We start from the raw sequence: 57671 nt of genomic DNA, 5'->3' as shown, positions 1-57671 counted from the left end.
AGTGCTACAAGAAGTGTTAAAGCCTATATACCTTCAAAAAGAAGTGGAACGAGAATTATTTTTACAAACATTAGAGAAAAAGAGTCAAGTAGGATAGAACACGCATCGTACTTTACAAACAGGATCATATGATTTATAATCACAAGTATCTTTAAAATATGAAATCGATGAGCAAGAAGAGTATGTATATTTGAGGCGTTCAGAGAGCTGGGGATAAGGTGTGAGCCCAGTGCGATAAAATATACAGAATGGGCTTGCGAGAGGTATGCTGAACAATTGAGTAGGCAGCCCGGGTTCCGCCGTTAAAAGGATAGGGTATCGGATATTTCCTGTACCTGAAAGAAGTGGGGTTTTTTTTAATCCAATTGAGGTGGTACCACGGTATTCTATTACATATATCGTCCTCTACATGCATAACAGCGTGTAGGGGACTTTTTTATTTTAAAAAGGAGGTGCGCGAGTATGAAATGAAAGGGTATAATTTACAGAAGTAAGAAAATTCAGAAAAGGGGAATATATGATGAAAGACAAACAACAATGGACGTCGAAAATTGGTTTTGTACTCGCAGCTGCTGGGGCCGCAGTAGGACTTGGAGCAATCTGGAAGTTTCCATATGTGGCAGGTAATGGAGGAGGCGGAGCGTTTTTCTTAGTCTTTTTGCTTTTAACAGTATTTATTGGTATGCCTCTTTTATTAGCGGAATTTGTCATTGGGCGTAGTACACAAAAAGAAGCTGTTACAGCTTATAAAGTATTAGTACCAAATAGTAAGTTATATCCATGGATCGGTCGTATGGGAGTTGTCACTTGTTTTAGTGTTCTATCTTTTTATAGTGTTGTAGGCGGTTGGATTTTACTATATTTATATTTTAGTGTGACGGGTGCTTTTTGGGGAGAAGGAGTAAACTATGGCGAAGTGTTTGGAGCAACCATTTCGAATCCTATAAGTGCAGTTGGAGCGCAACTTCTCTTTATGCTTTGCACTATTTTCGTTGTGAGTAAAGGTGTGGAGAAAGGGATCGAAAAGGCAAGTAAATATATGATGCCGCTTTTATTTATTTTATTTATTACGATTATTATTCGTGCGCTTACGCTGGATGGTGCTTTTGCTGGGGTCGAGTTTTTCTTAAAACCAGATTTTTCAAAGCTAACGGCAGATACGATTCTATATGCAATGGGACAATCTTTCTTTTCGCTAACAGTGGGCGCATCTGTCATGGTTACGTATAGTTCGTATTTAAAGAAAGAAGAACATTTGGCGAAATCAGCAACATCGATTGTAAGTTTAACGGTATTTATTACAGTGCTTGCCGGTTTAGCTATTTTTCCAGCTATCTTTGCATTAGGGGTTAAACCGACAGAAGGACCAGGATTATTATTTATTATCCTTCCAGCTGTATTTGCCAAAATACCATTCGGACAATTTTTCTTTATTATGTTTTTGATCTTATTTTTCTTTGCAACATTAACTTCAGCTATTTCAATGCTTGAGATCGTTGTTGCTTCTGCAGCGAAAGATAATGTGAAAAAACGTCCTTCTGCATCTTTCATCATTGGTTTACTTATTTTTGTTGTTGGAATTCCATCTGCATTATCATTTGGGATTATGAGTGACGTTAAGATATTTGGAAAGACATTTTTTGATTTAGTTGACTTTGTAGTTAGCAATATTTTGCTTCCGTTAGGTGTATTAGCTATTTCGCTATTTGTGCCAAATAAAATGCGTAAAGATTTACTGATGAAGGAATTGGAAGTTACGGAAACAAGAGGGAAAACATTATTTCACATTTGGTTTTTCTTACTTCGTTATATGATCCCAGTAACAGTTATCATTGTATTTTTAAATGCAATTGGTATATTTAAAATGTTATAAAATAAAGTAAAACTTTAAACAGTAGGGGCTTCTTCATTCCCTACTGTTTATGCCCCCTCACCAAGCGGGCTATTACTGTCCTAAAATAGCGGGATAAACGAAATCATCCATGAAGGTTTTCTTCATGGATGATTTCGTTTTATGAATCAATTTCTTCTTATGAGTTCGCTGCTTGTTTATCTAATAAGCGGTTATAGGCTTTGTAAGCAACGGCAGCGGCTATAAATGATCCGATTAAAAAAAGTATCGAACCTCCGAGAGTGAAGAGACGTCCTATATAAGTTTCTTGTGCTTCTTGTAGCTCGTTTTGTAATTTTTCTTTATTCATAATCAAATCCTCCCAGATGAATGGGACTATTATTTTAGTCTATGTAAAAAGCCTACAAAATGTTAAAGAAATGAAAAAACTCGGTATGTACCGAGTTTTTTCATAGTCCGATATAAGGAGAAGGGTCTACTGCGTTTGTTTTTCCTACATTCCATTCGCCGATATGAAGTTCGAAATGCAAATGTTGTCCAAAAGATTGTCCTGTATTTCCCATAAATCCTAATTGTTGCCCTTGTTTAACAGTTTGTCCGTTTGAGACAGAACGGCTGCTCATATGCGCATATACAGTTGTATATGTTTTCCCATTTAGTCGATGAGATAAGTATACAACATTTCCGTAACTAGAAGACATCTCAGAGCGAATCACAACACCATCGGCAGCGGCAATAATCGGAACTGTACCAGAGGCTGCAATGTCGATACCGAAGTGATTCCCTAAAGAACGAGAACCAAATCCAGAAGTTTTTGAGCCAGCAGCTGGTTTAATAAATCCACCTACATTTGTATCATGTGGTACTGAAGTAGCTTGAGTTGAAGCTGCTGCTTGTTTTTTTGCTTCTTCTGCCTTACGCGCTTCTTCTGCACGTTTCTCTTCTTCCATTACTTTTTGAACAGCTTGACGCTGATTTTCTAAAATATTTTTCGATTCTTCTAAACTCTCAATCTCTGAATCTACTTGTGATACTTTTATATGTAAATCATTAATGAGATTTTGTTGTTGTTGCTGGTTTGCTTGTAATTCTTGTTGTTTTTGCTGTAATTTTTGTTCAGCTTCTTTCAGTTGTTGTTCTTTTTTTTCAACAGTTTCTTTTTCTGTTTTTACAGTTTCCTGATCTTGCGTTTGTTTTTTTACGATATCAGTATCGTTATTTAAAATTAAACTAACGGAATACATATTATCAACGAGATCTGCGAGGTTATTTGAACTTGTTAAAACTTCAGTTATGATATTTGTTCGCGGTTTTTCTTGCATAGATTGTAAACGTTGTTTAATCACTTCTTGACGTGTATCAATATTTTTTTGTAGTTGCTCAATATGTTTCTTTTTCTCATTAATAAGTTGCTGTGTTTTAGTAATTTCTTTTTTTGTATCATTTAAATCAGCTTCATTTTTATTAATGGAAGTTGTTAATTCATCAATCTTCTTCTGTAATTCTTGTATTTCTTTCTCCATTTGTTCTTTTTCAGCTGATTTATTTTGGAGTTCTTGTTGTTTACCTTCTAATTCTGATTGAATATTGGACAATTTATCTTGACTTGTTTCTGCGTGTACTGGTGAAAGTAACGGAGAAACAAAAAGAGTCCCTGCTGCTAAAACGCTAAAAGCTGCAAATTTCTTATTCATGAGTTGTCTAGCTCCTTTCCCACCTATGATTGTATATAAGAAGAAGAATGCTGTCTATTGTTGTAATCATAATGTAAAGAAAATTTTATAAAATTGCTGAATATTGTCGAATTTGGTTATTTGTATGTATTGTAATCCCTTTCTTGCCTATTTCAATAAGGATGAAAAAAATGGTGAAAATTCATTTTTATGTTATATGCATAAAAAGAAGGTACAACAGAAAAACGTTAATAAATCAAAGAAGGAATCATTCTCATGTTAGGTTTTCTTACATGAGTTTTGTTTTTGTCAAGAAAAATATTTGTATTCAGAAAAACTTATTTTGTTGTCAGATTTCATTTTATGATTTATCATTTTAAAGGGAGACAAATGTAGTGAATTGTCGAATTATATGTAATACTCTTAATTTCTTCACTTCATAGAAAAATAGAGTTATAGCATCTAAGAAGGGGGTTAGCAGCAAGTATGAAGAGAATTGGACTTGCGTGGCAAATATTAATAGGGCTTGCACTTGGTATTGCAGTTGGAGCGATTTTTTATGGCAATCCAGAGGTAGCAAAGTTTTTACAACCAATTGGTGATATTTTTATTCGATTAATTAAAATGATTGTTGTACCAATCGTTGTAGCGAGCATCGTTGTTGGGGTTGCAGGTGTTGGAGATGTGAAAAAGCTAGGTCGATTAGGCGGAAAAACAATTATTTATTTTGAGATTATTACAACAATTGCGATTGTTGTCGGCTTATTGGTAGCGAATATTTTCCAACCAGGAAAAGGCATTAATATGAATGAATTAACAAAAACAGATATTTCAAAATATACAGCTACAACTGAGCAAGTACAGAGTCATTCATTTGCGGATACATTTGTAAACATTGTTCCGACAAATATTATGGAATCACTGGCAAAAGGTGATATGCTTGCTATTATTTTCTTCTCTGTATTATTTGGTTTAGGTGTTGCAGCGATTGGTGAAAGAGGAAAACCGGTTCTGCAATTTTTCCAAGGGGTAGCAGATGCGATGTTTTATGTTACAAACCAAGTGATGAAGTTTGCGCCATTTGGGGTATTTGCTTTAATTGGGGTAACCGTTTCTAAATTTGGGCTAGCATCATTAATCCCGCTAGGGAAGTTAGTAATTGTTGTGTATGGATCGATGATTTTCTTTGTTGTTGTTGTATTAGGACTTACAGCGAAAATCTTCGGAATTAACATATTCCAGTTCTTTAAAATTTTAAAAGATGAGCTTATTTTAGCGTACTCTACAGCGAGCTCAGAAACAGTTTTACCAAAAATTATGGAGAAGATGGAGAAATTTGGTTGTCCAAAGGCGATTTCATCTTTCGTTATTCCAACTGGTTATTCATTTAACCTAGATGGATCAACGTTATACCAAGCGATTGCTGCAATTTTCTTAGCGCAAATGTATGGTATTGATTTATCGATTACACAGCAAATTACATTGTTACTTGTATTAATGTTAACATCAAAAGGGATTGCAGGGGTACCAGGAGTATCATTCGTTGTATTATTAGCAACGTTAGGTACAGTTGGAATTCCGGCAGAAGGTTTAGCGTTTATCGCAGGTATTGACCGTATTTTAGATATGGCACGTACAGCAGTTAACGTTGTTGGAAACTCTTTAGCAGCTGTTGTTATGTCTAAATGGGAAGGACAATATGATGATATAAAAGGACAAGCTTATTTGAAAGAGATATCTCGAAAACAAGTAGCGTAATAACGATTGAAAAAGCTCTCGCATAAATATGTGGGAGCTTTTCTACATTGGGAAGGAGAGAGGTATAATGAAGCGAAAATATGGAAATGGTGCCTCGTGGAAAAGATTGTTAGAGAAAACGTATGAAGTGCGGGCATGTGAGCAAGGTATGTTAGGTATTTTGCGCGTAATAAAAGTAAAGGAACCTAGTTATAAGCAGTATGATTATAGTGAAGTTTGTATTGTAAATGATGGCTATACATGGGTGCAGTATTTTATAAAGGGTAAAAAATTTGTTATTACAGCTATGTTAGATGAACAAAAAAATATAGTGCAGTATTATATTGATATTGCTAAAGAGTTTGAAGTAGATGAGAATGGCTTGCCATATTTTGATGATTTATATTTGGATGTCGTGTTATTTCCTGATGGGAAAATATATTTATTAGATGAAGATGAGTTGGAAGAGGCTTATGCGGAAGGAGATATTTCCAGAGAAGAATATAATGAAGCATGGGATATGGCAAGGTGGGTGATTGAAAGAATCGAAAAAGAAGAATTTCCGTGGCTTGCTATTTTAAAATATGAAATGGAAACATTGAAATGATTATTTTTTATATATAGTGATTGGTATATTCGTCGTATTGTGTTAATAGGAAGAAAATACCGATTATTTCTATAAAAATAATAATTGACTTTTGATTTATAAGCGAGTAAAGTTAGGAAAGATATTATTACAAATAAAAATATGAAACCTTCTTATAAAGAGAGGCGGAGGGACTGGCCCTATGATGCCTCGGCAGCGGACTCGATTTTGGAGTGCTGTGCCAAATCCAGCAAGCATGTGCTTGAAAGATGAGAAGAGTGTTTCTTATAGATGTATAAGACCTCTTCTTCTCGGAAGAGGTCTTTTGTTATTCAGTAGAAAAGGTTTAAAACTAGGGAGAGATGATATGGTGAAGGAAACGAGAGGAAATATTTTTGCTTTATTGCCACTTGGAATATTTTTAGTACTATTTATTGGTTCTGGAATCATTACAGGTGATTTTTATAAATTGCCGATCTTAGTAGCGATACTAATTGCGGTAGGAGTTGCTTTAGCGATGAATCGGAAAGAGAGTTTTACAACGAAAGTAGAACGCTTCGCTAAAGGAGCTGGGAATCCAGACATTATGATTATGGTATTAATATTTGTACTTGCTGGTGCTTTTTCAGAAACAGCAAAGGGAATGGGTGGAGTGAACTCTACAGTTAATTTAGCTTTAGCTGTTTTGCCACAAGGATTTATTATAGCTGGCATTTTTGTGATTGGTGCATTTATTTCATTAGCAATGGGGACTTCAATGGGAACAATTGCAGCATTAGCGCCGATTGCTGTAGGAATCAGTCAACAAACAGATATTTCAATTGCGTTAGCGATGGCAACAGTTGTAGGTGGGGCCATGTTTGGAGACAATTTATCATTTATTTCTGATACAACAATCGCAGCTGTTCGTTCACAAGGGACAGAAATGAAAGATAAGTTTAAAACAAACTTTTTAATTGTTTTACCCGCTGCTATGATTACCATTGTATTATTAGTTGTTCTTACTTTAGGAAATCATACAGAAATAAAGACACATGCATTTGATTGGGTGAAAATATTGCCGTATGCAGGGGTGCTTATTACAGCGCTACTTGGATGGAATGTACTCGTTGTATTAACAGGTGGAACCATTTTATCTGGTATCATTGGTTTTTTAGATGGTAGTTATACGTTAGCTAGCTTCTTTAAAAGTGTTGCAACAGGGGTAAGTGGAATGATGGAACTCGTTCTACTGGCAATTTTAATTGGTGGAATGGTTGAAATCATTCAATATAATGGTGGTATTCAATATTTAATGAATACATTAACACGTAATATCCGTTCGAAAAAAGGTGCGGAATTTGGAATTGCTGGATTAGTAAGCATGACGAATATATGCACAGCGAATAACACAATTTCGATTATATTCACTGGCCCTCTTGCAAAAAATATTGCAGATCAGTATAAAATTGATCCACGAAAATCGGCGAGTGTACTAGATGTGTTCTCGTGTTGTGTTCAAGGGCTCGTTCCATACGGAGCGCAGATGTTAACAGCAGCAGGATTTGCAGCTTTATCACCAGTTGAACTATTGCCGTATGCATTTTATCCGATTTTAGTTGGAATATGTGGTGTAGTTTCAATTTTAATTGGTTTTCCGAGATTTTCAAAAGTAGAAGAAAAAGGACAATTCCATAAAACAGCTTAATTTTTTATTAGAATAAGGCAAAAAAGACGCTCATAAAAGTTATTTTGAGCGTCTTTTTATCGTTTATAAGTCTTTTTTTAGTAGTAGTGCTAATCATGCTTTCTGACGTTATCGAGAGTACTGAGTATTTGATAGCCGTATTTTTGATAAAAATCTAATGCTTGGAAGCTGAATATATCAACCTTTATGAAATTGCATTTTTTTAAGCTTCTAATAGTAACTTAGAGACCTATTCTAGTTTGTGAATCTGAAAGTATGAATCGCTAACCAGTTCCAGCAAATTTCACCTAACAATCCTCCGAGAATTCGACCTGTATCATCTTTAAGAAATTATTGAATTCCTGAGTATGTACTATGTAAGTTCAGGTGGAAAATGTTTTAAATTGTATTGATAATTTGATTGTTTATATCCTTTTTATCGGTTGTATTTCTCTCTTTTATGATCTGTAAAATCATCCTTTATTATTCCCTCTCCCTCTTTTATCCTGCATGAACGGGCAGTAAGGCTCCTGTTTCAAAACTTAGTGAAAGCAAGGAAGTTAGGTGGAAATATGCTCATGAAAACTCGATACGTGAAGGGTAAGTTGGCAAAAGACCGATTGTGTCTCAGTCTTAAGTCTGAGATGAAAACGGTTCTTAAGCTCGTTATGAAAAATCAAAAAAATAGTTAAGATAAGAGTATCAAATCGAAGGGAGGCGAGCACAAGATGAAACAATTTCTAGCGTTTATCGCAGCCGGTATTTTGGCTTTAATTGCTCTTGGTAGCCTTGGTGGTATGATAGGATTTGCCATTGGAGCGGGAATTGTGTACTGGAGCTATAAATCATTTGTGCGAGCACAATCATTTTTTGGAAAGTTAGCTTGGGGGATTGTTGGTTTAATCGGTCTATCAATCGCTCTTTCACATTCTCCTGCATTGATTGGTATCGTAGCCTTGGTCGTTTTATATTACGGATACCATGAATGGAAAAAGGAAAAAGATGTAGGAATGGATTCTACTTCAGGAAGCTCTACAAAATATAGCAACTTTGAAGATGAGTGGAATAAGTTAATGAAAAACTAGTATAAACGAATCTAATTGATAAAATAGAAGAGAGGAAGATTAGAATGAAACAATCTTTATTTGGCCGTGTACGCGATGCGATTTTAGCAGATCTTCATAATGTATTAGATGAAAAAGAAAGAAAAAACCCAATTGCTATGTTAAACCAATATTTACGTGATAGTGAACGTGAAATAACGAAAATTGAAAAGTTAATTGAGCGTCATAAAACGTTAAAAACGAACTTTGCTCGTGAGCTTGAAGAGGCGCGTTATTTCGTAAATAAGAGATCAAAGCAAGCCATTGTTGCACAAGAAGCAGGAGAACTGCAACTACATGAGCGTGCTTTAGAAGAAGTCGCATATTATGAAGGGCAAGTGGCTCGTTTAGAAGAAATGTATGCAGGTGTGATCGAACAGATTGATGAATTAGAACGCCGCCTTTCTGAAATGAAAAATAAATTAAAAGAAATGAATGCAAAGCGTATGCAACTGATGGCGCGTGAAAATATGGCGCATGCGAATCGTCGCATGAATACAGCGCTTCATAAAATGGATGAAAACAATCCGTTTTTACGATTTGAAGAAATAGAAGATCATATTCGTGATTTAGAACTTCGCATAAATGAAGGGTATGAACGTGATACTTTTGATATGAAAATTGCTAAACTAGAGCGCGAAATGAAAGAGAAAAATGAAGTATCTTTAAACAAAGAAGGAATAAAATAATTGTAGTATATTATAAAACGAGCATATGATATAGTGATAGGGAAAAGGTGTTGGTAAGCAATACCTTTTTCTTCTATTTATCTCGCAGTAACGGGTAGCCTGATTGGTGAGGGCTCTAATCAGTGAGGGATGAAGAAAACGCCCAACGTTTCAAATTTTACTTTATATGTAATGAGAAGGGGGGAGCTGAAATGAAGCAACAATTTTCAAAAACACAATTTGTGGGGATGCTCCTCATTATATTTGGATTTGGTCTTTTTATCGATATGATTTCTGGACGCTTTGAACCAGGAGGTCTTATTTTTGCCTTTATTATGATTATGTTTGGAAGACATTATCGAAAGAAGAATCGTTATGTGAGAGGCAACGTGTTTTTGTTTATTGGGGGACTTGTATTTTTATTCTTTCTATTTTCATCAGCGGCCTTCGTACTTGTTGTATTCGCTTGTCTAGCATTTATCGGTTATCGACTGATTCAAGGGCAGCAGAAACAGCAAGCAGTTCAAGTTCAGATTAAGGAGAAAGGATATATTGATGAGGATAAACCAATCTATCGTTCTGAACCATATTTAAAAAACATGATGGTAGGAAACGTACGAATGATGGATCATATTTATGAACTGGAAGATATTAATGTTCAATATGGAGTCTGTGATGTTGAAATGGACTTAACAACGGCGATGATTCCAGAAGGAGAAACCGTCATTGTTATTCGTGGGGTAATCGGAAATATTAGATTGTACGTTCCATATGACATTGAATTATCTTTAAATCATTCTGTTATTGTTGGGAGAGTATTACTGCCAGGGCATGAAGAAACAGGTTTGAACCGAAATGTTACATTTAAAACAGAGCAGTATAGAGAAGCTCCTCGTCGTATTAAAATTATTTCTTCGCTTGTCGTAGGAGATACGGAAGTGAGGAAAGTATGATGAAAAAACAAGGAAATATTTCATGGATGTACATTCGTTATTCCATGCTATCTTCTATTAGTATTGCACTCATTTGTACAATTATCTATTTGTGGAAAAGTAAGCGAGATGTATATGATTTCTTATGGAAAGAATCCATTGCTTCTGTTCCTGTTGGCTTGTTAATAATGAGTACAAGTCTTCTTATTGGAGGCATTGTAGGATATGCGATTGGCTATTATGTAAAGCAGCGTATTCAAGGCTTGAATACTTTCTTATTTGAAGTAGAGCGCGGGAACTTTCCAAAAGATGTTTCGTTTACAGCAGAAGACGAATTTCATGAAATAGAGCGAAAAGTTATGACGCTTACTCGAAGATTAGAAGAACAAGCTGGATTATTTCAAAAGGTAACAAATGAACGAGCTCATTGGAATGAAGAAATGAAGCAAGAAGCTATTTCTCAAGAAAGACATCGCTTGGCAAGGGAACTGCATGATTCTGTAAGTCAGCAGCTTTTTGCGATGTCTATGATGATGTCAGCAATTAATGAGCAAGTAGATCAATTTCCAGAAACAACAAAAAAACAATTGAAGCTTGTAGAGAACATGGTCGTGAATGCGCAATCCGAAATGAGAGCGTTGCTTCTTCATTTACGTCCTGTACAATTAGAAGGAAAAAAACTAACAGAAGGTATAGAGGAACTATTAACAGAGCTTTCTAGAAAACAACATATGAAAATCGAATGGTTCGTTGAATCTATTCAATTAAAAAAAGGTGTCGAAGATCATCTATTTCGTATTTTACAAGAAGCATTATCTAATACATTGCGACATGCAAAGGCAAAGAAAATAGAAGTACGCCTTCGTCAAATTGATCAATATGCCATTTTGAAAATAATTGATGATGGTGTTGGATTTGAAGTGGGGGTAAATAAAGCAGGATCATATGGATTACAATCTATGCAGGAACGCGTTCATGAAATTGGAGGGACGTTAAAAGTACTTAGTTTCCCAAATAAAGGAACACAAATTGAAGTGAAAGTGCCAATTATGATAGAGAGAGGGGGAGAATCATGATTAAAGTGTTACTAGTTGATGATCATGAAATGGTTCGCATGGGGGTATCTGCTTACTTATCAACACAGCCAGATATTGAAGTAGTTGGAGAGGCGGAAAATGGCAGAAAAGGTTCAGAGCTAGCACTACAATTAAAACCAGATATCATCTTAATGGATCTTGTTATGGATGAAATGGATGGAGTGGAGGCAACGCGTGCGATTATTAAGGAATGGCCTGAAGCAAAAATTGTGGTCGTAACGAGCTTTTTAGATGATGAAAAGTTATATCCTGTTATCGAGGCGGGAGCAACGAGTTATTTATTAAAAACGTCAAGAGCAAGTGATATCGCAGATGCGGTGCGAGCAACTTATGATGGGGAAACGGTGTTGGAACCAAAAGTGACCGGTAAAATGATGTCTCGGATGCGCCAAAAGAAGGAACAACCATTACATGACGATTTAACAGAAAGAGAGTTTGAAATTTTATTATTAATTGCAGAAGGGAAAAGTAATCAAGAAATTGCAGATGAGCTGTTTATAGCGCTGAAAACTGTGAAAACACATGTAAGTAACATTTTAAATAAATTGAATGTCAGCGATCGAACACAAGCAGTTATTTACGCATTTAGACATCAACTTATAAAATAGAAAGGAGCTTCAACGAAGTATGTGTGTATTTTGTTGAAGCTCCTTTTTTAAACATGATCATCTAAAGTAACAAATTCTTAAATCCCCTATAGAAAAGTATTTTAGTTATACTTTCAAAATACAAATGTACAAAGAAAAGGTACCCCTGCTGCAAGGTACCTTTTCCAAGGGGCATAACTCATTATCTTACCAATCGATGGTCATAGAAATAGTGAAGCCTTACCAATGAGTTATATTATAGATTGATTCCACCCAAATTATTATGATTGGATTTATTTTTGTTTGAAAGGATATATCCCCTTACCTTGATGGTTTAGGATACTTTCGATCCAGAAGTATTTTCTACCGATGGAACTGGTTTTTCGTTTTTTTGTTTTGCAACAATAAGACCAATCATTGCCCCTAAACATGATGGTAACAGCCAACCGATGCCTTCTGTATATAATGGAATCCATTCAAAGTAAGAAGTAATAAATGAAACAGAAACATTTCCTTGTTTTAAACCATCAAACACACTCATTACTCCTGCGCCGACTAAAGCGCCAACATAAACTGAGCGATAACCGCCAAAAAATTTATGAAGTAGTGAAAGGAGTACAAGGACAATTGCGATTGGATATACAACAAGTAAAATTGGTATAGAGATTGCGATAATTTTTGTTAATCCTAAGTTAGCTACGAGAAGTCCAACTACACAAATGATTCTAGCGAAATTTGTGTATGAAAATTTTGTCAATAATGTTGAGAAATATTGGCTACATGCTGAGACGAGTCCTACGCATGTTGTCAAACAAGCAAGTGTTACAATGATAGCTAATAAAGAAAGACCATATGGACCGAATAGTTGTTGAACAATCACTGTAAGTAATTGACCACCATTTTTCGCATATCCAAGTGAAACGCTCGTTACACCTAACCAACCGAGTGCAACGTATACAAGGATGAGTCCGATAGCGGCAATAAGGCCTGCTTTTGTTGTTGCGATTGCAACCGTTTTTCGATCTTCTACACCTTTTGAGCGAATGGCGTTTACAACAATAATTCCAAATGCAAGTGCAGAAATCGTATCCATTGTTAAATATCCTTCCATAAATCCTTTAAAAATAGGGGAAGTTACATAGTCTTGCATAGCTGGCCCTGATTGGCCAAGTGGCGTAAACACACTTTTTACAAATAATAAGAAAATAGAAAATAATAAAATAGGTGTTAATATATTTCCAATACGATCTACTAGCTTAGAAGGATTTAAGCTTAGCCAATAGACAAGAGAAAAGAAAACGACTGTGTACACAAATAGTGTAAGTGAACTAGTACGGACGTCTTCGGGTAAAAATGAACTAATTCCCATTTCATAAGCAACATTTGCAACACGTGGAATTCCCATAGATGGACCAATTGAAATATAAACGATAACTGCAAAGAAAATTCCGAATATTGGGTGAACGTGACTTGCAAGTTGCTGCATTCCACTTCCAGAAAGAGAGATTGCAATAACGGTTAATAAAGGTAAGCCAACACCTGTTAATAAGAACCCAACCATAGCTGGCCAGAAATGATCACCTGCATTTTGTCCAAGCATTGGAGGGAAAATTAAATTACCTGCTCCAAAAAATAAAGAGAATAGCATAAGTCCTGTGAAAAACACATGCTTTTTTGATACAGTGTTCATTGTTTTTTCCTCCTTTTATAAAAGTTCATTCGTAAGAACATAAAAAACTCGCCCCTTCATAAAGGGACGAGTTAGATTACCCGCGATACCACCCTAATTTATACATGTAGAAAAATATCTATCTGTATACGGCTTTGCAACGTACAACATGATACGTGTTCCTTGTAACGGAGGACAGCCGGTGAGAACTTACTATTTCTTTCAGTTCTACTTCTCGGAGATGATTTTCGGTTATGCACTGAACATTGGCTTGCAGCAAAATGCCAACTCTCTGGGGAACAGCTCTATAACGTACTCGTTCTCGTCAATGAATTTTCTTTAAGTATTTTGACAGTATTTTTGCATGTTTTTTCAAAAAAGTCAATAGTTTTTTTGTATGAAACTTTGTGGAAGCGTATTGATATAGGAAATGGAGCGTATGTAATTTGCCAGAGCTTCTTGATCTGTTGGGCCTTCGATTTGATTTCGCCCTGCTTTAAACACACTGAATTTATCTCCGCCATTTGCTAAAAATGAATTGATTACAACTGAATATACTTCATTATCTCGCAAGGGTATTCCATTTTCTAGTGAAATATTTTGTAAAGTATAATCCTTCAAACTGTAATGGAGTCCTGAAACTTGTAAAATACGAGTTTCATCTTTCCATTGTTCTTGCAAGGCTCTTCTAATTTCTTTTCCGGATAGCTCCATTTTAATAAGTTTGTTTCCAAATGGCTGTATGAGAAAAGTATCTTCCCATGTAATGCTTCCTTTCTGTAAGTCGTATCGAATGCTTCCAGGATTTACAAAGGCAATATCAGCATTCATCGTTTGGCGTTGTGCTGTAGCAATCAGTATTCCTAAATCGGATTCTCCATGTTTATTCTGGTTTCGAGTGAGCTTGTAATTCGTTACGCCTAATGGCTCTTCTACCTTAGAACGAATTTTTGAAGAATAAGTCTGTAACCATGATGTGATGTGTGGATTCGGTAGAAGTTTCTCTTGATAAACAGGGATAATCTCGGCCTGTTTTTTCATAATGTCTTTCGTTGTTCGATTTAAGGTAAGAGTAACGTTTGAAAAAGCTTTTCCATAAGAATAAGCTTGAACAAGTAATTTTTCGTTCACATTTCCGTTTATATAAGAATGAGTGTGTCCCCCAAAGATAATATCAACATCAGCGTCTACTTTATTTGCTAGATGAGCTAGTTCTCCATTTGTAATACCTTCTTTTGTGCGACCACCAAGGTGTGCAAGAATGATAAATGCATGAATGCCTTGTTGTTGTAGGTGACGCACATAATCATTAACTGTAGAGGCTTCATCTAAAAAGCGAACAGAGGGCATATCGCTATACATTGTGACAAAAGGAGTATCTTTTGTGGTGATCCCAATAAATGCAATGGGAATTCCTTCAATCCATTTAATCGTATAAGGTGGAAAGAGGGGTTGATTGCTACGATTATCTACTGCATTTGCACATAAGTAAGGAAATGCACTACCAGAAAAAGTAGTTTTTTTATAAAAAAGTTCACCATTAATGAGTTGGTGTAGCGTAATAGGACCTTTATCAAACTCATGATTTCCAACTGTACCTACATCAAATTGTAGTTTGTTGAGAAATTCCATAGTTGGTTCGTCATGAAATAATGCTGAAATAGGAGGGCTCCCACCGATCATATCCCCAGTATGTACAAGCAAAGTATTCGGATTTTTCATGCGATACATTTGAATATAGCTAGCGAGGTAATCTGCACGTCCGACAGCTTTTCCATGTAGCATAGATGTTGTATTTAATTGTCCATGAAAATCGTTGAGACTCATAATCTGCATGGATATGTTCGGGGAAGGAATGAAAATAGAGATAACCAATTTCATCAAGAAAGTAAACAATAAGAAGGGATACATGATGATACTCCTCTCTGCAACACATTTTTTTGAAACGGTCTCTTCTAAAAGTCTGGGGGATCGTAAGACTATCACCTCAAAAAATGCAGATTCGTAAAACGTTAGTTATGAAGAATACAAGTATAGATGGAGAGACTTCTCTGTTTGAAGGTTCACTTTAGTGTATGAGAGCGAAAAAATATTTTTTGTAAAATTTGTGTAAAACAATATAAAGGATTGTTAAATTTACAGACAAATAAGATAATTATGGGGATAGAGCAGGAATTTTGAAATTTTATAGAGAATAATACAACAATCCACTTGCTGGAAAGAACAAACCTAAAAAGAGGTGACGGAAATGCTTGCAATGGGAGCTTTATTGGGGATTCTTGCTATTTGTAGTTTTATATGGTTATATTATTCACGTTCGTTTAAACAAGCAGAAGTGTTACTCTTTCCAAAAGGTAGTTTGTTGACAAACCAGTCTAGATATTTAGTATGTCCAAAGTGTGGAAGTGCACAGGCTAGAAGTGGAGGCTATCAAGAGTGTTGCAAAATGAGATTATGAAATGAGGAAGCCTCACAGATAGATGTGAGGCTTCCTTACGCTTTTATCGCGCTCCAAATCGTCCAACAATCACGTTCAATAATGGGTGAAATAGGATTGAGCTCAGTATGAATATGTTGTAGAAGGTGAGAGAGTTCGGCGTCTGTTCATTCATATAAGTGAGTACAAATGATAATTATTTCTTATATTAGCAAGATAGAGGGGATCGAGTGAAGAGAAAATATGTATTATGTCTATGCATAGTCTTACTTGTATCATGTAGCAAAATAGGACAGCCGAAAGAGCGAGAACGAAACGAAGAGATGGTGAGTATTGTGCAAGAAAACATAGAAGTTACCATTTTACAAAAAGGAAAGATAGAAAAGGTTTTGAAAGAGGAAGAGGCAAAAAGGGTAGTAGATATTATTCATAAAGCTAAAAAACAAGAGATAATAATAGGAAGCTTCGGAGAACCTGAGTATGAAATACAAATTGAGAAGGAAGGGAAAAAGGAAATATATCGTGCATGGCTCAGAGGAGAATCTCGCGAAGGGTGGCTTCAAAATGAGAAAGGGATATATAAGATTCCTAAAAAGGAGACAGAGCAGCTTCTAGCTCTCCTTCCAATGATTCATCATAATCATACAGAGGGGGTAAGCTTAGCAGAAGTAACAAAAAATGATATGCAAATTACAGCTTTTCATATTAAAGTAGATAATAACAATGTACATTATACTATATTTTATACAATCTCAAATTCTTTATATAAAGCGTTGGAAACCGAAAAGGAATATTATTTTCAAATTGTGTTTCCAGAAAAGATTCAACAAATAATTGGCCGGAAAACGAGTGAAATGATTGTAGGCGAGCAAGTAAGAGAAGGATATAAACAATATGAAGCTCATTTTATCGTACCACTTAACAATGTATCAGTTTCACAGCAAAAGGCAATAGAATTATATTATGATTATTATGATTTATACATGTTAAATCATAGTAAAGAAAGAATGGGTACATTTCGAAATATTATTCAAATTGTAAAAGATTATGGTGAAAACATGAATTTTCAAAGATGAATGTAATCTTTCCTAGGAAATGATAATGGAGCTAGCCAAGAGGTTCGCTCCATTACTTTGTTTTTGCAGAAGGCTCATTCATTGATTTTCTTGTAATAAGATAAGAGATCATAAGAGCAGAAAGAATAATTAGAGAAATAACGAAATGATTCGGTAACAGATCTAATAAGACGTAGCTAACTGTATAGAAAATGAGTGTAGAAGCTAAAAAAGAAAGAGTCCCTATTATGAAAACTTGTAATGTCATGTTATAACCTCCTTTCATTTATATTTTTGGCTAAAATTAGATGTTATAAACATATTTTTCAATAAAAGAGAAAATTATGGCATAATAGAAAGAAAAAAGGAGAAAGTGATGCAAAAGAAAAATACAAAGGGATTATGGGGAGTTTTGGCTGCAGTTGGAATCTTTTTATTTTCTAAACTGAAATGGGTATTAGCAATTTTTAAATTTGCTAAATTTTCAACAGTATTTAGTATGTTACTATCACTTGGAGCATATGCAGCTATATATGGTTGGAAATTTGGAGTCGCGCTCATTTATTTACTTTTCGTACATGAAATGGGGCATTTATGGGCGGCGAAGCGAAAAGGTATACCTACGTCACCGGCAATTTTCATTCCATTTATGGGTGCTTTAATTGGAATGAAGGAGATGCCGAAAAATGCAAAGGATGAGGCATATCTTGCTTATATGGGACCTTTGTTTGGGTTGCTATCATTTTTACCAGCTATTCCGCTCTACATGCTAACGAATGAGCCATTTTGGGCGCTCGTGATTTTACTAGGAAGCATGTTGAATTTTTTTAATTTAATTCCGGTGTCGCCTTTAGATGGTGGAAGAATTATTTCGGTTGTTAGCACAAAAATTTGGATTGGCGGTCTTGTTCTATTGCTTGGATATTCCATTTTCTTTACAAGTATTATTGGATTTTTCATTTTTATCATAGGGTGCATGGAACTGTATCGAGTAATGAAGCGTGATAAGCCGATTAAAGAATTAGGTTACAAAGTAGAGATATTAAAAACATATCTTTCTAAGTTTCAGGAAGAGTTTTTGGAAACAGGAGTGGTGCATCGCGCGCTTTATGTAGCTCACCATGAAATGGGACAATTAAGACAAAAGGCGAAAGAAAAGAAGCTTGAAACAGGAGAAAGCCAAAAAATTGAAGTATTAGAGTATATCTTGCCTAAATTTGAATCGCTTGATTATGTGCCATATGAAGAGGAAAAAGAAGAACATACCAATCGTATGAAAGAAGCAATCGCGTTATTAGAAAGAAAAGGGGAGCAATGGGAAAAGGAAAAGCAACAACAAGAGGAGTATTATAACGTCGATGCGAAAACAAGATGGATCGTATTTGGTTGTTACATTGGTCTACTTGTAACATTAGGCTATGCTGCTTACGAAGGGCATGTTATTTTACAGCAATATTTACCAGAGCGAAATGTGTAGAAAAACAGTGTCGAAATGATAAGAAGTATTTATACAGGAATTCTTTTTCAATTAGAGAATGTTACAAATATAATAATTTATAGAAATAAATGTAATATTCATAGTGGAAAAGGAGTCGGAATATGAAGAGGATATTGGGTATACTGGGAATGATTATAGTAATGGGGCTTGCAAGCTATGGATGTATGAAAGTATTGTTACATTATGCAAGTAAACCTGCTAGTGTATCGACAATACCTAAAGTAGATGATGTGAAGGAAAAAAAGCATGTATTACAATTTATCCGTACAACCCATGAAGACTATAATGATTTTTTAAATTATGGTAAAGCGGATCAATATACAGAGGGAGATTGGAATCATCTTGTGAAATGGTTTCAAGAACAAGAGCAGTCTTTAAAAGATATACATAAACAAGTGAAAAATGAGAAGATAAAGCGCGATGTAAGACGGAGTTATGACGTTATGAAAATGGGTATAGAAGCACGGAATATTGAATATGTTGTGTATGCGCATCGGATTTATCATGATTTAGATATCATTGTAAATAAATATACGGGTGAGACAAATATATGGGGATATACGGAATTTGGAGACGGAAAAGAGGTACAAGTGATTGAACAAGTTCTTCAAAATAAACATAGCTAACCGAATGTCGGTTAGCTATGTTTATTTTGGAGAATATATAATGATGTATGGTATAGAACTCGTCTTGTGATCAATCGCCTTCACGAATCGATAAATCTACTTTCGCCTCATTTCTATCATATGAGAACTTTATTGCGGGATAGATTGAAATTGTTCATATATTTTTCACAAAAACACCATGTTTATAGTGATTAAAATCACAACGTTCTATCAAAAATTCTTTTACACTAACAGTAGTCAAGGAAACAGAGGAGTGAGATACAATGTTAAGTCAAAAAACAATTGAAATTGTAAAATCAACAGTACCATTATTACAAGAAAAAGGTGTTGACATCACGACACGCTTTTATCAAATTATGTTTGCGGAACATCCGGAGTTATTAAATATTTTTAATCATACAAACCAGAAAATAGGAAGACAACAACAAGCGCTAGCGAGTGCAGTGTATGCGGCAGCGATGTATATTGATAACTTGGAAGCAATTATTCCTGTTGTCAAACAGATTGGTCATAAACATAGAAGCTTAGGAATTAAAGCTGAACATTATCCGATTGTAGGAAAATGTTTATTACAAGCAATTAAAGAGGTAGCAGACGCGCCGCAAGAAGTGCTAGATGCTTGGGGCGAAGCGTATGGTGTAATTGCTGATGCATTTATTAGTATCGAGGCGGAAATGTATGAGGAAGCAGCAAAAAAAGAAGGCGGTTGGAAAGAGTTCCGTAACTTTATTGTTGTGAAAAAAGAGAAAGAGAGCGACGTCATTACATCGTTTTACTTAAAACCAGAAGATGGTGGCGAATTATCAACGTTTTTACCTGGTCAGTATGTAACGGTTCAAATTCGTATAGAAGGTGAAACGTATATACATAATCGCCAGTATAGTTTATCAGAGGCTCCTGGAAAAGAGTATTATCGCATTAGTGTAAAACGTGAAACAAGTGCAGAAGCACCGGATGGGAAAGTTTCTAATTACTTACACGACCATGTTCAAGAAGGAGATATTTTACCACTAAGTGCACCAGCTGGAGATTTTGTATTAAATATAGATTCAAACTTACCAGTTGTATTAATAAGCGGTGGTGTAGGAATTACACCTATGATGAGTATGTTTAATACGTTAACTGAGAAAGAAATGGACCGCGATGTATACTTCATTCATGCAGCGTTAAATAGTAAAGTCCATGCAATGAAAGAGCATGTCCAAAAGGTAGTAGAAAGTAAGGAAAGAGTGAAAGCATATACTTGTTATTCAGCACCAACAAAGCAAGATGTACAAGCAAAAAACTTTGAGAAAGAAGGATTTATTGATTTAGCTTGGTTACAATCTATTATTCCTTCAAATGAAGCGGAATTTTATTTCTGTGGTCCAGTACCATTTATGAAACATATCAATGCAGCGTTACTAGAGTGGGGCGTTCCAGCTGAACGCATTCACTATGAGTTCTTTGGACCAGCAGCTAGCTTACAATAAAGAGAATGTACCAAATAAAAAACGAGGTTATTTTACCTCGTTTTTTATTTGGTCTCGTAATAAACGATTAACAGTTTCGCGTCTTACACCAATGAGTTGACCAATTTCAGTTTGCGTTAATATTTCATAAATCGGAATTCCATCTAAATATAATGAAAACCATTGTTGTAAACGGTGGAGACGCTCCCTTGGCGAGACCGTTGTTAATTGATCAATGCGCTGTTGCATCATTCGTAATTTCGTTTGTAACTGCAACGCAACGTCAGCATATAATTCTGGATTTTTTTGCAGTTTATCATACCATTCTTGACTCATAATAGGTTCAATTTCAGTTTTCATTAAAGCGATGGCTGTTCCGTGGTATTCTTTAGGTGAAATTAAAGAATGGTGAGGAATGGTCTCACCTGGAACAATAATATTAAATAAAAATGGTGTTCCATCTTCTTGTAATCGAACCACTTTTAATAGTCCTGTTTTCACAAAGTATAAGGGTCCTTCTTCACCTTGGCGGAATAATAGCTCTCCTTTATGTAAAATCAATGTTAGCACCTCATTTAAATATTCCTATGTATTTTATTTTAATTGATATATTTTAATTTGTATTCATCATATGCATTTATATGTTGATTCATTTTTCAATACTTATTTGTTTTTTGCGGCATGGAGCGAAAACAGAATACATGATTGACTGTGCGTTTTCTATTTTGTATCCATGTTGTAATTGTATTGACGAAATGTATGCTATTACAGTAGTATACTATTTAGTGTGTAATAGTACGAACCATGAATATGCTGTAGGGGGTTTAGTATATTGTTAGATCCGAAAATGACTGATATGAAAATACCAGCTAATGCGATCATACATGTGGAAGAGATGACAGGCGGAGTCGTTCTATCCGTTTTAATAGATGGTCAAATCATTTATACAATGGCTTATGATGAGGAAACAGATAGTTATGCCGAACTATATGATCGAAATGACAAACGCGCGTGTCAAGTACATGAAGATTTTATGGGATGGTCACTCCTTCATTAAAAAGATGTCGATATGACATCTTTTTTATATAATAGGTAGATTATACAAAGGAATGCAATAAAGAGATTAAATCTGTAATAATTGATTTTGCATTGTTAGTGCTTTGTAACAGTAAGATAGCTGTTTTTTCGCTATGATAGGGGAGGAAGCAGTTATAAGGAGTGGTTAACTTGAGAAAAATGCATATATCAAATTTCATGCTGTTATGTATGTGCATTGTCCTATGTATTGTGTTAGGGGCCTTTTTGTATTCGTGTGTATAAAAAAACGCATTCTAAGGAGAACGCGTTATAGGAATGAAGTAATAATCAACCTCGTCCCAAGAATAATTAATGTAATGCGCAATAAGTTAATGATTGCATTTCCACTTAACTTTGTATTAATATAAGCTCCGATTTTCCCTCCAATCCAAGCACCTGGAATTAGAAGCAGCGCATAAATCCAACTCACATTACCAAGAGAGATATGAGTGAAAGAACTTACAATTGCTGATAATAAAACGATAAACATGGAAGTTGCAACAGCAATTTGAGCTGGAAAAGCAAACAGCAGCATCATAGCAGGAACGAGTAAAGCTCCTCCGCCAATACCGAATAGTCCAGATATGAAACCGACTATAAATGCGATAAGAATAGAAAGAAAGGGCGGGAACTGATAATAAACAGTATTTCCCTCAGTATCAGTGAAAGAACGCTTAATAACCGTTGCATTTGATAAGGAAAGAGGTTTCAGTTTATCGCGTAACATAAGAAGAATCGATACGAAAATAAGAAAGATTCCAAAGTATAAAGAGAAAGTATCTTGATTTAAAAATTTGTTTGCCCACGACCCAATGATGCCACCAGGACCACTACCAATAAATAAAATAAGTCCACTTTTGTAATCCACTCGTTTATGCTTCACATAAGCAAGAGTAGAAGAAAGACCTGTGAAAACAACAGTTACAATGGAAGTCCCTACTGCGATTTGTGGCGATAAGCTATGCAGTCCAATCAGTAAAGGAACAATGATAATTCCTCCCCCTAGCCCTACAAGACTTCCAATTGTCCCTGCAATTAATCCAATAAAAAGTAACATGATATACTCCAAAATTGCCAACTCCTCTACATAACAAATCCAACATTCATTATACACACTTTTTGAAAAGAAATAAGACTGTTCACAAAAAAGTCGCCTTCCTGGAAAAATAAGAAAGGCGACTTTTGATTAAAAAATGAAATGTAATACGTAATAGAATAAAGCTGCTAAAGAAGCAGAAATTGGGAGTGTAATAACCCAAGTAATTAACATTCGTTGGGCAGTTCCCCATTTTACACCTTTTACACGATGTGATGCTCCTACTCCTAAAATAGAGGAAGAGATGACATGTGTTGTACTAACTGGCAAGTGAATAAATGTTGCACCGAAAATAACAAGAGATGATGATAAATCGGCAGCTACCCCATTTACAGGGCGGATTTTCATAATTTGTCCACCGACAGTTTTGATGATTTTCCACCCGCCAATAGAAGTACCAAGTCCCATTGCGAGAGCACATGAGAATTGAACCCAGAGTGGAATATCTCCAGAACTATGGAGGTTATTTGTCATCAGTGCCATTGTAATAATACCCATTGCTTTTTGTGCATCATTTGTACCATGTGTATAAGCTTGTAAAGCTGCGGTTCCAACTTGGAATAAACGGAAATTTTGGTTTGTTTTCGTTAAGTTGAAATTTTTAAAAGCGACTTTAAAAATACTGTATACGATAAATCCAATTACAAATGCAACAATTGGTGAAATAATTAATGATTCGATGATTTTAATAAATCCTTTAAAGTTAATGGATGCTACACCAGCAGCAGCAATTGCAGCACCTGCGATTGCACCAATAATTGCATGCGAAGAACTACTTGGGATTCCATAGTACCAAGTAATTAAGTTCCACGCGATCGCAGCAAGTAAAGCGGCTAAAATAACTTCTGAACCGTTTTCTAATGCAAACGGATCAACGATATCTTTTGTAATTGTTTTTGCTACACCAGTAAATGTCATTGCACCTAAAAAATTCATAATAGCTGCCATAATAATTGCTTGTCGTGGCTTCAAAGCTTTTGTAGAAACAGCTGTTGCAATGGCGTTCGCTGTATCATGGAATCCGTTAATAAAGTCGAAAGCTAAAGCACAAATGACTATTAAAACAGTTAAAATCAAGACTGTATCCATGATCAAACTCCTTATGCGTTCTTCATAATAATTGTTTCTAACACGTTTGCTACGCTTTGGCAGCTATCAGCTACTTCTTCTAATTCTTCATAAATTTCTTTGTACTGAATGATCTTGATCGGATCTTTTTCACGAGAGAATAGATGCTTAATAGCATGACGACGAATATCATCACATTGTGATTCGTAATCTTTGATCTTAATTGCGTTTGTGCGAATGTCAAGCAGTTTCTTATTAGACATTAATTCTACAGAAGCAGCAATCTCAATTGCACATTGATTAATTGCTTCAACGAATTTAATCATGTATTCATCAGCTTCTGTGATAGAGTACATTTCGAATAAACCAGCACTGTGATCTAATCCGTCTAATACATCGTCCATGCTCATTGCCAGTTGCAAAATGTCTTCACGTTCAATTGGAGTAATAAACGCTTTGTTTAGCTCCATAATGATTTCGTGAATAAATGAGTCACCCTTTGACTCATATTCTTTCATGCGCATAGAAAATTCCTTGAGATCACTAGCGTTCTTAATTTTATATTCCACAAAGAACTTAGCGCCTTCTTTTAAATTTTCAGAAACATTCATTAACATTTCAGAAAATTTATCTTTTTTAGATTTAAAAACCATTATTGTTACCCCCACCGAAAAGTAATATATGTAAAATATATTGGCTAGTCAATTCTAACAAAAAACTGTCGTTTTTTAAAACATTTTATCGAAAAGTTTACAAAAACTTAACATAAGTTATATTGATGCATTAATAATATTAATAATCAGCTGTGAATATCTTACTTGTAGAATGTCCTTTTCTTGTAAAAAGTATGAATGTAAAAGAAATACTTTACACCTAAGAATGAATTACGATATTATAATAAATTTAAAAGGAGGGAGTTTCTTCCTTTTAACAAAAGAGTGTAAAGAAATGAAGGAAGTGGATAAATGAAATTGGACAACACTCATTTTAAGAACACGCTTGAGTGGTTCAACAAGAGAAAGAAACTGCGCAATACATTATTGATTTTAGGTGGTTTATTCATGACTCTCTTTGTTGCAATGAACATAATGATATCCATTCAAGACATATCAGCATTAAAACAAGCTGTTCCGCAACCAACACTCATTTATGATGCAAACAATGAAGTGGCAGCTAAGTTATCGTCTTCTAAAACAGAAGGAATTAAAAGAAAAGACATACCTGATATTATGGTTCAAGCTATAATATCAGTGGAAGACAAAGGTTTTTATAACCATCATGGAATTTATTATAGTGGAATTTTGAATGCTATATTAAAGAATGTTACTGCGGGTGAAGTCGTTGCAGGGGGGAGTACCATTACGCAACAGCTTGCGAAAAATGTATTTTTAACACAAGAACGAACATTTTCAAGGAAATTTAAAGAATATTTTTTAACGAAAAAAATAGAGCGCACATATACGAAAGATGAAATTATTGAGATGTATATGAATCAAATTTATTTTGGCGAAGGTGCTTGGGGTATAAGGAAAGCTGCTAAATCGTATTTTGATAAAGAAGTAAAAGACTTAACGATAGCAGAGGCTGCTACAATAGCTGGTCTTATTAAGGCTCCGTCTACTTACTCACCCTATAAAAATTTCAATAAATCCATTGAAAGACGGAATGTTGTGTTAGCTTTAATGAAGGAGCAAGGGTATATTTCGGAGGAACAATATAGCAAAGAAAAAGAAAAAGGTCTTGTACTACGCCGAGGTGTAGATGATAAATATAAAGGAAAATACTCGCAATATGTGGATTATATTGTAAGAGAAGCGATGGAGAAATATGATTTAACCCAAAATGAAATTTTAGCTGGTGGTTATCGTATTTATACCGAACTTGATCCTAAAAAACAGCAAGCAGTAGAAGATGTTGTGAATAATAATCGTTATTTTAAAGGTAGTAGCTCAGATCAATCACTTCAAACGGGCATTGTACTGATGAACCCGAAAACTGGTGGTGTTCCGGCACTAGTTGGTAGCAGGGGGCCATATCAATTTTTACAATTTAATCATGCGACGCAATTAAAGCGTCAACCAGGATCAACGTTAAAGCCGTTTGCAGTGTACGTACCTGCTTTAGAAGAAGGGTATGAAGTATATGATATATTGAAAGATGAACCACTGCATATAAAAGAATATGCACCTCAAAACAGCGATCATATTTTTCATGGGGATGTGACGATGTACGAAGCGATAGCAAAGTCTTATAATGTATCAGCTGTTTGGTTATTGGAACAAATCGGTTTAGAAAAAGGGCTGAAAGCATTAGAGCGTTTTGGTATTCCGTTGCAAGAAGAAGATCGTACGTATCCGATTGCACTCGGTGGAATGCATACAGGGACTTCCCCATTTGTCATGGCTCAAGCGTATGCGACATTTGCTAATAATGGTGTGCAGGTAGAGGGACATGCAATTAGAGAAATAAAAAATACTGAAGGCGAAACAGTAGGAAAATGGTATAAAAAAGAAACACGTATAACAACTGAAAAAGTTGCCCAAAAGATGACATATTTATTAAAGGGTGTTGTTGAAAAAGGAACAGGTGAAAAAGCAAAGCTGAAAAATATTGATACAGCAGGAAAAACAGGAACAACTCAAATTGTAGGCGGTCCAAGCAGTGGGGCAAAAGATTCATGGTTTGTAGGATATACCCCAGATTTAGTAGGAGCGATTTGGGTTGGATATGATAAGACGGACCATGAGCATTATGTACCAAGTGGCAGTCACATTACAACAACGATGTTTCGGGATATTATGAACAAAGCAGGAGAAAAACCATCTCAAAAAGCATTCCAGTTATCCTTAATACCGGAGGCTGAATATACAAAACAGTTACAAACAATTGAAGAAGAAAAAAGAAGGAAAGAAGAGGAGAAAAGAAGAAAAGAGGAAGAACAGCAAAGAAAGGAACAACAGAAAGAATGGATTGACAAGGTAAAAGAGTGGATTCCATTTTTTTAAAAAGAGGCGATGAAAAGATTCGCCTCTTTTTTTATGGTATGTGGATGTTTATATTTGCTGCAGTTGGTGATGTATACATAATTGAAATGGTTCCTTTACGAATCGGTTCGTAAGGTAGGTCTTCTTCATATTGTCCGTTGTTTTTATTGTGGATGGATAGAGTAATTTCATTTAGTCCTTGATTTTGATAGCGCTGTTGGAGTTCACTTGCAATTTGAGCGAAGTCTCGATAAGTGGAAGCCTCTGTAATGAGCATTCCCTTTATCACTCTTTTTTCTTTATGAGGGGAAGACGAAAGAGGTATCGTAGTTTGTTTTGCATATACGAGCTCATATGGAGCGGTAGCGCGGTTTTCAGCTGCGTTTGATGTTATGGTATAGATCAAAGTAAAAAAGAGTCCTGAACATAAAAAAATACAAAATATAAGGACGATCCCAAAGCGTTTTGACAATAAAACTTTCATTTTCATCCCTCTTTCATGTCATTTGTCTTCATTACTTATCATACAAAATTAGCATTAAGATAGCGTAAATTTGAAGTAAAGAAACGTAAAAGAGGGATGCATAAAAGAAAGAACCGTGTTATCACGAAGGAAAGAACATCTTGTGACAACATGGTTCTTATCATTTTTTATATTTCGTGTTTTTTTGGGGATAACGGAATAGAAATAAAAAAGGTTGTACCATTGGAATCACTAGAAACCTTTAAGGTACCAGCATGATTTTGAATAATTTTTTTCGTAACAGATAATCCAAGACCAGTCCCATCATCTTTCGTAGAAAAGAATGGATCGAATATATAGTCTTGAATTGCTGGAGGAATACCAATTCCATTGTCTTGAAATGTAATGCGTACAAAATTTTCTAGACGATGACTTGTAATTTGAATAGATAGAGGCTTATTGCTCTTTGCATCAACAGCATTTTGAAATAAGTTTAGAAAAACTTGAACAAGTTCATGTCGATCAATAGGAACAAGTACATCTTCCAATTCAGAAGATAGATTATATTCGATAGAGATATTATGTAAAAATGCTTCGCTAGCAAGCAATTGCTGAATATATTCACGTAAAAAATTGTTGATAGGAAATGGTTCCCGTTTAAATTCGTGAGCTTTTGAAATCGATAAAAATTTTGTGATAATACTATTTGCACGATCTAATTCAGGAATTAGTAAATTTTTAAAAAGTTCTTTATGAGCAGGTGAAACATTTGCTTGTAAAAATTGTAAGTATCCTCGTACTGTTGTAAGTGGATTGCGAACTTCATGTGCAATTCCAGCAGCGATTCGCCCAGATAAGGCAAGTTTTTCTGCATCACGTTCTGTATTCAAATAATGAAAAACACTAATCACGCGGAAAATTTCACCATTGTGATCACGAATAATACGATTGTTACAAATACCATAATTTTTATCTAATACTTCTTCATTATAGCTCTCTTTTCCCGTTTTTAATGTTTCTAGTGCTTTTATTTGTTCCGTTGGCAATTGTAATAAGTCTTGAATGGGCTTTCCAATTATAGCGCTTCTTACTACACCGAAATCATCAGCAGCTGCTTGATTACATAGTGTAATGATTCCGTTTCTATCAACAAAAGTCACATGATGAGAAAAGGCGTCGAAAATATGAATGAAGTGCTTTTCTAGTTGTTCAAATAGAAATAAAGAATCACAAGTAAGTTCAAAAATTGGTTCTTTGTCTTCTTTTGGAATATGCTCGATAGAATGCGCATTCCCTTTTTTCTGCATCTGGAAGCCAAGCTGAGAATTTTTATATGCAAAATGATGTGGTAAGTGATTCAATAGTTGCTCATAAAAATGAACTTTATTTTCTAACTCTTTTATTTGATTTTCCTGAGATAAAATAGTATCCTCTTGAAGCATAAGTAAATAACCCCTCAATTTAAAAATTCTTCCATATAGTATATCATATTTTTACAGAGAAACTAGTTTCATTTGATGAAAGACAAGGAAAGGAGGAGCATAAATGATTTCTATTGGATTAACAGGGTGGGGAGATCATGACTCTTTATATACAGATTCCTACGAAAATAGAAATAAATTACGAACATATAGTGAGTATTTTCCAATTGTGGAAGTCGATAGTTCATTTTATGCGATGCAACCCGCTCGTAATTATACAAAATGGGCAGGAGAAACGCCAAAAGATTTTTCATTTGTTGTCAAAGCATATCAAGGAATGACTGGGCATATGCAGGGAGAAATCCCATTTGCAACGATTGAAGAGATGTTTGAAGTGTTTAAGCAATCTATTCTACCTCTTCAAGAGGTAAATAAATTACAGGCGATATTATTCCAATATCCACCATGGTTCGATTGTCAGAAGAAAAATGTAGAATTACTGCGTTATACAAAGGAGAAAATGGAAGGGTTTCCATGTGCTATAGAGTTTAGAAATCAAACGTGGTTTCGTCCTCATATGCATGATAAAACATTACAATTTCTAGAACAAGAGAATTGGATTCATACAATTTGTGATGAACCACAAGCGGGTATTGGTTCCGTTCCACTTGTATTAGAAGCAACTCATTCTGACATGGCATTGATCCGTTTTCATGGACGAAATGTTCATGGTTGGCTTGATAAGAGCGAAAATTGGAGGGCAGTTCGCTGCTTATATCGCTATAATAGGCAAGAGTTGGCGGAATGGGTAGACCGATTAAAACAGTTGCAGAAGAAAACAAAAAATATATATGTACTATTTAATAATAATTCAGGTGGGGATGCAGCTGATAATGCAAAACAATTGATGGAAATGATGAATATTACATACGGGGAGCCAAAGCCAGAGCAGCTGAATTTATTTGAATAAGTAGAAGCTGATTGCTCGTGATGAGAAGATAGAAGATGTAGAAAAGAAAAGCACTGTACAAACAGGGGGAATGTACAGTGCTTTTCTATATGAAAAAGAGGGGTAACAATGTTACTGAGCGTTTGGTTGATTCATCAATTGTTGGCTTCTTAATAAATGATAATGGTTATCATTATCATTGTCAATGGTTTTTCAAAAATAAAATAAAAAAAATTTATATATATTTGAGATGAAACGACCTCCATCTACTTTTACATTTGTTCAGTAAAAAGAGGAGCTATAAAATTTTCGTAATACCCTTAGGAAGATGACTTCGCTTCAGTTTTTTTGGAAGAAAAGAATGCTCTTACATAAAATAATAAAAGAACAGCATTAACGCTGTTCTTTTTCTACAATATATTGTTGTAAATCAAAAGGAGTTATTTTTTGAACAAACTCCTTGGCGATAAGTGTTTGGACAAGTGTACTGTCTGAAATAGTAGCACCTGTTTTCTTTTGATACGCTTGTTTTAATAAATCAAGTTTTTCTACAATATCTTTTGGCAATTCAATTGTTAATGTGTCCATAATTTTTCCCCCTTATTGTTAGAGTACCACTATCATACTAGGAGAAACAAGAAAAGAGACTGTGAAACATAAAAAAGGTTACCAACAATTAATTTGGTAACCTTTTTTATGTATAAGAACAATATCTGTTTTATGCGATGCCGATATATTTTAAAGTTTTTGATGGGGTACTATGATCAAAGAAGTGTTGTAGAAATGCGATATCAACACCAGATTTATATGCACAATATCCCCAAGTTTTTCGAAGTGTATGTGAGCTAATCCCTTCTAAACCAACTTCTTTTGCTGCTTTATTTAAAATATACCATGCATGCTGTCTTGTAATAGATTTTGTTCCTTTTTGAGACTTTAATAATGGTTCATTTCGTTTCCACGATTTACGTTCTTTCATATACTCTTCAATTGCCTGCTGTAAGTCTTCATTTACAGCGAACCATTTATGTTTTTTCACTTTTTCATTGTAAAATAAAATGGAATGACGAACAGTGTCATTTTCATCGATGACATCTCCAACTTTTAATTGTAAGATTTCACTTACTTTTAGGCCAGAGTTAACTGCTAATACGAATAATAGGCCATCGCGTTTTGAAGATTGTAAAAGTATATTTTTGATTTTTTCTAATTGTTTCTCGTTTTGAATAGGTTGTCCTGCTTGTTTCATTTTATGCACTCTCCTCTTTTATATGTGTAAAGGAAAGGATTAACTTGGTTACTACTATAAAGGGAGAGTGTGAATTCCATGTGAACTCCTCGTGAAATTAAGGCAAATTATTTGACTTCTTTTACTTTTTGTAAATCAAAATAAAAAACAACACCATTGTCGATATTATATACACCGTAATTAGCGTGGTGCAGTTCTAAAATATTTTTGACAATGGATAGACCAAGTCCAGTTCCACCAGTATGACGGCTTCGTGAAGCATCTAAACGATAGAAGCGATCCCATATTTTTTGTAAGCTTTCATCTGGAATTGGGTTACCGTTATTTTCAATTTCAACTTTTACTTTCTCTTCTCCATCTATCACACGAATACAAATACGCTTTGTATCAGGTGTATAACGGATGGCATTACTTAGCAAATTCACAACAACTTGTTCCATACGATTTCGATTTGCCTTGACGTATATAGAACAATCTATATCCATTTCTACCTGTAAATGTTTTTCTTCCATACTAAATAATAACTTTGTATATACTTGCTGAATAAGATCACCAATTGAAAAAGTTGACATTTCTAATTTATAGGTACCAGATTCTAGTTTGGCTAGTTCTAACATTTCGACAATCAATCGATTCATATTTTCTGTTTCCTCTAAAATGACGTCCGTATAGTACGTTGTATCTTTACTAACACCGTCTTTAATTCCTTCTGCAAAACTTCTAATCACACTGAGTGGTGTTTTTAATTCATGAGATACGCCAGAAATAAATTCTTTTCTTGTTCGTTCTAATTGTCGTTCTCTTTCAATATCTTGTTGTAATTTTGTATTTGCGATATTTAGCCGGTCAATACGGTCTTTTAAATTCACAGATAACGTATTGATACTACTAGATAGACTACCAATTTCATCGTCTGCTGAAATTGGTAATTTTTCAGTGAAATCAAAGTTAGCCATTTTTTTTGTGACCCGATTGATTTTAATAAGCGGTTTTACAATGATTTTTGAATAATAAAAGGATAATAAAATAATAACAAAAAATACGATGATAAGTGCGTACACGTAGTAATCTTTTAAAACAAGCATCGCTTCATTAACAGGTTGCAACGAAGTCATGGCGAAAACAAATTCTTTAATATGTCCACTTTCTACAATAGGTTGTACAAAAATTTGACTTTTACCGTCATCATCATCACCTACTGGATAAGTAGTAAGTTCATTTGAGTTCGCATGATCAGGATTTAACGCAAAGTTCCATTGTTGAATGGCATACAATGTTTCTATATTATTTGCAAGGCGAATTTCATTTTTAGACGGAAGGTAAATTTGAGAAATAACACCTTCAAATGTACGAATAGTATATTTTGACTGTCCTTCCGTGTACTTATTTTTTGGAGTAATCAATGGCCCAATGTCAGCTAAGAGATTATCATTTCTCCATATATTATAATTTGTTCTAATTTTAGTAGGGAATATTGAATTTTGTCTTACAATCCCCTGAACTTGGATAGGATCGTTTACCTTCAACTGTAAATTTATAAATTTATTATATTCATCAATCGTTAAAATATTGTTAAGAGGAATCATAAGCTGCTTATTAGATAAACTATCAATGATTTCAATATAGTAATTATTTTCACTTTTTATACTTCCATCTGAACCTAATAATACAATATCGGAATTGGTTTTATCATGAAACTCCTGTTTTAGTTTTCTAACTTCTTCAAATGTACCATCACTTTTTTCGTAATTTGTCACAAATTTTTCAAAGGCCGTTTGAACTGTTTTTATTTTTTTATCGATATAAAACTTTTCTAAATATAAAGATTGTCCAATGAAAAAGAGGAGAAAAGTAATCGTAAATAGTGCCGCTGTTAATAAAAAAAGTTTAAAGACAATGCTTCTTTTTTTCACTTCTTCACCTCAGTATATGCATATAAATATTTTCTTTATTATAACAAACGATAGTAGCAAGTAGAAATTGAAAATCTGTCTCTGTTTAGAAGAGTTTTTTGTAAAAAGTCATATACTCGTATGGATGGTTTTCTAAATATATTTATGTATCATAGCGTGTTTCAGTATATTCTTTGTAAGTAGTAACTTTCTTATTTTCAAATGTAACAAAGAAATTGTCCTGAAATATGAAAAAAGAACTCACCAGACGTATGACGAGTTCTTTTATACTATTATTGTTGGATTGCTGCCTCTAAAGCAATTTCAATCATTTCATTAAATGTAGTTTGGCGTTCTTCTGCAGTTGTTTCTTCTCCCGTAAAAATATGGTCACTTACTGTTAATACAGATAGGGCATTTACACCATATTTTGCTGCCAATGTATAAAGTGCAGTTGTTTCCATTTCTACTGCTAATACACCGTAATCACCAAGTTTCTTCACCATATCCATACTTTCACGGTAGAACACATCTGCTGTTAATACATTACCAACACGAATATGAAGTCCTTTTTCTGTTCCTGCATCATATGCTTTCTTTAAAAGATCAAAGTTTGCAGCTGGTGCAAAATCGAAACCAGGGAATGTTAAACGATTAATATTAGAATCTGTACATGCTGTCATTGCAATGATCACATCGCGCACTTTAACATCTTTTTGAATGGCCCCACAAGTTCCTACACGAATTAAATTTTTTACTCCATAGCTTTGGATTAATTCGTTAACGTAAATGGAAATAGAAGGTACCCCCATGCCTGTGCCTTGAACAGAAACACGTTTCCCTTTATATGTTCCAGTGAACCCTAGCATACCACGCACGTTATTATAGCAAGTTACATCTTCTAAAAATGTTTCTGCGATATATTTTGCGCGTAATGGATCGCCAGGTAATAAAATAGACTCAGCAATTTCTCCTTGTTTCGCTTCAATATGAACGCTCATAAAATAGCCTCCTTCATTATGTATGAATATAAATCAATATCATCTGCATTATACACTAGTAATACTACCAATTTAAATCTTTTTCTTACTTGTAGTAAAATAGAAGGATTTCATAAATGGTTATATAGAATACATAAAAAGAGAGATGGAGTAAAGAAATAAGAGCCCTAATCGGTAAAAAGTGTGGTGGGTGATTCGATGAAAAATCTTGGTATTGCATTTGTAGCTTTATTATTGATTGTTGCTGGAGGTTTTTACATAAAGAAATATCAAGGAATAGCAGAAACAACTGCTATGATTCAAGAAGTGAAATGGGATATAAAGAAAGGAAAAGAAAATAAAAAAGTAGATCTTGAATTTCAATTGTTTAACAAAAAGAGTAATGCGATTCGAGGGGTAAATGATCAACTTCGAGCAGTTGTTGTAGATGGGAATTTAGGAGGGATACAGGAGGTAAAACCTACCTTTATCGGTAGTGGGTCATATAAAATCACGCAAAAGATAGAGAAAAGTAAGGAATATACTGTGTTTTTATATGAAGACCATAATAAAACGGAATCATCATTTTCTAAGAAAAACTTTGGAGAAAAAAATAAGAAAAAGCAAAAAGGTTTGGTAGAAGATACCATTTTAACAAAGAAGATTGGTGACCACCACGTTTCGCTTTTATTTGGTGCTCTACATCCAAATGAAGCGGCTACATTAACATTTCAGTTTCAATCTAAAAAAGGTGAGACGCTGAAAATAGGCTCTCATCGAGGAGTAAAAAGTACACTTTCCATTGTTGATGCAGCGAGAGAACATTTTATATATGGGGTACCTTTTCATGAGGAAGAACAATTGCAGTATCGCATAACATTTCCACAAGAAGGAACATATAAAATATGGGGGACGTTTTACTTAAATGATAAAAAATATAAACAGGAGTTTATTATACAAGTACAAAAACGAAAAAACAGCTAATCGTTAGCTGTTTTTTCGTTTTCCTATTAACTTTGTTACAGCAAGCATTGTAATGGGTAATGAATGGTTTTTCCTAAATGCTAAATATTTTCCGCTCCAAGCTGGTTTATATTTTTCTTTAAAATGTCGTAACCCGCTAAAACTATACGTATAACGTACATTGTTAAAAATAGCAGCAGCAACTCGTTCAGACCAAAATGATTGAGCAGACAATCCAACATTGGAAAGAGGTGCCATACCAATATTAAAGGAATGATAATCGTTTTCTTTCGCCCACTGGAATAGATGAATAAAGATGGCATCCATAATTCCGCTCGGTGCGTCAGGATAATAGCGCATTAAATCTACAGAAAGGATACCGCTTTGGTAAACAGGCATAAATGTTGTAAAGGCGATTATTTTTCCCTCTGCATCTGATAAAGTAGCGATTGGAGCACGATTAATATACTCTCTATCAAAATATCCAAGCGAAAAGCTTTTCTCTTTTTTTCCGCCAAGCCATGCGTCCGATACTTTTTTAAGCTCTTCATATAACGCATCTGAAAATGGAGGTTGGTGAATCGAGAATGTGTAACCTTCTCGTTCAAAACGGTTAAAAGTAGCGCGTAATCCAGCGCGTTTCTTTCCTGAAATCGTAAATGTATTTAAGTCGACAACAGCTTCCTCGCCAAGTTTAAAGAAGTTATAGCCAAAGTCATGATATAAACTCATCCATTTACTTTCAATTTGATAAAAAACGCAAATATAGCCAAATCGATCAGCCTCTATTAGAAATTCTTGAAGTACTGTCCGAAAGGAAGTAGGATCACCAATTGGATCGCCGAGTACGACTAACCGTTTTCCTGTTATGGAAAATAAAAGAAGTGCTTTTCCATCACTGCTGAAGAAGAATTGTTTATCTCCTAAAAAACCTAGATGGCTTAATACGTTTCCGCCATATTGGTCTAAAAAATTCTGCAAACGTTTATCGTTTGCTGGTTGCCCAGGAAATACATTGCGGTAACGGTTGGCAATGAGCGAACCGATAAGTAAAAAAGTTGGCACAAAGAACGTAGCGGCAAGCGCACTTCGTTTTACTTGTGTAATATTACGAACGACAAAATCAGGTTTAAATGCATCTTTTGCTTCTGCAAATATAACTCCTAAGTTTTTGTACAAATATAAAATAATGAATAAAAATATAAATAGTTTTATGACGTCTGAGAAAGATACTTCCATTTTCTCACGCACAAACCTTTTTCGGAGCATGTATAGAACAGCAAGTACAATGAGTAAAATGAAAGTTTCCTCAATATCAATCCCTTTTAACGTATTAAAAATAGCAGCACCAATTAATGAGACGATGGTCATATAGTAAGACCGTTTTGTACCATAGAAAATCCCTCTTGATAAAATAAAAAGAAGAATACCAAATGTGAGTGATAAGCTAAAAGAAAATTGAATTAAATGTTTTGGAGCTAAAATATGTAATGCGTGTGCACGTTCTATACTTGTTGGTAAAATCGTTGACAAAATAACCATTAAACCAGCAAAAGCTGTTAGCGCTGCAGAAGCCCAAGATCCTAATTTCCCGATGAAATCGCGCTGTAATGTCCAAAGAACCCCTGTTGTTTCTAAGGCAGGTGCGATAAATGGTTTGTCTTCTATTTTCTTTAGAGCAGCTCCTGTCATTTCAAAAGCAGCAAATATAAGGCCGAGGCAAAACGGTAAAATATAGTATACAAGTCTGTATAGTAACATTGCAGGTAATAAGACACCTGTATCAATCCCGTATTGTCCTAAACCACTCAAAAATACAAGGTCAAATGAACCAAGACCACCTGGGACAAGACTGATAACCCCAGCTAAAGCAGCAATTACATATACTCCTAAAAATTTATGAAAATCGATATGAATTCCAAATAGTATCAAAATCACATACATAACAATTCCAGCAGAAAGCCATTCCACTAAAGAAACAAGTGAATAGAGAACGGTTGGATTTTTCTCTTCTTCTTGTCCATCTACATTTTGTTTTTTTCTATTTTTTAGTTTTGAAAAACCAATATATAGAGGAACAAAAAGGGCGAAGAAGATGAGAACGGGCCATAGCCAAGGCTTTTCATGCAAAATAAACTGTGTATCTAATATTCCAATGAGACCAAGAAATGAGAGAAGTGCTAATCCATTAATAAAAGCAGTTGTCATCCAAGCAATGCTTTTAATCAGCTTTCCATTTTCATTTATGTAAGGACGATATAATATCGTACGTACACCAGCTCCAACTAGACCACCAAAGCCAAGAAATCCATTTAAAGTGTTAGCAGTCCAAGAAACACGAAAGATTTTTTTGACAGGTATATCTGCTTTCAAGTGCCGGAGCATAACGAAGTCATAAAAGAACATTGTTGATACAGCTAATGCACCAAGTGTAATCGCTAAAAAGACCCCTCCCGTTGGGATGTTTTTAATTGTTTCGATTGCGTCACGAAATGAAATCCCCGCTAGTTCTTTCCGTGCTTGAAAGAAAACAATTGTCAGTACAACAAATGGGAAAATAAATTTTCCAATTTGTAATAAACGTTTCCATGAAAACGACATAAATACAACTCTCCTTGTTTAATAAAACTGAGACAACAATATACTTTATTATGACAAACTTCAAAGAAAATAAAAAGGTGAATTCCAAAATAGTGAAGCTGTTTTTTTCTATTTTTCATTTGATATCTATTTAGAATGTTTTGTTTATTTTGAAAATAAGTTAAACTAAAGTAAAAATAAGGAAGGGAGTCCAGGGATGATTATAACAGGTTATGCAGGATGGGAGTTAGAAAAAGCACAACCGAATACATCTGAGGATTTTTTCAATAGATCTGAGTTTACATATATATGTAATGGGAAGGAAAAAACATTTTCTATATTATATGTCCGATACTTTGAAGAAATTTTGCATGAAATTACCCCCTTTGAAGGAAATCCAGTTTTTAAAATAGAAGGAAAAGACATATATTTGCGCGATATCGCTGCTCTTGCATATTTGCTCAAAAATCCAGATATATATAGACAAAAACGCGTGTATATCAATAGAATAGAGGATTTTCAAGACATTTTTGCTGAAAGTGCAGTGGGAAAAGTACAAAGGATCTTGGTTGAATTACATGAGAATAAACAAGTAGAGATTGTGTAAAATGGCAAAGGGGAGAAAAGGATATGTCTAATTCAATGGTTGAGAATCAAACAGAACAGGTTTCGACATTTTTAGAGGAAGTAATCGTTGTGATGACAAACTATGTGAACTATCATTCGCTACCTTCTTTATTAAAAGAGACACCAACAGGTGATAAAAATTACTATGAAGGGTTACTAGCGGCTGTAAGAAGACTACTTGTTTTTTGTGAAGAAGGATTAGATGCATGTCTCATTTTGCTAAATAGTCAACCATTTCGAAAAACAGCGGCTGAAAAAACGTTGTACAAAATTTATCATCAAGTTATTGCTGAATTTTTTTCACCAAAAAGTGATCAGTGGTATGAAAATAGTCGATCAGCATATACTGGGAAAAATTCGATTGTATTTCAACGAACACCGCCATCTTCTATGGTAAAGGTGATGAAAGAATTAGAAGGAAAATTCCAGACAATGCGTGAAGAATTAGAATATTATGAAACGGATTATCAGACCAAAATGCTGCACAAATATTAATATGGATATAAAAGGATATAAACAAGGAAAAGAAGCTAGAAAAAACCTAGCTTCTTTTCCTTGTTTAGACGGTATATAAGAGAATGATAGTGAATATAGTTAAAGTGGATAGCATCGAGGAGGTGTGACATGAGCCAACAAGGTGTATTTACCGATTACTTTCATGAAGTAGAAAGCTGGTGTGAAAGTGTTCTAGATGTATTAGATAGCCGTGCAATGGAAGTATACGATGTTCATATGCTTGCTTATAAAATTCAAATGTTGTTAGAACGTATGAAAGAAAATGAATACGAGACAGATGCAGAATTTCTATATGAAATTAGCGAGGATGTCGAACATATACAACATCATTTACAAGAAGTATTTATGCAAGAAGAGGAACAATGCGAATTATATGAACGAACGTATTTAGATAGATCGGTTCCAATTGGAGGACATACATTGCCTCCATTACCGTACCCATATCATGCTTTGGAACCTTATATTTCCAGAGAGATTATGATGTTGCATCATGATAAACATCATCGTAGTTATGTAGAAGGATTAAATAAAGCGGAGAAAATGATGGAGGAAGCACGGAAAACAAATAAATTTGATTTAATTAAACATTGGGAAAGAGAAGCTGCCTTTCATGGATCGGGGCATTATTTACACACAATATTTTGGAATAATATGAAAAAAGATGGAGGCGGGAGTCCGAGGGGGGATTTGTCAGAAGAAATCGAAAAAAATTTCGGGAGTTTTTTGCGCTTTCAAAAGCATTTTACAGAAGCTGCATCAAAAGTAGAAGGAGCTGGTTGGGCGATTCTTGTTTGGGTCCCGCGTTCAGGAAGGTTAGAGATTCTACAGAGCACATTGCATCAATTATTTACTCAGTGGGATACAGTACCATTACTGGTGCTTGATGTATGGGAACATGCTTATTATTTACAATACAAAAACAAAAAAGAAGAATATATTAAAAATTGGTGGAATGTTGTAAATTGGCCAGATGTACAAAAGCGATTTGAGCAAGCAAAACAATTGGAATGGATTCCGTATTAGACGCATGTTTATGCGTCTTTTCTTGTGGAGGAAGAAAGAATATTTTATTCATATTTTAAAAGGCCAAGCATACACTTGTACAAAAAAGTGCCAAAAGGACGTGGGGGAAGTATGAAACGAGCTTGGGTGATAGTTGCACTTCTTATCATGTGTATGCATGCGATGCCTATTTCTACATATGCACAAATGAACAATGTGAGTGCCCATAATGCTGTATTAATGGAAGAACATTCAGGGCGTGTTTTATATGGGAAACGTGAACATGAACCGCAAAAAATTGCTAGTATTACAAAAATCATGACGGCGTTACTAGCTGCTGAATCGGGAAAAATGAAGGAAATGGTCTCTATTAGTAACAAGGCAGTCCGTGTAGAAGGATCAGCTATTTATTTAAAACCTGGACAAAAAGTGAAATTAGAGGACTTAGTTTATGGGTTAATGCTTCGATCTGGTAATGATGCAGCACAAGCGATTGCTGAAAAAGTTGGTGGAAGTATAGAAGGGTTTGTGTATTTAATGAATGAAAAAGCAAAAGAAATTGGAATGAAAGATACTCACTTTTCGAACCCACATGGTTTAGATGGCGATGGCACGCATTATTCATCAGCTTATGACATGGCACTTTTAACAAAGTATGCAATGGGAAATGAAACATTTCGAAAGATTTTTGGAACAAAAACATACCAATCAGAGTCGTGGGATTATCCATGGAAAAATAAACATAAACTCGTCACGTCATATTATGAATTTGCAACTGGAGGGAAAACAGGATTTACAAAAAAAGCAGGGCGCACCCTTGTAACGACAGCATCAAAAAATGGTTTAGATTTAATTGTAGTGACGCTCAAAGCTTCGAGTGATTGGGATGATCATATGTATTTATTTGATCAAGGATTTAAACGATACAAGCTAACAAAAGTGTTAGCACAAGGGGCATTTCCGGAATTGAAAGAAAGAAAGTATGCCCATCGTGTTTATACAAAGAATGGTTTTTCAGTGCCGTTAGCAAAGGATGAAAAAAATCAAGTTTTATTAAGAGTCGAATTTGATAAACATGCAAATTTAAAGGATGGAAACAAAGTAGGGAAAACAATTGTTTATGTAGGAAATGAAAAAGTAGGGGAACGAAATTTATTTTATAGTAAGAGGAAATTAGTAGCTACAACAGGGGCGTACTGGAATAATGTGAAAGAAATTTTTTCTCATATGATAGGTGTGGACAGCGATGGTTAATCTCGTATGGGTAGCAATGGCGATTATTGGAATTGTATATGCGATGGTAAATGGAACAATGGAAGCAGTAAATAAAGCTGTTTTTGAAGGGGCAAAAGATGCTGTAACAATTTGTATTGGGTTAATCAGTGTTTTAGTGTTTTGGTTAGGTTTGATGAAGATTGCAGAAGAAGCAGGTTTGTTAAAAAAGTTAGTTTCGTTATTTATGCCAATTGCAAAAAGACTATTTCCAGAAATACCAAAAAATCATCCATCAATGGGGTTCATCTTATCCAATATGATGGCAAACTTTTTTGGATTAGGAAATGCAGCGACACCGCTTGGGATTAAAGCAATGGAGCAGTTAAAAGAATTGAACGGCGGGAAAGATTCTGCGAGCCGCTCTATGGTAACATTTTTAGCGCTAAATACTTCTGCCATTACACTAATTCCGACAACTGTCATTTCAATTCGAATGACATATGAATCGGCGAACCCAACTGAAATTGTAGGGGTAACATTTATCGCACAAGTCATTTCTATGATTGGAGCAATTTGGATTGACCGCTATTTTTACCGAAGAAGGAGTAGGAAGGGGCGGAAAAAGTGAGCATTGTTAACACTATATCACTATGGATTATTCCATGTGTGATTGGATTTATATTATTATACGGGACAATCAAAAAGGTTCCGACCTATGAATCATTTGTAGAAGGTGGAAAAGAAGGAATTCAAATTGCTATTTCCATTTTGCCATTTATGGTAGGGATGCTTGTATCTATTTCTATTTTTAGAGCATCAGGTGCGCTAGATGCGATGATATCGGTTATGAAGCCTGCATTAGATATGATTCATGTGCCAGCAGAGATTGTTCCGCTTGCGCTTATACGCCCGATTTCTGGATCGGCAGGTTTGAGCATTACGACCGATTTAATTGCTACATATGGACCGGATTCTTTTATTGGAAGATTAGCGTCTACGATGCAAGGAAGTACAGATACGACATTTTATATTTTAACAGTGTACTTTGGTGCTGTCGGAATTCGGAAAATGGGGGATGCACTAAAGGTTGGTTTGTTTGCTGATTTAATTGGGATTATTTGTTCGATTGTATTTGTTTCATTATTATTTCATTAAAGTTATTCATTTTTTTCTTCTATTCACTTATAATACGTATACGGCCGCTATTAAGGTGTAGCTTAATAGCGGTTTTTTTATGCGGTAAATTTGACAAAATAATGAACTTTTGTTGTAAACAACTAGTAGAACATCAATAATAATAAAGGGTTGAATTTGCTGTTGACCCTTTGAAGTTTACACTATACCTATGTTGTTTGGAGAAAGCTAGAGTAAATCGCTACAAGACTTGGGCGGTTGCCAAGTGTTTCTAATGAAGGTAAGATAAATTTGAGGTGAAAAAAGGAAATGGAACGACTACAAAAAGTGATTGCACAAGCAGGTATTGCATCAAGAAGGAAGGCTGAGGAGCTTATTCAACAAGGAAAAGTGAAAGTTAACGGGAAAATTGTGACCGAGTTAGGTACAAAGGTAACTCCTCAAGATAAAGTAGAAGTAAATAATATTCCTCTTGAGAAAGAAGAGCCTGTTTATTTCTTATTATATAAACCGACAGGAGTTATTTCGAGTGTATCAGATGATAAAGGACGAAAGGTTGTTACAGACTTTTTCCAAGATATCCCGCAGCGTCTATTTCCAATTGGACGTTTAGACTATGATACGTCCGGTGTGCTATTGATGACAAATGATGGTGACTTTGCAAATATATTAATGCATCCAAAGTACAAGGTGGAAAAAACATATGTTGCAAAGGTAAAAGGTCCGCTGACAGGCGAGAAGATTCGCATGTTGGAAAAAGGCGTTATATTAGAAGATGGAAAAACATCACCGGCACGTGTGAAAATTATTTCTTGGGATAAGCGTAAAGAAATGGCAATTGTACAATTGACAATTCATGAAGGACGCAATCGTCAAGTACGCCGTATGTTTGAGGCAATTGGCTGTAAAGTAATGAAGTTAAAGCGTGAACGATACGCTTTCTTAGAAGCAGGCAGTTTGCGCCCTGGTGACGCACGAGAATTGACGCCGCATGAAGTGAAACAATTGCGTGCATTGGCATCTACAAAGCCAAGATAACGAATCACCAGTGGATTGTTCCACTGGTGATTCGTTACATGAGACCATTTTGTGAGCAATTATATGACATAAGCGTAACAGTCAAACAGATGTATGATCGCTAAGATTTCCATCTAAACATTTTGTGAAAACAGGTGGGAGCCTTACTGTCCGTAACAACCCGATTGGTGAGGGATGAAAGAAATCCCCACTGATTAACGGTTCACTTTATGCGATTTTGTACCTATATAGACACGAACTAGAGAGAGGAGTGGGGAGATGAAAAAGAACCGTTTACTATTTCGCGTTCTGATCTTATTGATTTTAAGCGCAGCAGTTGGTTTTACATTATATCAAAGCTTTTTTGCAGATAAAGAAAAAATGCAAGTTGGAAAGGTTGCACCTAATTTCGTTGTGACAACTTTAGACGGAAAGAAAATAGAACGAAAAGACTTAAAAGGAAAAGGAATATTTTTAAACTTTTGGGGAACATGGTGTAAGCCTTGTGAAAAAGAGATGCCGTATATGAATGAGCTATATCCGAAGTATAAAGAAAAAGGTGTAGAAATCATTGCGTTAGATGCGGATGAAACAGAAATCGCGGTGAAAAATTTTGTAAATCAATATGGATTAAAGTTCCCTGTTGCAATTGATAAAGGATCAGAAATTATTAATACATATGGAGTCGGTCCACTACCAACTACGTTTTTAATTGATAAAGAAGGAAAGGTCATCCAAATGATTACGGGGACACAAACAAAAGAACAAATGGAAGAATATTTAAAGAAGATTACTCCATAATTGGACAAGCCTTTACATATTTAGAGAGGTACTATAAGTATAGTACCTGGGCTAAAAATTCTGAGTATTGCGTGAAATTCACTTCAGATTATACAATGGTGATAGAAACAAGAGGCGGTGAAAGTGTTGGAACAGATAAAATGTGAATGTGGACATGTGAATCCGATCGGAACTATTTTTTGTGAATCTTGTGGCAAGCCTTTTGAAAACAATGAAAGTGCCAAGTTATTAGATATGCGTTACGAGGGAAGTGCAAGGCGCTCTCTTACACAAACGAAAACGATTGTTGATAAAATTTGGAGTTTCTTTTCTTCTGTTAAAGTCGGAGTATGGCTTATTGTGATTACGCTATTAGCATCTGCTATAGGAACAATATTTCCGCAAGAAATGTATATTCCTCCAGGTGTAACACCGAGTGAATATTATGAACAAGAGTATGGTTTTTTAGGGAAATTATATTATCAATTAGGTTTTAATCATTTATATAGTTCATGGTGGTACATAATTTTAATTGCATCAATTGGAGTTTCACTTGTGATATGTAGTTTAGACCGAGTGATTCCACTTTATAAAGCTTTAAAGAAACAAGGGATAAAAAGGCATCCGAGCTTTTTAAAAAGACAGCGATTATATGGAACGGGTTCGCCGAAAGAAGGGGAATTGGACACGATTCAAACGAATTTAAAAAAAAGAAATTATAATGTAAGGGTCGACGGTGAAAACATTTTAGCAGAAAAAGGACGTTTTTCCCGTTGGGGGCCATATGTGAATCATGTTGGTCTTATCATTTTTTTATTCGGAGCAATGCTTCGTGTCCTTCCTAGTATGTATGTAGATGAATCCGTTTGGATAAGGGATGGAGAAACGAAGGAAATCCCAGGAACAAACGGGGAGTATTACTTAAAAAATGAGAAATTTATAAAAGAAGTTTATGATAAAGAAAATGATGAAGATAAGAAATTTGATACCGCTATTGATCGAATCGGAGATAAAATGATTGCGAAAAACTATCAAACGAATGCTGTTTTATATAAAGCGGTCGGAAAAAAAGTGGCAGGGCAAAAACCAAAATTAGAAAAAGTAAAAGAAGCGAAAATCCGCGTAAATGAACCGCTTAAATTTAATCATTTCGCCTTGTATCAATATTCGTATAAAGAAAGTGAATTTCGGAGTATGTCCTTCCATTTGCAGAATAAAGAAACAAAGCAAAAATGGGGACCGATTAAAGTCGATTTAAACCATCCTAAGGAATCATATGACTTAGGAAATGGATATTCTCTTACACTACTAAGCTATTTCCCAGATTTTTATTTTGATGAGAGTGGTAAACCGAATACAAAAACGAAGCTTCCAAATAATCCGGCGTTTGTGTTTAAAATGTTTACACCTGAAACACCCCAAGGAGAAATTAGTTTCGTTGGAATTCAACAAAATATAGAACCAGAAGGAAATAATAAATATAAACTGGCATTTGCAGGAGTAGAAATGCAAAACGCAACAGCACTCGTTGTTCGAAAAGATTTAACGTTATGGATACTTGGAGTTGGAGGATTTATATTTATGGTTGGTGTTATTCAAGGTATGTATTGGAACCATCGTCGTATTTGGATCCAACGCGTAAAAGATGAATGGTGGATTGCTGGTCATACGAATAAAAACTGGTTTGGTTTACGTAAAGATATTGAAAGAGTACTAGAAGGGACATCTATTCCGCAACCATACGATAAAGTAAATGATAAAAAAATTAGCTAAGGTGGGGAGAATATATGGTGCAAATAAGCAGTAATTTCTTATTTATCGCTTTTATTTTATATTTAATCGCAACGCTTTTTTTCGGAGGAGCAATTAAAGAAAAAGGCCGAAAGTGGGCAAATATAGGGATAGCGATAACAATTTTAGGGTTTGCCTCACAAACAGTATATTTTGTAACGAGGTGGATTGCTTCTGGCCATGCGCCAGTGAGTAACTTCTTTGAATTCGGTACATTTTTTGGCATGATGCTTGTTGGTGCGTTTATTATTATGTACTTTATGTATCGCATAAGTATAGTGGGGTTATTTGCTTTACCAGTAGCGCTATTATTAATTGCCTATGCCAGTATGTTTCCGAGGGAAATTTCACCGCTTATCCCATCTTTGAAAAGTAATTGGTTACATATTCATGTGACAACAGCGGCAGCTGGACAAGCTATTTTAGCGATTAGCTTTATTACAGGTGTTATGTATTTACTGAAAAATGTAGATCAATCTAGGAGTACAAAGCGAACATTTTGGCTAGAAACCGTTGTATTTACACTTGTTTGTGCTGTTGGATTTATAGCGGTAACAACCACTTATTCTGCAATGAAATATGAAGCGAAGTTTCAGTGGGTGGATAAGAACGAACAAAAGGCTGAAATGGAGTATCATTTACCTGCTTTAGTTGGGCCGAATGAAGGGAATTTAATAACAGATGGAAAGTTTGAGCCAGTCGTAGACTTGCCAGCGCTAATAAATGCAAAAAAATTAAATACGGTGATTTGGTCATTTCTTATTGGAACAGGATTGTATGTCATAGTAAGGCTTGTATTACGAAAAAGAATATCAGCAGCCCTTCAACCGATCTTAAAAAATGTTAACAGCGATTTACTTGATGAAATTGGGTATCGTTCGATTGCGATAGGTTTTCCGGTTTTTACGCTAGGTGCGTTAATTTTTGCAATGATTTGGGCGCAAATTGCGTGGACGCGTTTTTGGGGATGGGATCCAAAAGAGGTTTGGGCACTTATTACATGGCTGTTTTATGCAGCAGTTCTACATTTACGTTTATCGAAAGGATGGCATGGTGAGAAGTCTGCATGGCTCGCAGTAATCGGTTTCGCAATTATTATGTTTAATTTTATTGCCGTAAATTTAATTATTGCCGGCTTGCATTCTTACGCATAACGTGTCTTTTCATTAAGGAAAAGAGAAACTTTCGTATAAGAAAATTTTTAAATAGTAGATAGTAGGAAAGTGAGCGTCACTTTCCTACTATATTTTTATCAAATGTTTTTCTTTTTTGAGAAAAACATGACAAAGTATAGGTCAATTTTGTAAAATAATGTCGAGGTCGAAATGCTTGTTCAAGAAAAATACATAGTTTTAGAAAAATAATGAACAAACTTTATTATTCTTGTGAAGTATAATATCTAAAGTGAAGAATGTATCATTTTAGCATGATCCCTTATGAAATGAGAATAAGCATAGTATTATATTGGAGAAAGGTAGGTGTGAACCGCCGCGGTAATTTTGAAATATAACCCGCAGCGGGTAGCAATGGAGAACGAACCAAGAATTTTAGTTGTAGATGATGAGGATCGAATTCGTCGTTTATTAAAAATGTATTTAGAAAGAGAGAACTACGTAATTGATGAAGCTGATAATGGTGACACAGCTTTAGAAAAGGCACTGCAAAATGACTATGATTTAATTTTATTAGATATTATGATGCCTGGAAAAGATGGAATAGAAGTTTGTAAAGGGATTCGTGAGAAAAAAGCAACACCAGTTATTATGCTGACAGCTAAAGGTGAGGAAGTAAATAGAGTACAAGGATTTGAAGTTGGATCTGACGATTATATTGTAAAGCCATTTAGTCCGCGCGAAGTTGTTCTTCGTGTGAAAGCAGTATTGCGCCGTTCTGTATCGACAACATTCTTTACACAAGATACAACAACGAAAGATGTCATTGTATTCCCGCATCTAACAATTGATAATGATGCTCATCGCATTACAGCAGATGGACAGGAAGTAAATTTAACACCGAAAGAGTATGAATTGTTACTGTTCTTAGCGAAGTCTCCAGATAAAGTATTTGATCGTGAACAGTTATTAAAAGAAGTGTGGCAATATGAATTCTTTGGGGACTTACGTACAGTAGATACACATGTGAAGCGTTTACGCGAGAAACTCAGTAAAAAATCACCGAATGCAGCGAAGATGATTGTAACTGTATGGGGCGTAGGTTATAAGTTTGAGGTTGTGAACGACTGATGCTTTGGCGGAGTGTAGTAGGTAAGTTATGGATGACCATATTACTTCTTGTTTCGTTTGTTCTTGGCTTTGTAGCAATCTTACTTTCCCAGTTTTTTAGAACGTATTATGTCGATTTGAGTGAGACTAGACTGACGAAAGTAGCTCAAAGTGTCAGAGAGCTTGTGGAAGAAGGTGCGGATGTAAAAACGATTGAGAATATCGCATATAAGTTTAGTGACCCGCTTTCACGCATTATTATTGTGAAAGATGGTGAGGAATTCTCTGCTTCTCCGAAACAAGAAGGGTTGGTAACACTTACGATAGACGATTTAAAAGCAGATAAAGAATTAGCAGCTGTTTTTATAAACCAAAAAGAAAATAAAAATAAAATTAGACAATTTCCTGATGGGAAAACGAAACAAAGTTCTGAAAATGATATTATGATTGTCGGTAAGCCGTTGAAAGGAACAAAGGATAGTGCTGTATTTGTATATGAATCATTACAAGTTCCAATAAAAGGTATGGAAAAGGCAACGGATTTTATTTTTCTATCAGCCGGAATTGCGATTATTTTAACGACATTCTTTGCTTTCTTCTTATCAACACGAATTACAGCGCCGCTCCGTAAGATGCGTGAAGTAGCATTTGAAGTAGCGCGCGGTAAATTTGATGCGAAAGTACCGATGGTTTCGCAAGATGAAATTGGAGAGTTAGCTACAGCGTTAAACCAAATGGGAAAGCAATTGAAGTTTAATATGAATGCGCTGCAACAAGAAAAAGAACAGCTATCGAGCATTTTAAGTAGTATGGCTGATGGTGTAATTACGCTAAATCAAGAAGGTGAAGTTGTTGTCATTAATCCGCCAGCGGAACATTTCTTACAAGTATGGCAAGAAGAGAAAGAACTGGAGTTAAGCAGAAGCTTGCCGCCTGAGCTTGTGGAACAGTTCCATTTTGTTGCGGAGAGTGAACAACAGCAAGTGATTGAAATGAACCTTCAAAAGGGAAATTATGTTGTTTTAATGACGCCTCTTTATAATCAAACGAAAATTCGCGGGGCAGTAGCTGTACTTCGAGATATGACAGAAGAGCGCCGCTTAGAAAAAATGCGAAAGGATTTTATCGCGAATGTATCACATGAACTACGCACGCCGATGGTGATGCTCCAAGGGTATAGTGAGGCAATTTTAGATGATGTTGTTCAAACAAAAGAAGAAATAAACGAATTTGTACAAATTATCTACGATGAATCTGTTCGTTTAGGGCGTCTTGTAAATGAACTTTTAGATTTGGCTCGAATGGAAAGTGGACATGTGGAATTACATATGTCTGAAGTGGATATTCACCCGTTTGTTGAGAAAATCGGCCGTAAATTCCAAGGGATTGCACAGGATAAAGGGGTCAAGTTAACCGTTGATTTTCGCACGGAGGTTACAGAACATACTTTTGATCCGGATCGCCTGGAGCAAGTGTTGACGAATTTGATTGATAATGCAATTAGACATACAAGTGCTGATGGGCATGTGAAACTTGTTATTGACAGGAAAGATGCTGGAATTGTATTTGAAGTGCAAGATACGGGTGCAGGTATTCCTGAGGAAGATATTCCGTTTTTATTTGATCGATTCTATAAAGCAGATAAAGCAAGGACGAGAGGAAAAACAGGTGGTACTGGTTTAGGTCTTGCGATTGCGAAAAATATTGTTCAAAGTCATGATGGGAAAATCTCGATATCAAGTGTTGTTGGAGAAGGAACAACCTTCTCTGTATACTTACCAAATCATGCGTTGTAATATATAACGTGGGTATTATATATAAGGAATAAGGATAAAAGTTCTACTACTTTATTTATTCATTTAGAAGATTGTTTCTCGATTGAATAAAGGATAGTAGAACTTTTTATTGCAGAGAGAGGATGAGCTGAACTGAGACTGTATACGAAAACGGGAGATAAAGGACAAACAAGTGTTGTTGGCGGCCGAGTGGATAAAGATCATCAGCGTGTGGAAGCATACGGTACGATTGATGAAGTGAACTCTCATATTGGATATGCTATGACTTTCTTACAAGATGGGAAATTTCAAGACATTTATCAGGAATGTGAAAATATTCAACATGAATTATTTGATTGTGGAGGAGATTTGGCCATTGTCGGGCAGAAAGTACCTTATAAAGTGACAGATGAGATGGTGGAATATTTAGAAGAACGTATTGATCAATATATAAAGGAAGCTCCTCCGTTAGAACGTTTTATTTTGCCTGGAGGAAGCAAAGCGGCTGCTGCGATTCATATTGCTCGAACAGTAACGCGAAGAGCGGAAAGAGCGATTGTATCATTAAGAAAGCAGGAAGAGATAAATGAAGTTGTTCTGCGTTATATGAACAGGTTATCTGATTATTTATTTGCGGTTGCACGAGTAGTGAATGCGCGTTTGCAAATTGCTGATGTGGAATATAATCGAAGTGCAATTGTGTTTCGTAATAAAGGAGAAAAGGAAGTGGACTGAATCACTTTCTTTTTTTGTATACTTTTTTCCGTATTATACCACAATAGAGAAAGGATAACGGTTAATAGAAAGCGGAGGATACATATGAAAGTTTTTAAAATTGGTATCATGATAACTGGGTTATTCTTTTGCTCCCAATTATATGTTTATGCTGATGAAAATCAGTGGACATGGCCTGTCGATGGTAAAATTAGTGACTACTTTGGGACTAGACATGGAAAACATTATGGGATTGATATTGCCGCTCAAGTTGGAACTCCTGTTGTAGCGATTCGAAATGGCATCGTAACAAAATCGTATTTTTCTAATAGCTATGGACATGTTATATTTGTAAAACATGGGAAATATGAAGCTGTTTATGCTCATTTAAATAAACGATATGTTATGCAAGGGGATCGCGTTCGAAACGGTGAAGTCATCGGTGAGGTTGGAAATACAGGTGAATCGAGAGGAGCGCACTTGCACCTAGAGGTTCATCAAGGAAATTGGACAATTGAAAAAAGAAATGCAATGAATCCATTACTTGTTTTAGATGAAAAATGGGATCAAGTCGTTTCATCGTCTTTATATGTTGTTCAAAAGGGGGATACGCTCGTTAAAATTGCGCATAAGTTCGGGACTACGGTAGACAAAATAAAAGAGAAAAATGCACTGCGGCAAGATCAAATTTATCCAAATCAAAGATTATATATTAATTAAAACAAGAGCTAGCTTCAGCCAGCTCTTGTTTTACCAAAAAATAAAGACACATATAAATCCGGAAATAGCTAAATAGCTATAATAATAAAAGACTTTTGCTCTTGTTTTTTCTTTCGTTCGAAATAAAACAATTGTCGGTTCAATTAAACCGATTGTAAGGCATAACAAACCGAGAAGCATACAACCAATTGAAAAAGAATACAGGGCAATTTGTACTTGAAATGGGATAAGCCATTTTAATAAAAATGCAATAAGTGCGGTATAACAAATGCTGCCGATGTATTGATTTAATGTTACATTCGAACGAAAGCCTGGTAGTTTTTTTAAAAAAGAACGAGAAACAACCTCTGTTTGTAGAGAGGTGTGTTCTTCTATTATTTTTTGAGCATCTTTTCCTTTATGGAACAGAGAAAGAATCCAATTTCGTTTCCCTTGGAAAATGAATTGTGAAGTAGTTAAGTAATGATCGATTTTCACTTTTCTCCAATTGCCCCATGCATGGCGCTCGCATAGCTTTAGTTTACTTTCCGCACTTTTATCATATTGATAAATACTGATTCCTTCTTTATCAAAGGTAGCGTAGTATGTTTCTGTCGAAAATGTGCCTAGATCAATTGGACAATAGAAAAGCAATTCTTTTTTTAAATAAAAGTATTCTTTTCTTAAGTTTTTTTTCATCGTTTCGCGAATTGAGTGTCTTTTCTCTTTTTTCTTCATGACATTTCCTCCATATTAAGAAAATGCTCTTATCTTAACACTTCAACATCTTATCACTTTTCTGTATGGATGGCTAGAGAATTGAGCCGGAAAAAGGAGAAGAATGAAATAATTGGTTTAAATTGTAAAGTAACAGGCGATAGGAAGAGATGGGTGAAAAAATAAATAACTTATTTTTAATAAGTTACAATCTTTTTATTCACAACAGCAGCATGTTGTTGTATAATGAAGGAGAAAATAGAATATCGGTCTATCTTCGGGGCAGGGTGAAAATCCCGACCGGCGGTAATGAATGAGTATATGAGTTCTAAGCCCGCGAGCCGTTAAGGCAGGATTTGGTGCGATTCCAAAGCCGACAGTACAGTCTGGATGGGAGAAGATGGAGGTTCAAGCGTTCAAAAAAGATTAGTATTTGGACGTCTGTTTGATGTGCCTAAAATTTCTCCCTTTGTGTAAAACACAAAGGGTTTTTTATGATCAGAAAAGCAGGCATAGCAGAACCTTTCCACTTTCCATGAGATGATCGATGGAAAAGGAGAGAGCAGGATGAAACAAAAAAACAGTGTAGTACAAATGGTGAGTGTGGCAATGCTTAGTAGTATTGCGTATCTACTTATGATGTTGGATTTTCCATTCCCAGGATTTCCACCTTTTTTAAAAATTGACTTTAGCGACGTACCGGCATTAATTGCAGCGATTATTTTTAGTCCGATTGCAGGTGTAGTTGTAGAAGGAATCAAAAACGTTCTGTATTATGGAGTTCAAGGGAGTTTAACTGGGGTTCCGATTGGAGAAATCGCAAACTTTATTGCGGGATGTTTATTTATTGTACCAGCGGCATTCCTATTCCGAAAACACCGTACAATCAAAAGTTTAACAACGGGTTTGATGCTAGGAACAATTATGATGGCTATTATCATGAGTGTGTTAAATTACTTCATCATTTTACCGGCGTACACGTGGTTTTTAAATTCACCAGCTATGTCGAGCGGTGCTATGCGACAAATGATTGTAACGGCGATATTGCCATTTAATTTAGTAAAAGGAATCGCTGTAACAGTTGTATTTGTAGCATTGTTCTCACGTTTGAAAGTATGGGTATTTGCGAAAATGAAAAATGCATAAAAATTGTTCAGTCATGAGCGGTGAAGATACCGCTCATGACTTTTTAGTATCCACTTATTGATGAGAAGCTAGATGGAAGAACTTAGTGAATCAAGTAAAACTTTCATCAGCGAGGATGTTTTTTGCCCATGCTGAATTGAGCTGCATTACAAAAAATCCCCCTCATTTCCATGAGGGGGATTTTTTGAAGTTAATAAACGGACTATTCGAATTTAAGAGCGTCGCCATCAAATGTTTCATCAGCAACTTTAATGGAATCAGTAGGACAACCTTCAAATGCATCCATCATATCTTCGATTAACACATCTGGCACTTCAACGATTCCTTGGTTATCATCTAATGTTACAAAGGCAATACCTTCATCATCATAGTCATAAATGTCTGGTGCAGCAGCTCCGCAAGCTCCGCATGCGATACAAGTGTCTTTATCAACGATTGTATATTTTGCCATCTTTTTTCCCTCCTGATAATATGTATGTGAAACATTCGCTATAAAAATTATAATCCTATTGTAAAACGGTTCTTCAAACTTTTCAACATAAAATTATAATGATAATGCTTATCAATTAGGGTGTCAACTTATTTTTTAGTTATTTCATAAGATTTTCAAAATGCCTAAATGCTAAGCGGTTTGATACAATAGGAAATAGAAGATAAAAGTTTAGCGGTAGACAAATGTTATTGATAATTTATTCAATCTTTTTCTATTGTATCCTTCTGAAAAAATTTGAGCATAGGAAGTTTCATCCATAAAGCTTTTGATTCATGTCTGGAGTCAAGTGTCTATGAAGAAAAACATATCGAGAGGTGGAAGCGGTAATGCAATTTCAATACACTATATTATATTGTTTAAAACAATTGAATGGTGAACGAACCGTTTCTTCCATTTATTATTTGTTGAAGGGAAAACGTTCCTCCCAAACGTTACAGGATGGAAATATATTCCTTATTTCATTTCTTTTTGGTGTATATAAATCGTTGACAAGGTCCAATTATGAGCAAGAAATCGAACGTATTTTAGCTTCGGAATGGATTGAGGTTAAGCATGAAAATACATATGTACTAACGGATCGTGGTGAAAAACAATTAGAGACTTTGGAAAAGACAATGGCTTTCCCAAAGCACTTAGATGGATTGAATTACGGGGATCTTGGTGAAGCTTTTTGGAAAAGGTTATCATTAACGATTCAAACAGTATCGAACTTACAACAGAAAAATAAAAAGTTTATCCCTATTCAACAAGATCCAGAAGTAACTCGGTGGGTAAAAGAATTTCTGATTGGGTTACCATATGTAAGAAGTGAATTAGCAACAAGACTATGGGAAGAAATGTACAATATTTTAAAGAATATGGATGAAATAGAAGCGACGATTTTGACATATCGTTTAACAGGGTATGAACGAATTGGTTATACGCTGCAACAACTTGCTGAAATAATAAATGAAGATGTATTTCGGGTTTATTTGTTATTTTGGAGCACGATTCATTATATGATTCAAGTTGTTTGTAAAAGAGAGAAAGAGTTTCCTTTATTAACGAAAATTATATCTTATCCGAATGAAAGGGAAGATTTGTTTAGTTTATCAACAAAAAAAACATATAGACTATGGAAACAAGGACGCTCATTAGAAGAAATTGCAGTGATTAGAAATTTAAAACTTGCCACAATAGAAGATCATTTTGTCGAAATTGCATTAAGAGAAAAAACTTTTTCAATTGAAATGTTTATTAAAAAAAATAAGATAAAACGTGTGAAACAAGTGGTTGAAACGTTACAGACAAGGAAGCTACGTGCATTAAAACAAGCGGTAGGAGAGGAGATTTCTTATTTTGAAATTCGCCTAGTATTAGCACAACTGGAGGGAACAAATGAAACTTGAAGAGCATTTAAATAAATGGTTTGGATACAAGGAGTTTCGCCAAGGACAGAAAGAGGTTATTACAGACTTACTGCAAGGAAAAGATGTCGTAGCAATGCTTCCAACAGGTCAAGGAAAGTCTATGTGTTATCAACTTCCGGGTTTGATGCAAGAAGGAACGGTACTGATCGTATCTCCGCTTCTATCTTTAATGGAAGATCAAGTTACACAACTGAAATATGTTGTGAAAAATCGTGTCATTGCATTTAATAGTTTTCGTACATTAAGTGAGAAAAGAAAAGCGATTAAGCAGTTAGCATGGTATAAATTTGTCTTCGTTTCACCTGAAATGTTGCAATCTGAATTATTAATGAAAGAATTAAAAAAAATTCCTATTTCTTTGTTTGTTGTAGATGAAGCTCATTGCATTTCGCAATGGGGATATGATTTTCGAACAGATTATAAAAAACTGGATCAAGTCATTATGCGCATTGGCCGTCCCCCGGTATTAGCATTAACGGCGACGGCTACAAAGGAAGTATTGCAAGATATTATAGCAAGTTTAGGCTTGAGGAATGTCTCTCAACACGTGTATTCAATTGATCGCCCTAATATTGCTATAGAAGTACAGTTTTTAGAAACGATAGAAGAAAAAAAAGAAGCGCTTCTTTCGCATGTTTCTTACTTGCAAGGGCCAGGAATTATTTATTGCTCCAGCAGAGCTTGGACAGAGCGGTTAACGGAATATTTAAGGAGTAAAGGAATAATAGATGTCGCTTTTTATCATGGTGGAATGGATCATGAAGAAAGAATGTTAATTCAGCAGCAATTTATGAACGACCAACTGCAGCTTGTTATTTGCACAAGTGCTTTTGGAATGGGAGTGAACAAACCGAACACAAGGTATATTATTCATTTTCATTATCCTACGAATATAGCTTCCTATGTGCAAGAAATAGGAAGAGCAGGTCGTGATGGAGAGGCAAGTATTGCGATTTTATTATGCAGTCCACTCGATCATGATTTACCTATTTCTATTATTGAAGATGAATTGCCTAATAAAAAGCAAATTCAATTTTTATTTGCTTTATTACAAGAGAAGTTGCTTCAAACGAAAATATTACCGATAGAAGATGTAGCAGACATTTGTTATCATGCTGCAGGATTCCATGAACAACATTGGCGTTTTCTTAAGTATCATTTAGAAAAAATGGAAATCGTACAACAAAATATGCTTATATTAGAAGGCTTGTCAGATGAAACGATACAAAAATTAGTATTAGAGGTGGAGAAACGCCTTTATAATAAATATAATCAGTTAGAAAAGATGAAATCGTGGTTACAATTTCAAGGTTGTAAACGAGAACAATTATTACAGCAGTTCGGGTATGAAAAGGAAGGTAAGATAAAAAATTGTTGTGACTACTGCGGTATTACGAAAGAAGATTATAAAAAAAGACGAGCAAGACAGTCAGTTTTCGACTATAATTGGGAAACAGAGTTACAATTGCTCTTTGGTATGAGGGAACGGAGGAATGATGAATATTCAAAGGCGTAGCGTTGAAGACATGAGTCCGAAAGAGATACGACTTAACCTCTATATCACACAACTGATTATAATAAGTATTGGATGTTTGCTAGCATATATATTATTTCCAGGCAAAGAAGAATTTTATAATTTGTGGAAATGGGAACCGTTCTCTATTCTTTTAATAGGCGGAGGAATTGCCTGTGGGATTGTGCTAGTAGATTATCTTGCAATGCAAATCTTGCCGGAGTCATGGTTTGATGATGGTGGTATTAATGATCGCATGTTCCGAGGAATGTCAGTGGTGCAGTTACTAGTTGTGACTTTTTTTATCGGATTTGCTGAAGAACTTTTATTCCGCGGTGTTTTGCAAACGCATTTTGGACTTATAATTGCGAGCTTTATCTTTGCAATTTTACATATCCGGTATATTACGAAGCCATTTTTATTCTTTTTTGTTTGTATTATAAGTTTTATTTTCGGATATGTATTTCAATGGACGGGGAATTTGCTTATAACAATTTTTGCCCACTTTCTTGTTGATTTTATAATGGGGCTTCAATTGAGGAAATAAATGAAAGGTGGTGGTGACCAACGTGAGAAGGAAAATTCCTGATTTTGAGGAAGAATTACAAGAAGAACAGGAACAGGAACAAGAGCAGGTAGAGGAAGGTTTACCGCCGCGTAGCGAGATTCATAGAGATAAAAAGAAGAAATTTAAAATTAATCATTTCTTTGTTAGAGTATTAACATTCTTATTTATTTTGTTACCGATATGTATTTTATGGTATACAGATAAATACATTGAAGTGCAAAGTTCAAAAGGAGAGAATGAGACCAATAGAGGTGCATTTGAAGTTATCTTTTTTGACTCGAATAAATCAGTGGAGCAGAAAAAAGTAGAGAAACCTGAAATTCACATTGTAAAAGAAGGGGAGACTCTAGAGAGCATTGGTGAGAAATACTTTCCTGGAGAAAATGGAGCTGAAAAGATAAAAGAGTATAATCATTTGCAAAATCGTGAGTTAGAAGTAGGCCAAGAATTGAAAATACCTATTACGAATCATGAGAAGAAGAATGAATAAGAGAAATGTACATCATGTATTTTGCTTAGACAAAATGAAGTGAATAGAAGAATTATATTCTATTAAGGGAGAAGTTGAGACGAATATATGCTATGGATCATGTTAGGTAGTGTCTTTATATGTCTCGGGTTTATTTTTTTCTTTATCATGTATAGGGAAGCGATGCGTGATACAGTATTAGAACATACTTTAACCTTCAAAGACTTTCCGAAAAGCTTTCAAAAGGTAAGAATTTTCTTCATTTCTGATATTCATAGGAGGGGTGTGTCCCGCACATTAATCGAAAGGGTGAAGGGACAAGTAGATCTTGTAATTATTGGTGGCGATTTGGCAGAAAAGGGTGTATCTTTAGCGCAAATCGCTTTCAATATTAAGCAGTTAAGGGAAGTAGGCCCTGTATATTTTGTTTGGGGAAATAATGATTATGAAATTGAATACCATGAACTAGATGCTCTATTGTTAGAACATGGTGTGAAAGTTTTAG

At 35.0% G+C, this 57671-nt stretch carries 57 protein-coding genes, 1 pseudogene, 2 riboswitches and 2 other annotated features (2 of these 62 only partly in view); of the genes and pseudogenes, 39 read left to right on the top strand and 19 right to left on the bottom strand.

The window, feature by feature from the left end:
* Both MR063_RS06395 and MR063_RS06390 read left to right on the top strand, forming a co-directional pair.
* Positions 1-97, top strand: partial view of an NAD(P)-binding protein gene (locus tag MR063_RS06395; RefSeq protein WP_242195355.1) — the 3' end only. It extends 521 nt beyond the left edge of the window; 97 of the gene's 618 nt are visible here — the last part of the coding sequence; its start codon lies beyond the left edge, outside the window; its stop codon occupies positions 95-97.
* A 61-nt stretch (positions 98-158) separates the two neighbouring features.
* Positions 159-409, top strand: a binding site (T-box leader).
* 111 nt (positions 410-520) lie between these two features.
* Entirely contained in the window at positions 521-1873 is a 1353-nt protein-coding gene (locus MR063_RS06390) for a sodium-dependent transporter (protein WP_242195352.1), read from the top strand.
* A gap of 157 nt (positions 1874-2030) precedes the next feature.
* Here the strand turns inward: MR063_RS06390 and MR063_RS06385 are convergent, their stop codons facing one another.
* Together MR063_RS06385 and MR063_RS06380 are read right to left on the bottom strand one after the other, a co-directional pair.
* Positions 2031-2201, bottom strand: a complete 171-nt coding sequence (locus tag MR063_RS06385) for a hypothetical protein (protein WP_242195349.1) — start codon at positions 2199-2201, stop codon at positions 2031-2033.
* 100 nt (positions 2202-2301) lie between these two features.
* Positions 2302-3546 (bottom strand): murein hydrolase activator EnvC family protein, encoded by a 1245-nt coding sequence (locus MR063_RS06380; protein ID WP_242195347.1) that lies wholly within the window; start codon positions 3544-3546, stop codon positions 2302-2304.
* Positions 3547-4011: 465 nt separating this feature from the next.
* Here MR063_RS06380 and gltP point away from each other — a divergent pair, with 465 nt between their 5' ends.
* From gltP to MR063_RS06340, 8 genes are all read left to right on the top strand, one after another.
* Positions 4012-5283: a glutamate/aspartate:proton symporter GltP gene (gene gltP, locus MR063_RS06375; RefSeq protein WP_242195344.1), complete on the top strand. Its 1272-nt coding sequence runs from the start codon at positions 4012-4014 to the stop codon at positions 5281-5283.
* A 67-nt stretch (positions 5284-5350) separates the two neighbouring features.
* A complete protein-coding gene (locus MR063_RS06370; RefSeq protein WP_242195342.1) occupies positions 5351-5869 on the top strand; it encodes a ribonuclease FAU-1 family protein in 519 nt (172 codons plus the stop codon).
* 149 nt (positions 5870-6018) lie between these two features.
* A riboswitch (SAM riboswitch) is annotated at positions 6019-6124 on the top strand.
* A gap of 94 nt (positions 6125-6218) precedes the next feature.
* Positions 6219-7535 (top strand): Na+/H+ antiporter NhaC family protein, encoded by a 1317-nt coding sequence (locus MR063_RS06365; protein ID WP_242142826.1) that lies wholly within the window; start codon positions 6219-6221, stop codon positions 7533-7535.
* Positions 7536-8242: 707 nt separating this feature from the next.
* The gene (locus tag MR063_RS06360) at positions 8243-8599 is read left to right on the top strand and encodes a lmo0954 family membrane protein (RefSeq protein WP_242195338.1); all 357 of its coding nucleotides are present in this window, start codon (positions 8243-8245) and stop codon (positions 8597-8599) included.
* A 44-nt stretch (positions 8600-8643) separates the two neighbouring features.
* The gene (locus MR063_RS06355) at positions 8644-9306 is read left to right on the top strand and encodes a PspA/IM30 family protein (protein WP_242195336.1); all 663 of its coding nucleotides are present in this window, start codon (positions 8644-8646) and stop codon (positions 9304-9306) included.
* 191 nt (positions 9307-9497) lie between these two features.
* Complete coding sequence (gene liaF / locus MR063_RS06350) at positions 9498-10238, top strand: cell wall-active antibiotics response protein LiaF (RefSeq protein ID WP_242142591.1); 741 nt, start codon at positions 9498-9500, stop codon at positions 10236-10238.
* Positions 10238-11293 (top strand): sensor histidine kinase, encoded by a 1056-nt coding sequence (locus MR063_RS06345; RefSeq protein ID WP_242195334.1) that lies wholly within the window; start codon positions 10238-10240, stop codon positions 11291-11293. Before liaF ends, MR063_RS06345 begins: the two co-directional genes overlap by 1 nt.
* Entirely contained in the window at positions 11290-11922 is a 633-nt protein-coding gene (locus MR063_RS06340) for a response regulator (protein WP_011984238.1), read from the top strand. The genes MR063_RS06345 and MR063_RS06340 overlap by 4 nt, the downstream gene beginning before the upstream one ends.
* Positions 11923-12235: 313 nt before the next feature.
* Here the strand turns inward: MR063_RS06340 and brnQ3 are convergent, their stop codons facing one another.
* Both brnQ3 and MR063_RS06330 read right to left on the bottom strand, forming a co-directional pair.
* A complete protein-coding gene (gene brnQ3 / locus MR063_RS06335) occupies positions 12236-13591 on the bottom strand; it encodes a branched-chain amino acid transport system II carrier protein BrnQ3 (RefSeq protein ID WP_242195331.1) in 1356 nt (451 codons plus the stop codon).
* Positions 13592-13650: 59 nt separating this feature from the next.
* Positions 13651-13908 (bottom strand) — a binding site (T-box leader).
* Between the two features lie 43 nt (positions 13909-13951).
* Complete coding sequence (locus tag MR063_RS06330) at positions 13952-15481, bottom strand: bifunctional metallophosphatase/5'-nucleotidase (RefSeq protein ID WP_242195328.1); 1530 nt, start codon at positions 15479-15481, stop codon at positions 13952-13954.
* Between the two features lie 337 nt (positions 15482-15818).
* Here MR063_RS06330 and MR063_RS06325 point away from each other — a divergent pair, with 337 nt between their 5' ends.
* The gene (locus MR063_RS06325; protein ID WP_242195325.1) at positions 15819-16028 is read left to right on the top strand and encodes a hypothetical protein; all 210 of its coding nucleotides are present in this window, start codon (positions 15819-15821) and stop codon (positions 16026-16028) included.
* A gap of 35 nt (positions 16029-16063) precedes the next feature.
* Here the strand turns inward: MR063_RS06325 and MR063_RS06320 are convergent.
* Positions 16064-16174 (bottom strand): annotated as a pseudogene (locus tag MR063_RS06320) (class I SAM-dependent methyltransferase); the annotation flags it as partial.
* 63 nt (positions 16175-16237) lie between these two features.
* Here MR063_RS06320 and MR063_RS06315 point away from each other — a divergent pair.
* Complete coding sequence (locus tag MR063_RS06315) at positions 16238-17083, top strand: YhfM domain-containing protein (RefSeq protein ID WP_242195323.1); 846 nt, start codon at positions 16238-16240, stop codon at positions 17081-17083.
* Positions 17084-17135: 52 nt separating this feature from the next.
* On the opposite strand, the gene MR063_RS06310 is transcribed toward MR063_RS06315, so the two are convergent.
* A complete protein-coding gene (locus MR063_RS06310; RefSeq protein ID WP_242195320.1) occupies positions 17136-17330 on the bottom strand; it encodes a hypothetical protein in 195 nt (64 codons plus the stop codon).
* Positions 17331-17438: 108 nt separating this feature from the next.
* Between MR063_RS06310 and MR063_RS06305 the strand changes: the two genes are divergently transcribed.
* From MR063_RS06305 to hmpA, 3 genes are all read left to right on the top strand, one after another.
* Positions 17439-18539, top strand: a complete 1101-nt coding sequence (locus MR063_RS06305; RefSeq protein ID WP_242195317.1) for a site-2 protease family protein — start codon at positions 17439-17441, stop codon at positions 18537-18539.
* Positions 18540-18661: 122 nt separating this feature from the next.
* Positions 18662-19186 carry a hypothetical protein gene (locus MR063_RS06300; protein WP_242195314.1) on the top strand — a complete coding sequence of 175 codons (525 nt, stop codon included), beginning with the start codon at positions 18662-18664 and terminating at the stop codon, positions 19184-19186.
* Positions 19187-19449: 263 nt separating this feature from the next.
* Positions 19450-20658 carry an NO-inducible flavohemoprotein gene (gene hmpA / locus MR063_RS06295; RefSeq protein ID WP_242195311.1) on the top strand — a complete coding sequence of 403 codons (1209 nt, stop codon included), beginning with the start codon at positions 19450-19452 and terminating at the stop codon, positions 20656-20658.
* Between the two features lie 27 nt (positions 20659-20685).
* Here hmpA and MR063_RS06290 read toward each other — a convergent pair whose 3' ends face one another.
* Positions 20686-21198 (bottom strand): Crp/Fnr family transcriptional regulator, encoded by a 513-nt coding sequence (locus MR063_RS06290; protein ID WP_242195308.1) that lies wholly within the window; start codon positions 21196-21198, stop codon positions 20686-20688.
* 271 nt (positions 21199-21469) lie between these two features.
* On the opposite strand from MR063_RS06290, the gene MR063_RS06285 reads away from it, so the two are divergent.
* The gene (locus tag MR063_RS06285; RefSeq protein ID WP_242142603.1) at positions 21470-21694 is read left to right on the top strand and encodes a hypothetical protein; all 225 of its coding nucleotides are present in this window, start codon (positions 21470-21472) and stop codon (positions 21692-21694) included.
* A gap of 288 nt (positions 21695-21982) precedes the next feature.
* Here the strand turns inward: MR063_RS06285 and MR063_RS06280 are convergent, their stop codons facing one another.
* The 3 genes from MR063_RS06280 to MR063_RS06270 all read right to left on the bottom strand — a co-directional run bounded on the left by MR063_RS06280 (position 21983) and on the right by MR063_RS06270 (position 24531).
* Positions 21983-22783, bottom strand: coding sequence for a sulfite exporter TauE/SafE family protein (locus MR063_RS06280; protein WP_242195305.1), 801 nt, complete (start codon positions 22781-22783; stop codon positions 21983-21985).
* Between the two features lie 117 nt (positions 22784-22900).
* Entirely contained in the window at positions 22901-23899 is a 999-nt protein-coding gene (locus MR063_RS06275; protein WP_242142605.1) for an inorganic phosphate transporter, read from the bottom strand.
* Between the two features lie 11 nt (positions 23900-23910).
* Positions 23911-24531, bottom strand: a complete 621-nt coding sequence (locus MR063_RS06270) for a DUF47 domain-containing protein (RefSeq protein ID WP_242142606.1) — start codon at positions 24529-24531, stop codon at positions 23911-23913.
* A gap of 312 nt (positions 24532-24843) precedes the next feature.
* On the opposite strand from MR063_RS06270, the gene MR063_RS06265 reads away from it, so the two are divergent.
* Positions 24844-26883, top strand: a complete 2040-nt coding sequence (locus MR063_RS06265) for a transglycosylase domain-containing protein (RefSeq protein ID WP_242195302.1) — start codon at positions 24844-24846, stop codon at positions 26881-26883.
* Positions 26884-26914: 31 nt separating this feature from the next.
* Here the strand turns inward: MR063_RS06265 and MR063_RS06260 are convergent, their stop codons facing one another.
* Entirely contained in the window at positions 26915-27346 is a 432-nt protein-coding gene (locus MR063_RS06260) for a hypothetical protein (protein ID WP_242195299.1), read from the bottom strand.
* A gap of 167 nt (positions 27347-27513) precedes the next feature.
* The gene (locus MR063_RS06255; protein WP_242195296.1) at positions 27514-28767 is read right to left on the bottom strand and encodes an ATP-binding protein; all 1254 of its coding nucleotides are present in this window, start codon (positions 28765-28767) and stop codon (positions 27514-27516) included.
* 103 nt (positions 28768-28870) lie between these two features.
* Here MR063_RS06255 and MR063_RS06250 point away from each other — a divergent pair, with 103 nt between their 5' ends.
* Positions 28871-29716: a DUF72 domain-containing protein gene (locus tag MR063_RS06250; protein ID WP_011984258.1), complete on the top strand. Its 846-nt coding sequence runs from the start codon at positions 28871-28873 to the stop codon at positions 29714-29716.
* 372 nt (positions 29717-30088) lie between these two features.
* On the opposite strand, the gene MR063_RS06245 is transcribed toward MR063_RS06250, so the two are convergent.
* The 4 genes from MR063_RS06245 to deoD form a co-directional block, all read right to left on the bottom strand.
* Complete coding sequence (locus MR063_RS06245; RefSeq protein WP_242142611.1) at positions 30089-30283, bottom strand: DUF3924 family protein; 195 nt, start codon at positions 30281-30283, stop codon at positions 30089-30091.
* A 130-nt stretch (positions 30284-30413) separates the two neighbouring features.
* Entirely contained in the window at positions 30414-30944 is a 531-nt protein-coding gene (locus MR063_RS06240; protein ID WP_242195293.1) for a tyrosine-type recombinase/integrase, read from the bottom strand.
* Positions 30945-31051: 107 nt separating this feature from the next.
* Complete coding sequence (locus MR063_RS06235; protein WP_242195290.1) at positions 31052-32857, bottom strand: sensor histidine kinase; 1806 nt, start codon at positions 32855-32857, stop codon at positions 31052-31054.
* A 272-nt stretch (positions 32858-33129) separates the two neighbouring features.
* A complete protein-coding gene (deoD, locus tag MR063_RS06230; protein WP_011984262.1) occupies positions 33130-33837 on the bottom strand; it encodes a purine-nucleoside phosphorylase in 708 nt (235 codons plus the stop codon).
* A 183-nt stretch (positions 33838-34020) separates the two neighbouring features.
* On the opposite strand from deoD, the gene MR063_RS06225 reads away from it, so the two are divergent.
* Positions 34021-34800, top strand: coding sequence for a hypothetical protein (locus tag MR063_RS06225; RefSeq protein ID WP_242195287.1), 780 nt, complete (start codon positions 34021-34023; stop codon positions 34798-34800).
* Positions 34801-34803: 3 nt separating this feature from the next.
* Here the strand turns inward: MR063_RS06225 and mprF are convergent, their stop codons facing one another.
* Positions 34804-37380 (bottom strand): bifunctional lysylphosphatidylglycerol flippase/synthetase MprF, encoded by a 2577-nt coding sequence (gene mprF, locus MR063_RS06220; RefSeq protein ID WP_242195284.1) that lies wholly within the window; start codon positions 37378-37380, stop codon positions 34804-34806.
* Between the two features lie 196 nt (positions 37381-37576).
* Between mprF and MR063_RS06215 the strand changes: the two genes are divergently transcribed.
* The 14 genes from MR063_RS06215 (at position 37577) to MR063_RS06150 (ending at position 50872) form a co-directional block, all read left to right on the top strand.
* Positions 37577-37966: a hypothetical protein gene (locus MR063_RS06215; RefSeq protein WP_242142615.1), complete on the top strand. Its 390-nt coding sequence runs from the start codon at positions 37577-37579 to the stop codon at positions 37964-37966.
* A gap of 23 nt (positions 37967-37989) precedes the next feature.
* Positions 37990-38481 carry a YpuI family protein gene (locus tag MR063_RS06210; RefSeq protein WP_242195281.1) on the top strand — a complete coding sequence of 164 codons (492 nt, stop codon included), beginning with the start codon at positions 37990-37992 and terminating at the stop codon, positions 38479-38481.
* 129 nt (positions 38482-38610) lie between these two features.
* Positions 38611-39525, top strand: coding sequence for a superoxide dismutase (locus tag MR063_RS06205; RefSeq protein WP_242142617.1), 915 nt, complete (start codon positions 38611-38613; stop codon positions 39523-39525).
* Positions 39526-39636: 111 nt separating this feature from the next.
* A complete protein-coding gene (locus MR063_RS06200; protein ID WP_242195278.1) occupies positions 39637-40758 on the top strand; it encodes a D-alanyl-D-alanine carboxypeptidase family protein in 1122 nt (373 codons plus the stop codon).
* On the top strand, positions 40751-41347 hold the full coding sequence (gene spmA / locus MR063_RS06195; protein WP_242195275.1) for a nucleoside recognition domain-containing protein: 597 nt from the start codon (positions 40751-40753) through the stop codon (positions 41345-41347). The genes MR063_RS06200 and spmA overlap by 8 nt, the downstream gene beginning before the upstream one ends.
* Entirely contained in the window at positions 41344-41874 is a 531-nt protein-coding gene (gene spmB, locus MR063_RS06190; RefSeq protein ID WP_242142620.1) for a spore maturation protein, read from the top strand. Before spmA ends, spmB begins: the two co-directional genes overlap by 4 nt.
* A gap of 288 nt (positions 41875-42162) precedes the next feature.
* Positions 42163-42891, top strand: coding sequence for a 23S rRNA pseudouridine(2605) synthase RluB (gene rluB / locus MR063_RS06185; RefSeq protein ID WP_242142621.1), 729 nt, complete (start codon positions 42163-42165; stop codon positions 42889-42891).
* Between the two features lie 258 nt (positions 42892-43149).
* Complete coding sequence (gene resA, locus MR063_RS06180) at positions 43150-43671, top strand: thiol-disulfide oxidoreductase ResA (protein WP_242142622.1); 522 nt, start codon at positions 43150-43152, stop codon at positions 43669-43671.
* Positions 43672-43794: 123 nt separating this feature from the next.
* On the top strand, positions 43795-45423 hold the full coding sequence (gene resB, locus MR063_RS06175; protein WP_242195273.1) for a cytochrome c biogenesis protein ResB: 1629 nt from the start codon (positions 43795-43797) through the stop codon (positions 45421-45423).
* A gap of 14 nt (positions 45424-45437) precedes the next feature.
* Positions 45438-46595: a c-type cytochrome biogenesis protein CcsB gene (gene ccsB / locus MR063_RS06170; RefSeq protein ID WP_242195269.1), complete on the top strand. Its 1158-nt coding sequence runs from the start codon at positions 45438-45440 to the stop codon at positions 46593-46595.
* Between the two features lie 372 nt (positions 46596-46967).
* Positions 46968-47684: a response regulator transcription factor gene (locus MR063_RS06165; RefSeq protein ID WP_011984275.1), complete on the top strand. Its 717-nt coding sequence runs from the start codon at positions 46968-46970 to the stop codon at positions 47682-47684.
* Positions 47684-49459 carry an ATP-binding protein gene (locus tag MR063_RS06160; RefSeq protein ID WP_242195266.1) on the top strand — a complete coding sequence of 592 codons (1776 nt, stop codon included), beginning with the start codon at positions 47684-47686 and terminating at the stop codon, positions 49457-49459. Before MR063_RS06165 ends, MR063_RS06160 begins: the two co-directional genes overlap by 1 nt.
* Positions 49460-49591: 132 nt before the next feature.
* Positions 49592-50173: a cob(I)yrinic acid a,c-diamide adenosyltransferase gene (locus MR063_RS06155; protein WP_242142827.1), complete on the top strand. Its 582-nt coding sequence runs from the start codon at positions 49592-49594 to the stop codon at positions 50171-50173.
* Positions 50174-50257: 84 nt separating this feature from the next.
* Positions 50258-50872 carry a peptidoglycan DD-metalloendopeptidase family protein gene (locus tag MR063_RS06150; protein WP_242195263.1) on the top strand — a complete coding sequence of 205 codons (615 nt, stop codon included), beginning with the start codon at positions 50258-50260 and terminating at the stop codon, positions 50870-50872.
* A 30-nt stretch (positions 50873-50902) separates the two neighbouring features.
* Here MR063_RS06150 and MR063_RS06145 read toward each other — a convergent pair whose 3' ends face one another.
* On the bottom strand, positions 50903-51589 hold the full coding sequence (locus MR063_RS06145) for a hypothetical protein (protein WP_242195260.1): 687 nt from the start codon (positions 51587-51589) through the stop codon (positions 50903-50905).
* A 248-nt stretch (positions 51590-51837) separates the two neighbouring features.
* Positions 51838-51974, top strand: a riboswitch (FMN riboswitch).
* Between the two features lie 161 nt (positions 51975-52135).
* On the opposite strand from MR063_RS06145, the gene MR063_RS06140 reads away from it, so the two are divergent.
* Entirely contained in the window at positions 52136-52714 is a 579-nt protein-coding gene (locus MR063_RS06140; protein ID WP_242142628.1) for an ECF transporter S component, read from the top strand.
* A 202-nt stretch (positions 52715-52916) separates the two neighbouring features.
* Here MR063_RS06140 and MR063_RS06135 read toward each other — a convergent pair whose 3' ends face one another.
* Positions 52917-53165 carry a ferredoxin gene (locus tag MR063_RS06135; protein WP_011984281.1) on the bottom strand — a complete coding sequence of 83 codons (249 nt, stop codon included), beginning with the start codon at positions 53163-53165 and terminating at the stop codon, positions 52917-52919.
* A 368-nt stretch (positions 53166-53533) separates the two neighbouring features.
* Between MR063_RS06135 and MR063_RS06130 the strand changes: the two genes are divergently transcribed.
* From MR063_RS06130 to MR063_RS06110, 5 genes are all read left to right on the top strand, one after another.
* On the top strand, positions 53534-54595 hold the full coding sequence (locus MR063_RS06130; protein WP_242195258.1) for a YpbB family protein: 1062 nt from the start codon (positions 53534-53536) through the stop codon (positions 54593-54595).
* Entirely contained in the window at positions 54585-56132 is a 1548-nt protein-coding gene (locus tag MR063_RS06125) for a RecQ family ATP-dependent DNA helicase (RefSeq protein ID WP_242195253.1), read from the top strand. The genes MR063_RS06130 and MR063_RS06125 overlap by 11 nt, the downstream gene beginning before the upstream one ends.
* Positions 56113-56676: a CPBP family intramembrane glutamic endopeptidase gene (locus MR063_RS06120; protein WP_242142631.1), complete on the top strand. Its 564-nt coding sequence runs from the start codon at positions 56113-56115 to the stop codon at positions 56674-56676. The genes MR063_RS06125 and MR063_RS06120 overlap by 20 nt, the downstream gene beginning before the upstream one ends.
* 22 nt (positions 56677-56698) lie before the next feature.
* On the top strand, positions 56699-57187 hold the full coding sequence (locus MR063_RS06115; protein WP_242195250.1) for a LysM peptidoglycan-binding domain-containing protein: 489 nt from the start codon (positions 56699-56701) through the stop codon (positions 57185-57187).
* An 87-nt stretch (positions 57188-57274) separates the two neighbouring features.
* Positions 57275-57671, top strand: partial view of a metallophosphoesterase gene (locus MR063_RS06110; protein WP_242195247.1) — the 5' portion only. Its footprint extends 380 nt past the window's final position; 397 of the gene's 777 nt are visible here — the first part of the coding sequence; the start codon lies at positions 57275-57277; the stop codon falls past the right edge of the window.

Source organism: Bacillus cereus group sp. BfR-BA-01492, from assembly GCF_022662815.1.
GTDB lineage: Bacteria > Bacillota > Bacilli > Bacillales > Bacillaceae_G > Bacillus_A > Bacillus_A cereus_BD.
This window is presented reverse-complemented; position numbering and strand designations above follow the sequence as displayed.

Excerpts from the sequence above, each read along its gene's own strand:
- MR063_RS06390 (WP_242195352.1), top strand. The coding sequence starts at position 521 with ATGAAAGACAAACAACAATGGACGTCGAAAATTGGTTTTGTACTCGCA.
- MR063_RS06385 (WP_242195349.1), bottom strand. The coding sequence starts at position 2,201 with ATGAATAAAGAAAAATTACAAAACGAGCTACAAGAAGCACAAGAAACT.
- MR063_RS06380 (WP_242195347.1), bottom strand. The coding sequence starts at position 3,546 with ATGAATAAGAAATTTGCAGCTTTTAGCGTTTTAGCAGCAGGGACTCTT.
- gltP (WP_242195344.1), top strand. The coding sequence starts at position 4,012 with ATGAAGAGAATTGGACTTGCGTGGCAAATATTAATAGGGCTTGCACTT.
- MR063_RS06370 (WP_242195342.1), top strand. The coding sequence starts at position 5,351 with ATGAAGCGAAAATATGGAAATGGTGCCTCGTGGAAAAGATTGTTAGAG.
- MR063_RS06360 (WP_242195338.1), top strand. The coding sequence starts at position 8,243 with ATGAAACAATTTCTAGCGTTTATCGCAGCCGGTATTTTGGCTTTAATT.
- MR063_RS06355 (WP_242195336.1), top strand. The coding sequence starts at position 8,644 with ATGAAACAATCTTTATTTGGCCGTGTACGCGATGCGATTTTAGCAGAT.
- liaF (WP_242142591.1), top strand. The coding sequence starts at position 9,498 with ATGAAGCAACAATTTTCAAAAACACAATTTGTGGGGATGCTCCTCATT.
- MR063_RS06345 (WP_242195334.1), top strand. The coding sequence starts at position 10,238 with ATGAAAAAACAAGGAAATATTTCATGGATGTACATTCGTTATTCCATG.
- MR063_RS06340 (WP_011984238.1), top strand. The coding sequence starts at position 11,290 with ATGATTAAAGTGTTACTAGTTGATGATCATGAAATGGTTCGCATGGGG.
- brnQ3 (WP_242195331.1), bottom strand. The coding sequence starts at position 13,591 with ATGAACACTGTATCAAAAAAGCATGTGTTTTTCACAGGACTTATGCTA.
- MR063_RS06330 (WP_242195328.1), bottom strand. The coding sequence starts at position 15,481 with ATGTATCCCTTCTTATTGTTTACTTTCTTGATGAAATTGGTTATCTCT.
- MR063_RS06325 (WP_242195325.1), top strand. The coding sequence starts at position 15,819 with ATGCTTGCAATGGGAGCTTTATTGGGGATTCTTGCTATTTGTAGTTTT.
- MR063_RS06310 (WP_242195320.1), bottom strand. The coding sequence starts at position 17,330 with ATGACATTACAAGTTTTCATAATAGGGACTCTTTCTTTTTTAGCTTCT.
- MR063_RS06305 (WP_242195317.1), top strand. The coding sequence starts at position 17,439 with ATGCAAAAGAAAAATACAAAGGGATTATGGGGAGTTTTGGCTGCAGTT.
- MR063_RS06300 (WP_242195314.1), top strand. The coding sequence starts at position 18,662 with ATGAAGAGGATATTGGGTATACTGGGAATGATTATAGTAATGGGGCTT.
- hmpA (WP_242195311.1), top strand. The coding sequence starts at position 19,450 with ATGTTAAGTCAAAAAACAATTGAAATTGTAAAATCAACAGTACCATTA.
- MR063_RS06275 (WP_242142605.1), bottom strand. The coding sequence starts at position 23,899 with ATGGATACAGTCTTGATTTTAACTGTTTTAATAGTCATTTGTGCTTTA.
- MR063_RS06270 (WP_242142606.1), bottom strand. The coding sequence starts at position 24,531 with ATGGTTTTTAAATCTAAAAAAGATAAATTTTCTGAAATGTTAATGAAT.
- MR063_RS06265 (WP_242195302.1), top strand. The coding sequence starts at position 24,844 with ATGAAATTGGACAACACTCATTTTAAGAACACGCTTGAGTGGTTCAAC.
- MR063_RS06260 (WP_242195299.1), bottom strand. The coding sequence starts at position 27,346 with ATGAAAGTTTTATTGTCAAAACGCTTTGGGATCGTCCTTATATTTTGT.
- MR063_RS06255 (WP_242195296.1), bottom strand. The coding sequence starts at position 28,767 with ATGCTTCAAGAGGATACTATTTTATCTCAGGAAAATCAAATAAAAGAG.
- MR063_RS06250 (WP_011984258.1), top strand. The coding sequence starts at position 28,871 with ATGATTTCTATTGGATTAACAGGGTGGGGAGATCATGACTCTTTATAT.
- MR063_RS06245 (WP_242142611.1), bottom strand. The coding sequence starts at position 30,283 with ATGGACACATTAACAATTGAATTGCCAAAAGATATTGTAGAAAAACTT.
- MR063_RS06240 (WP_242195293.1), bottom strand. The coding sequence starts at position 30,944 with ATGAAACAAGCAGGACAACCTATTCAAAACGAGAAACAATTAGAAAAA.
- deoD (WP_011984262.1), bottom strand. The coding sequence starts at position 33,837 with ATGAGCGTTCATATTGAAGCGAAACAAGGAGAAATTGCTGAGTCTATT.
- mprF (WP_242195284.1), bottom strand. The coding sequence starts at position 37,380 with ATGTCGTTTTCATGGAAACGTTTATTACAAATTGGAAAATTTATTTTC.
- MR063_RS06215 (WP_242142615.1), top strand. The coding sequence starts at position 37,577 with ATGATTATAACAGGTTATGCAGGATGGGAGTTAGAAAAAGCACAACCG.
- MR063_RS06210 (WP_242195281.1), top strand. The coding sequence starts at position 37,990 with ATGTCTAATTCAATGGTTGAGAATCAAACAGAACAGGTTTCGACATTT.
- MR063_RS06205 (WP_242142617.1), top strand. The coding sequence starts at position 38,611 with ATGAGCCAACAAGGTGTATTTACCGATTACTTTCATGAAGTAGAAAGC.
- MR063_RS06200 (WP_242195278.1), top strand. The coding sequence starts at position 39,637 with ATGAAACGAGCTTGGGTGATAGTTGCACTTCTTATCATGTGTATGCAT.
- spmA (WP_242195275.1), top strand. The coding sequence starts at position 40,751 with ATGGTTAATCTCGTATGGGTAGCAATGGCGATTATTGGAATTGTATAT.
- rluB (WP_242142621.1), top strand. The coding sequence starts at position 42,163 with ATGGAACGACTACAAAAAGTGATTGCACAAGCAGGTATTGCATCAAGA.
- resA (WP_242142622.1), top strand. The coding sequence starts at position 43,150 with ATGAAAAAGAACCGTTTACTATTTCGCGTTCTGATCTTATTGATTTTA.
- ccsB (WP_242195269.1), top strand. The coding sequence starts at position 45,438 with ATGGTGCAAATAAGCAGTAATTTCTTATTTATCGCTTTTATTTTATAT.
- MR063_RS06165 (WP_011984275.1), top strand. The coding sequence starts at position 46,968 with ATGGAGAACGAACCAAGAATTTTAGTTGTAGATGATGAGGATCGAATT.
- MR063_RS06160 (WP_242195266.1), top strand. The coding sequence starts at position 47,684 with ATGCTTTGGCGGAGTGTAGTAGGTAAGTTATGGATGACCATATTACTT.
- MR063_RS06150 (WP_242195263.1), top strand. The coding sequence starts at position 50,258 with ATGAAAGTTTTTAAAATTGGTATCATGATAACTGGGTTATTCTTTTGC.
- MR063_RS06145 (WP_242195260.1), bottom strand. The coding sequence starts at position 51,589 with ATGAAGAAAAAAGAGAAAAGACACTCAATTCGCGAAACGATGAAAAAA.
- MR063_RS06140 (WP_242142628.1), top strand. The coding sequence starts at position 52,136 with ATGAAACAAAAAAACAGTGTAGTACAAATGGTGAGTGTGGCAATGCTT.
- MR063_RS06135 (WP_011984281.1), bottom strand. The coding sequence starts at position 53,165 with ATGGCAAAATATACAATCGTTGATAAAGACACTTGTATCGCATGCGGA.
- MR063_RS06130 (WP_242195258.1), top strand. The coding sequence starts at position 53,534 with ATGCAATTTCAATACACTATATTATATTGTTTAAAACAATTGAATGGT.
- MR063_RS06125 (WP_242195253.1), top strand. The coding sequence starts at position 54,585 with ATGAAACTTGAAGAGCATTTAAATAAATGGTTTGGATACAAGGAGTTT.
- MR063_RS06120 (WP_242142631.1), top strand. The coding sequence starts at position 56,113 with ATGAATATTCAAAGGCGTAGCGTTGAAGACATGAGTCCGAAAGAGATA.